This window comes from Amycolatopsis deserti, from assembly GCF_014653945.1.
Taxonomy (GTDB): Bacteria; Actinomycetota; Actinomycetes; order Mycobacteriales; family Pseudonocardiaceae; genus Amycolatopsis_E; species Amycolatopsis_E deserti.
On record NZ_BNAU01000001.1, the window covers coordinates 1,700,245 to 1,754,180 of the forward strand.

A 53,936-nucleotide genomic window follows, 5' to 3' on the forward strand; every position below is an offset into this window, starting at 1 on the left:
TGAACCTGCTGGTCGGCGAGGAGTACCTGGTGCGGTTGCCGGACCTGCGGGGGTTCGCGCTGGGCCGCCGCGCCGGGCGCCTGGCGATGCCGGTGACGGTGCGCCCGCCGGCGGCCGCGCGGGCGATCGTGGAGCACCTGCGGCAGCGGGTGCGGTGGGGTGTGCACCTGGCGTCCTACCGGACCGGGCGGCTGACGCTGGTCGATCCGGACCCCGACCACCCGCCGTCGGACGGGGCGCTGCTCGCGCGGTACCCGCACGTGTCCGCGCTGGGCAAGCTGCTGCTGGCCGAGCAGGCCGACTGGCGGGCGGTGGTGCGGGAGCTGCGGTCGTTCACCGAGCGCACGATCGTCGACGCCGACCGGCTGGACGCCGAACTGGCCGAGGTGGCGCGCAGCGGGATGGCGCGGCAGTGCGGTGAGCTGCTGGAACGCAAGGGGTGCCTGGCGGTGGCGATCCGGGACGTGGTGACCGGCGAGCTGGTCGCGGGGCTGGCGGTGAGCGGCCCGGCGGAGCGGGTCGCCGAGCCGAACGCCGAGCTGGTGGCGCTGGTGCGCGACCACGCCGGGCAACTCGCGCCACTTCTGGCGTGAGCGATGTCGAGAACGCGGACGCGGCTCCGTCCCCGGCGTGACACACAACGAACCGGAGGAGACGGACATGGATGTCACCGCGGAACTGGCCAAGCCGATCGCACAGCAGCTGCTGCGTTCGGACATCCCCGCGCGGCTGGCCTACGACGGGCTGGACGGCGCGCCACGGGTGATCCCGATCGGGTTCTGGTACGACGGCGCGAACGTGGTCATGGCCACCGTGCCCGGCTCGGCGAAGGTCCCGGCCCTGCGGCGCAACCCCCGGGTGGCGATCACCATCGACTACGTGAGCCCGTGGCCGCCCCGCGTGCTGCTGATCCGCGGCACCGCGCACCTGGAGCTGGTCGACGGCGTGCCGGACGCCTACATCGAGGCGAGCCGGAAGGTGACGCCGGCCGATGTGTTCGAGTCCTGGGAGCAGGGCGTGCGCGCGCTGTACGAGCAGATGGTGGTCATCACGGTCACCCCGGACTGGGCGAAGCTGCTGGACTTCGAAACGACGCTCCCGAAGGCGGTCGAGGAGCTGCTCCAGGCGCGCCAGGGCTGAGGGGCGCTCACACCGTCCCGGCACCGGGCACGACCACCACCCGGTCCGCCCCGAGGTCGAAGGCGAGGACCGGCCGGTCGTCGCCTTCGGGGCAGAGCAGCACCGGTTTGCCGAGGTGACGGCCCAGCGTCGCGAACAGACGGCAGAGCGCTTCCACGCCCCGCTGACCCCGTAGCTCGCGCAGGTCGATGTCGAAATCGATCGAGCCGGGCTCGAGCGGCCAGAAGTTCACCTGGCAGCCGGGCTCGGGCCACACCCGCAGCACTCCCGTGCCACCCAGCATCGCTTCGACGCTCGGCGGTGGTCCCGGCTCTCCGTCCGCCACGTAGGAGTGCGGCCAGCCCCGGGACACCACGAGATCGAGCAGCGCCCGCCAGTCCTGCACGGCCGTCAGGGGCACGTGGCCGTCCGGCAGCGCCCCCATCACCTCGACGTCGAGGAATCGCCGGACGTCGGGCCAGTGCGGATCCGTCACCGGCTCAGCCTGCCCGAATCCTGGCCGGCGATCTAGGCTCGGAGCGGTGCGGATCGTGTCGTTGCTGCCCGCCGCCACGGACATCGTGGCCGAGCTGGGGCTGCTCGGGGACCTCGTCGGCCGGACGCACGAATGCGACTGGCCGCCGGGCGTCGAGGGCGTGCCCGTGGTGACCGGCAGCGGCCTCGACACCACCATGAGCAGCCGCGAGATCTCGCAGGCCGTCGGCGGCGCGCACACCGGCTCCGCGCTCTACGCGCTCGACTCCGCGAAGCTCGCCGAGCTGCGTCCCGACGTCATCCTCACCCAGGACCTGTGCGACGTCTGCGCGGTCTCCTACCGCCACGTCTCCGAGACCGTGCGCCTCCTGGACACCGGCCCGCGGGTGCTCAGCCTCGAACCCCGCACCCTGCCCGAGGTCCTCGACTGCCTGCGGCAGGTCGGCGAGGTCCTCGGCGTGCCGAACACCGCCCGCGCCAAGCACGAAGAACTGCGCGCCCGGCTCACCCGCCTCCAGGAGCGGACCCGGCGCCTGCCCCGCCCGCGCGTCGCCGCGATCGAGTGGCTCGATCCGCTCTGGCCGGCCGGTCACTGGGTGCCCGAGCAGATCGCCGCCGCCAGTGGGGAGCCCCTCCTCGCCCGGCCCGGCGAACACACGCAAGCCATCGACTGGACCGAGCTGACCACCGCGAAACCGGACGTCCTGCTCCTGCTCCCGTGCGGTCTGCCGCCGGAGCGCACCGAAGCCGAACTCGGCCTGCTCACCACCCGCCCGGGCTGGGGCGACCTGCCCGCCGTGCGCAGCGGGCAGGTGTGGATCCTCGACGGCCCGTCCTACTTCAACCGCCCCGGCCCGCGCGTCGTCCGCGGCGCGGAAATCCTCGCTCACGTGCTGCACGGCATCGGGACCGTCGAGCCGGATCAGGCGAGGCGCACCTCGATCTCCGGCGGCGTCCGCAGCGTCTGATACACCACGCAGTACCGCTCGGTGAGCTTGCGCAGCGTCGCCAGCTCTTCCTCGGACGCGTCGGTGTCCAGGTCGAACGACAGCCGGATCGACTGGAACCCGACCGGTGCCGTCTTGTCGACCCCGAGCGTGCCCCGGAAGTCCAGGTCGCCCTCGGCCCGCACGGTCCCGCCGCGGATCTCCAGCCCCAGCGACGTCGCCACCGCCCGCAGCGTCACCCCCGAGCACGCCACCAGTGCCTCCAGCAGCATGTCGCCGGAGCACGCCAGGCTGCCGTCCCCGCCGGTGGCCGGGTGCAGGCCCGCCTCGACCACCGCCCGGCCGGTCTCGACCTTGCACGAGATGCCCAGGCCGTCCAGTTCGGCGTTGGCCCGCAAGGTGATCAGCGCCCGTGACGGGTCCTCCCGGTAGCGCTCCTTGAGCGGCGCCTGCAGTTCCCTCAGTTCGGTCGCGTCCATGCGGCCAGTATGACCGCGTGAACGGGCTCACGCCGGTGTCAACGCCGGGTCAAGACCACGCCCGGACGAGTCATGACCGCGTCAGCCCCGGTGCCGCACCCGTCGCCAGGGCGATCTCCTTCGGGTGCACGGAAACCGAAGGAGGACGTGATGACACTCGCCGAGGTGCTGCCCAGCGTGGGCCTCGCCGGAGAACCGCCGCTGGACGAGGGCCTGTGGCCGCGCACGACCCGCCTCGCCGGGGGCGGCGACCTCACCTGCGGGGGCGTGAGCCTGTCCCGGCTCGCCGCGCGGTTCGGCACGCCGGTGCAGGTGCTCGACGAAACCGAGATCCGGCACCGCGCCCACCTGCTGCGCGCCGCCTTCCCCGGCGCCGAGATCGCGTTCGCCACCAAGGCGTTACCCGTGCGTGGGGTGCTCCGGCTGCTGGACTTCAGCGCGGATGTCTGCTCGGCCGGCGAGATCGCGATGGCGCGCTCGGCGGGCGTGCCGGGCGAGCGGATCCTGGTGCACGGCAACGTGAAGACCCCGGAGGACCTCAAGGCCGCGTTCACCGCGCGCGCCGGCCGGATCGTGGCCGACTCCGCCGACGAGATCGACCAGCTCGCCGCGCTCGCCCCCGCCGGGCAGCGGGTCCTGGTGCGGGTCACGCCCGGCGTCGACGCGCACACCCACCGCGCGCTCGCCACCGCCGTCGAGGGCCAGAAGTTCGGGTTCTCCCTCGCCTCGGGCGCCGCGCTGGACGCCGTGGGACGGGTCCTCGCCCAGCCGGGCTTGCGCGCCGCCGGGCTGCACTGCCACCTCGGCTCGCAGGTGCGCGACACCGCCGCCTACGCCGAAGCCGTGCGGCGCATGGTGCACCTGCTCGCCCAGGTCCGCGACCGGCACGGCGTGACGCTGGACCAGCTCGACCTCGGCGGCGGGTTCGCCGTGCCCTACCGCCCCGGCGAGGCGGTGTTCGACCTGACCGGCGCCGCCCGCCGGATCCCGAGCACGCTGCGCCTGGAGTGCGACCACCACCGGCTGCCGGTCCCGCGGCTGGTGCTGGAACCCGGCCGCTGGCTCGTCGCGACGGCAGGGATCACGCTGTACCGGGTGGCCGCGGTCAAGAGCGGGTTCGTCGCGGTGGACGGCGGCATGAGCGACAACCCGCGCCCCGCGCTGTACGGCGCGCGCTACACCGCCCGGCTCATCGGACGGCACACCAAGGCACCCCGCCGCCCGGTGACGATCGCCGGCCGGCACTGCGAGGCCGGGGACGTCCTGGCCGAGGACGTACCGCTGCCCGCCGACATCCGCCCCGGCGACCTGCTGGCGGTGCCGGTGAGCGGCGCCTACCACCATGCGTTGGCGTCGAACTACAACCTGGTCGGCCGCCCACCCCTGGTGGCGCTCGCCGAGGGCATCGCGCGGGTCCTGGTGCGCCGCGAAACCGAGGAAGACCTGCTGCGCCGCGATCTCGGCTAGAGAACCGGGGCTAGTCCCGCGCCTCCAACGTGGTGTCGATGAACGCGCGCGTCGCCGCGGTGACCGGGCCGCCGCGGTGCACCAGCCACTGCGGCAGCCGCTCCGGCGGGTCGAACCGGTAGACGTCCGCGCCCGCCCGGACGGCCAGCTCCGACCAGCCGTCCGGCATCAGCCCCGCCCCGATGCCCTTGAGCACCATCGGCAGCACCACACCCCGGTCCCCGGTCTCGGCCGCGATCGTCATGTCCCCCACGGTCGCGGCCAGCCGGTCGAACAGCGCCCGCACCGCCGTGGCCGGCTTGGTCACCACGAACCGCATGCCGCGCAGCATCTCCGGCGCCACCGCGCGCCCCGGCACGTCGAGCGCGCCGGGCGGCACGACCAGCAGGAACTCCTCGTCCCGCAGGTGGTGCGTCACCAGCCCCTGCCCGGACGGCCGCTCCGCGCTGCCGCACACCCCGACCTCGCACCGGCCCTGCAACACCATCGCCACCACCTCGGCCGCCGACATCGCCGACGTGGTGCTGACCGTGACGCCGGGATGCCGCCGCGCCAGCTCGGCGATCACGCTGGTGACCGGTTCCAGCCCGGACGACGAGGTCGCCGCCACGTCCACCCGCCCGGCCGCGCCGTCCCCGATCGCGCCCGCCGCCGCCCGCAACGCGTCCAGGTCCCGCAGCACCAGCCGGGCCCGGCCGGCCAGCGCCTCCCCCGCGGTGCTCAGCACGGCGTGCCGCCCGACCCGGTGGAACAGCGTGACGCCCAGCTCGTGCTCGAGCTTGCCGATCGCGCGGGACAGCGAGGGCTGCGCGACGTGCAGCGCCTTCGCCGCCGCGGTGAACCCGCCGTGCTCGACGATCGCGACGAAGTACTCCAGCTGGCGGCGTTCCACCACGGCTCCCATCGATAGCGAACGGCTATGGGGATGGTGTCACACATGTCTTGGACGTTCACCCGTTCGAGGGTGTGTACTCGATCCGTGTTCACCACCCGTCCCACGCTGCAGGGCACCCACGGCATGGTGTCGTCGACCCACTGGCTCGCCTCCGCCACGGCGATGGCGGTGCTGGAGGACGACGGCAACGCCTTCGACGCGGCCGTGGCCGCCGGGTTCGTGCTGCACGTCGTCGAACCGCACCTCAACGGCCCCGGCGGCGAGGTGCCGATCATCCTCGCGCCCGCCGGCCAGGCGCCGCGCGTGCTGTGCGGGCAGGGCCCGGCCCCGGCCGGGGCGACGGTCGCGCACTACACCTCGCTCGGGCTGGACCTGGTGCCCGGCACCGGCCCGCTGGCCGCCGCCGTGCCCGGCGCGTTCGACGCCTGGATGCTGCTGTTGCGCGACCACGGCACCAAGACGCTGGCCGAGGTGCTGAAGTACGCCATCGGCTACGCCGAGAACGGGCACCCGGCGGTCGAGCGGATCGGCTCGACCATCGCCAGCGTGCGGGAGCTGTTCGAGACCGAGTGGACCAGCTCCGCGGAGGTCTACCTGCGTGACGGCCGCCCGCCCAGGCCCGGCGAGATGCTGCGCAACCCGGCGCTGGCCGCGACTTGGCGCCGCGTGATCGCCGAGGCCGAGGCGGCCGGCGCGGGCCGGGAGACCCAGATCGACGCCGCCCGCCGCATCTGGCGCGAGGGCTTCATCGCCGAGGCGATCGACGAGGCCGCCGCCCGCCCCACGTTGGACACCTCCGGCGAGCGGCACGCCGGCACCTTGACCGCCGGCGACCTGGCCGCGTTCGAAGCCGGCTACGAGGACCCGGTCACCTACGACTGGCAGGGCTGGACGGTCGCCAAGTGCGGTCTGTGGAGCCAGGGGCCGACGTTCCTGCAGCAGCTCGCTCTGCTGCCGGACGGCCTCGAATACGGCACGCCGGACTACCTGCACACCCTCGTCGAGGGCACCAAGCTCGCCATGGCCGACCGCGAGGCGTGGTACGGCGACAGCACCGACGTCTCGCTGGACACCCTGCTTTCCGCGTCCTACAACGATTCCCGTCGCGCCCTCATCGGCGAGCAGGCGTCGACGGAGCTGCGGCCCGGCTCGCCCGACGGGCGTCAGCCGCGGCTGAGCAAGCAGGCCGAGCTGTCCGTCAGCGGCGCGGTCCCGCCACCGCCCGCCGCCGGGGCCGGTGAGCCGACCGTCGCCAAGGACGGCGCTACGCGCGGCGACACCTGCCACCTCGACGTGGCCGACCGGTGGGGCAACCTGATCGCCGCCACCCCGAGCGGCGGCTGGCTGCAGTCCAACCCGGTCATCCCGTCCCTCGGTTTCCCGCTGGGCACGCGGCTGCAGATGGCCTGGCTCGACGAGGGCCTGCCCAACTCGCTGGTACCCGGCCGCCGGCCGCGCACCACGCTGTCGCCGTCGATGGCGCTGCGCGACGGGGTGCCGGTGATGGCTTTCGGCACGCCCGGCGGGGACCAGCAGGACCAGTGGAGCGTGCATTTCTTCCTCGCCGTCGCACTGCGCGCCAATGTACGTGGAAGCCTCGACCTGCAGGGCGCGATCGACGCCCCGAACTGGCACACCGACAGTTTCCCGAGTTCGTTCTACCCGCGCGCGATGAAACCGGGCAGCGTCACCGTCGAATCGCGCATCGGCGATTCCGCGATAGCCGAACTGCGCCGCCGCGGGCACGACGTCGAAATCGCCGATCCGTGGTCGGAAGGACGGCTCTGCGCGGTCGCCCGCGACCCGGAAACCGGTGTGCTGTCGGCGGGTGCGAACCCGCGCGGCATGCAGGGCTACGCCGCCGGACGGTAGTTCCCCGGCGCCGGTAAGAGGAAAAGCAGCGGTTCGCACCCATCCCCGCGAACCGCTGCTTTTTCCTGCTTTCCGACCGCCGGGAATTCGTAACGGCAATTTACCCACCGGAAACAGCTGACAACGGTGATCGAACTACCGTAGGCTGCGCACACATTCGAACGCGCTGGAGTTTGCCCATGCCCCACGAGAAATCCCGGTGGCGCGTTTTCGCGTCACTCGCGGCGGTCACCGTGGCGCTCACCGCGTGCGTGCCGGTTCAGCACGTGGCGAGCACCGCCGAGCACACCGACGACTACGGCACGCCGGTCGGCGCCCAGGCCGTCCGGTCCGGGGGCGAGCTCGTGATGGGCCTGTCGTCCGAGCCGGACCGGCTCGACCCGACCACGTCCAGCTCGCTCTACACGCGGTACGTGATGAGCACGATCTGCGAGAAGCTCTACGACCTGGACTCCTCCGGACAGGTCGTGCCGCAGCTGGCCACCGCGCTGCCGGCCCTGTCCCCGGACGGCCTGACGGTCACGATCGGAGTGCGCACCGGCGTCACCTTCGCCGACGGCACCCCGTTCGACGCCGCCGCCGTCCGCACCAGCCTGCAGCGCCACCTGACGCTCAAGGGTTCGCAGCGGGCCAGCGAGATGGGTCCGGTGCAAAGCATCGAGGCGCCCGACGCCACGCACGTCGTGCTCACCTACAAGCGCCCGTTCGCGCCGATCACCGCCGCGCTGGCCGACCGCGCCGGGATGATCCTGTCGCCGGCCGCGCTGGCGGCCGAGGGCGCGAACTTCGGTGACCACCCGGTGTGCGTGGGGCCGTTCAAGTTCGTCCGGCGCGTGCCGCAGACCTCGATCGAGGTCGAGCGCGACCCGCTGTACTACGACGCCGCGCGGGTCCGCCTCGACCGCATCCTGTACCGGATCATGCCGGACGCCAACATCCGCGCCGCGAACCTGCGCTCCGGCGACATCCAGGTGGCCGACACGATCTCGCCGCAGGACGTCGACGCGCTGGCGAAGGACCCGGACCTCAAGGTGCTGCAATCGCCGTCGCTGGGCTACCAGGGCATCACCATCAACACCGGCAACGTCGACGGCGCCGGCACCCCGGCCAAGCCGATCGGCACGCCGATCGCGCGCGACCGCCGGGTGCGCGAGGCGTTCGCGGCGAGCATCGACCGGCAGACCCTGGTCGACACCGTCTTCAACAACTGGTTCGACGTGGCCTGCTCCCCCATCGCGCCGCAGTCGCCGTACGCGACACCGGACAGCAACGCCTGTCCCGCCTTCGACCCGGCGCGGTCGCGGCGGCTGCTGGCCGAGGCCGGCGTGCCGGTGCCCTACACCGTCACGCTGCAGGTGTCCAACAGCCAGGACCAGCTGCGCTACGCCCAGGCGCTGCAGGCCAGCGTCGCCGAGGGCGGGTTCGACCTGAAGATCGTCCCGGTGGAGTACTCGACGCTGCTGGACGTGCAGAAGCGCGGCACGTTCGAGGTGGTGCAGCTGGGCTGGTCCGGCCGCATCGACCCGGACGCCAACACCGCGCGGTTCCTGTCGTCGGGCTCGGCGGGCAACTACGGCGGGTTCGTCTCGCCGGAACTGGACGATCTGCTCGCCAGGGCCGCCCGCACCACCGACACGGCCGCCCGCGCGCAGCTGTACGGCCAGGCCACGCGGGTGATCCAGCGGGAGAACCCGATCGTCTACACCTACCGGCTGCGCAACCTCACCGTCCACTCGGCCCGGGTGGCCGGGGTCGAGGTGTACTCCGACGGCGTCGTCCGGCTCGGCAAGGCCGCCTTCCGCGCGGGCCAGGAGGGCTGACAACCATGCTGCGTTACCTGTTCCACCGGCTCTGGCAGTCCGCGGTCACGCTGGTGCTCGCCTCGATCGTGGTGTTCGCCGGGGTGCGCGCGCTGCCCGGCGATCCGGCGCTGGCGATGGCGGGCGAGGAGGCCGACGCCGAGACGCTGGCCGCCGTGCGCGCCCAGCTCGGGCTCGACCAGCCGCTGCCGGTGCAGTACCTCAAGTTCCTGGGCAACGCGGTGACCGGCGACTTCGGCCGCTCGACCCGCACCGGCACGCCGGTGACCGAGATGATCGGCACGACCCTGCCGGTCACCGTCCAGCTCGCGGTGTACGCGATGCTGATCGCGGTGCTGGCCGGCCTGCTGCTCGGCGTGCTCGCCGCGGTGTTCCGCGGGCGCTGGCCGGAGTGGGCCGCCAACGGGTTCTCGCTGTTCGCCCTGTCGGTGCCGACGTTCTGGCTCGGCATCCTCGCGGTGGTCTACCTGTCCGTCCAACTGGGATGGTTCCCGGCGTCGGGATACGTGTCCCCACTGAAGGATCCGCTGCGCGGCGTGTACTACCTGACGCTGCCCGCGGTGATCCTCGGCCTGTCGCACGCCGCGGTGGTGCAGCGCCAGACCCGGGCGTCGATGACCGGCACGCTGACCGCCGACTTCGTGCGCACCGCACGGGCGAAGGGGCTGGGCCGCGGCGCGGTGATCTTCCGCTACGGGCTGCGCAACAGCCTCATCGTGGTCACCACGATCGTCGGCCTGCAGCTCGGCGGGCTGATCGCCGGGGCGGTGGTCACCGAGCGGATCTTCAGCCTGCCCGGCATCGGCAAGCTCACGCTCGACTCGGTGTTCAGCCGGGACTACCCGGTGATCCAGGCCGTGGTGCTGGTGATCACCTTCGCCTACATCGTCATCAACCTGCTGGTCGACGTCCTCTACACGGTCATCGACCCGCGGGTCCGGGTCTCCGGGAGGTCGCGTTGACCGCCATCACCGAAACACCGGTCACCGCCGGGCGGGTCCGCGGCCGGGTGTGGCGCACCCTGCTGCGCAACCCGATGGGCGTCACCGGCGGCGTGCTGCTGCTGATCGTGCTCGTCGCCGGGATCTTCGCGCCGTGGCTGGCGCCCTACGCACCGTCCGAAGTGCACTTCACGACGCCGTTCCAGCAGCCGGCCACCGTCGGGTTCGCCCTGGGCACCGACGACCTCGGACGCGACGTGCTCTCCCGCGTGCTGTACGGGACGCGGACCTCGCTCGAGGTCGGGCTGCTGTCGGTGCTGCTCGCGATCGTCGTCGGCGTCCCGCTGGGGCTGCTGGCCGGGTACTGGCGGTGGCTGGACGCGATCGTGTCCCGGCTGACCGACCTGATGCTGGCGTTCCCGTTCCTGCTGCTGGCGGTCGGGTTGGCCGCGATCAACGGCGGCGGCCTGACCAACGCGGCGATCGCGCTGGGCATCGCCAACATCCCCACGATGATCCGCGTGGTCCGCGCGGAGACGCTGCGGCTGAAGGACAGCGACTTCGTGCTCGCCGCGCACACCATGCACGCCGGGCCGCTGCGCGTGCTCGGGCAGCACATCCTGCCCAACGCGATGTCGGCGATCATCGTGCAGGCCACGGTGATCATGCCGGCCGCGGTGCTCGGCGAGGCGATCCTGTCGTTCCTCGGGCTGGGCATCCAGCCGCCCGAGCCGAGCCTGGGCATCATGCTCTCCGACGCGCAGCAGTACCTGTTCCGCACCGTGTGGCCGGGCGTGTTCCCCGGTATCGCGCTGGCCCTGATCTGCCTGGGGTTCAACCTGTTCGGCGACGCGCTGCGCGACGCACTCGACCCGAGGAGCTCCCGATGACCGAACCGTTGCTGCGGGTCGAGGACCTGCGCGTGTCCTTCGGTGACACCGAGGTCGTGCACGGCGCGGACCTGACGATCATGCCCGGCGAGCGGGTCGCCGTGGTGGGCGAGTCCGGGTCCGGCAAGTCGACGACGGCGCACGCGGTGCTGGGCCTGCTGCCCGGGTCCGGCCGGGTGACCGGCGGGCGGATCGTGGTGCGCGGCGAGGACGTCACGCACGCCGGCGAGAAACGGATGCGGCGGCTGCGCGGCCGGGAAATCGGCCTGGTGCCGCAGGATCCGATGACGAACCTGAACCCGGTCGCGCGCGTGGGCAGGCAGGTCGCGGAGACGCTGGTGACGCACGGGCTGGCGAACCGGCGTGAGGCGATGGCGCGGGCGGTGGAGATCCTCGGCGAGGCCGGACTGCCCGATCCGGCGCGGCGCGCGCGGCAGTACCCGCACGAGTTCTCCGGCGGCATGCGGCAGCGGGTGCTGATCGCGATCGGCCTGGCGTGCCGGCCGGACCTGCTGATCGCCGACGAGCCGACGTCGGCGCTGGACGTCACGGTGCAGCGGCAGATCCTGGACCACCTGGACGGGCTGACGCGCGAGCTGGGCACGGCGATGCTGCTGGTCACGCACGACCTGGGGCTGGCCGCGGACCGGGCGGACCGGGTGGTGGTGATGTCGCGGGGCCGGGTCGTGGAGTCCGGCCCCGCGCGGCGGGTGCTGACGGCGCCCGAGCACGAGTACACGCGGCGGCTGATCGCGGCCGCGCCGTCGCTGAAGGAACCGCTCCCGGTGGCGGCGGCCGCCGCGCCGGTGCTCGAGGTGTCCGGCGTGTCGAAGGAGTACCGGATCCGCGGCGGCGGGGGCGTGTTCAAGGCGGTGGACGACGTGTCGTTCACGGTCGAGCGGGGCCGCACGACGGCGATCGTCGGCGAGTCGGGTTCCGGCAAGACGACGACGGCGCGGATGGTGCTCGGGCTGGTCCCGGTGACCGCGGGCACGATCCGGCTGGACGGGGAGGACGTGCTGGGGCTGCGCGGGGCGCGGCTGAAGGCGGCGCGCCGGGCGATGCAGCCGGTGTTCCAGGACCCGTACGCCTCGCTCGACCCGCTGATGCCGGTGGAGCGGCTGATCAGCGAGCCGTTGCGGATCTTCCGGATCGGCGATCGCGACAGCCGCGCCGCGCGGGTGCGGGAGCTGCTGGACCAGGTGGCCCTGCCGTCGTCGGTGGCGCACCGCTACCCGAACGAGCTGTCCGGCGGCCAGCGGCAACGGGTGGCGATCGCGCGGGCACTGGCGCTGGACCCGAGGCTGGTGGTGTGCGACGAGGCGGTGTCCGCGCTGGACGTGCTGGTGCAGGACCAGATCCTCACCCTGCTGCGCCGGTTGCAGGACGAGCTGGGGCTCAGTTACCTGTTCATCTCGCACGACCTGGCCGTGGTGAAGGCCATCGCGCACGAGGTGGTGGTGATGCGCGCCGGACGGGCGGTGGAGCAGGGCCCGGTGGCGAAGGTGCTCTCCGCCCCGGAGGAGGCCTACACGCAGGCCCTGCTGGAAGCGATCCCGGGAGCGGGCGTGTTCGCCTGACCCCTGCGGCGGCGGGGGCGCCGTTTCAGACCTGGTAGCTCAGGTCGGCCGCGGTGAGCCGGGCCGGGCGCAGGCGCAGCCAGACCGTGCCGCGCTCGGCCGGGTCGTCGCGGAGGTAGTCGCGGAACCGGCGGTCCCAGCGGGTCTCGTCCGGACCGAGGTAACGGCTTGGTTTGCGCCACCCCCGGTCCGCGTCGAAGGGCAGCACTTCCGCCTCCCCACGCGCGAGGACCTGCCGAACCAATCCGGTCGTCGTGTCGCAGGTGTCCACTGTGATGGCGACGGCGGGATCGTCCCGAATGTGGTCGAGCAGCTTCGCCCACGGCCCGGTGAGGATCCAGAAGGCGCGGTCCTCCACCGGTGTCACTCCATCTCCGCGCTACCGCGTCTCACCCGTCCGCGAGCACCGTCTCGAAGGCCAGCTCCGCGGCGCCCAGCAGCTTCGCGTCCGTGCCCAGCGCCGACGTCGCCACGCGGGTGCCGGCCAGGGCGCGGCTCACCAGGCTCCGCTCGCGCACCGTCCGCTCCACGTGCTCGACCAGCACCGGCGGCAGCGCCGTGAACACGTCGCCCAGCACGACCAGCTGCGGGCACAGCAGGTTGACCACGTTGCCGAGCCCCAGCGCGAGCCAGTCGGTGAACTCGGCCAGCTTGTCCAGCGCCGCACCGTTCGCCGAGAGCAGCCGCAGCTCGTGCACGATCGCGCCGACCGGGCTGTCCTCGTCCAGCCCCAGCGCCCGCGCCAGCGCCCGCTCCCCCACCTCGGTCTCCCAGCAGCCGTTCGAGCCGCAGTAACACTGCCGCCCCTGCGGCCGCACGACCATGTGCCCGACCTCGCCCACGTGGTGCCCGCCGGCGCCACGCATCGACACGCCGTTGGAGATCACGCCACCACCGACGCCGACCTCCGCGCTGATGTAGACCAGGTCGTCGAACCCGCGCGCCACGCCCCGCAGGTGCTCGGCCAGCGCGCCCAACTCGGCGTCGTTGCCCATGTGCACCGGCAGCTGCAGCGCCCGCGACAGCCACGCCCCGAGCGGGATGTCCGTCCAGTGCAGGTTCGGCGCCTCGTGCACGAACCCGTCGGCGTGCCGCACCACCCCGGGCACCGACACCCCGGCCGCGACCGGCTGGACGCCCAGCTCGTCGATCAGCGGACCGGCCGTGTCGACGATCTTGGTGAACACCTCGCGCGGGTCGTTGGTGGTGGAGCGGATGTTCCACCCGCCCCGCCCGAGGATCTCCCCGCCGATGCCGACCAGCGCCATCCCGGCCCGCTCGACCCGGATGTCGATCGCCAGCACCACCGCGGCCTGCGGCTGCGGCAGCACCAACAGGGACGGGCGGCCGGCCCCGCTGCGCTGGGCCGGCACCCGTTCCTCGACGAGCCCGTCCTCGGCCAGCCCGTCCACCAGCGCCTTGATCGTGCTGCGGTTGAGCCCGAGGTCGGTGGCGAGACTGGCCCGTGTGGACGGACCATGGACGTGCAGCCGGCGCAACAGGGCGGCCCTGTTGTGCCGGCGCACGTCGTCCGGGCGCGTGCCCGCGGTCGGTGTGGTCGTCACCTGCGCTTCCCTGCTGGCCGGCTGTCGGCGGTCCTCACCCGTGCCTCAGCGCGCCACCGCGGCACGCTTGCGGGACAGCGCGTCGACGGCTGCCGCCACCAGTAGGACCAGGCAGGTGATGATGTTAACCGTTGCCGCCTGGAATCCGAGCAGGCCGAGGCCGTTCTGGACGGTCGCCAGCACGAGACCACCGATCACCGCGTCGCGCAGCCGCCCCCGGCCGCCGAACAGTGACGTGCCACCGATCACCGCCGCGCCGACGGCGAACAGCAGAGTGTTGCCGCCACCGGAGTTGCCGTCCACGGCACCGACCTTGGAGCTGTAGACGATCCCACCGATCGCGGCCACCGCCGAACAGATCAGGAACACGCTCATCCGGATCTTGTCGACCTTGATGCCGGCGCGCCGCGCGGCCTCCTTGTTGCCGCCGACCGCGTAGATGTGCCGCCCGTAGCGGGTGCGATCCAGCACGAACGTGCCGGCCACCAGCAGCACCAGCACGATCGGCACGACGTAGGGCACGCCGGCGATCGTGGTCAGGTTCGGGTTGGGCGAGCGGTTGGTGTTGAGCAGGTAGGTCGCGACCGCGCCGATCACCAGCACCGCGGCGGCCTTGACCACCACGATCGTCGTCGGCTGCGCCACCAGCCCGCGCCGCAACCGTCCGAAGTGGCGGGTCAGGACCACCGCGGCGTACCCGCCGGCGGCGACGACGAACATGATCCAGCCGCCCAGGATGGACAGGTTGCCGTTGGCCACCTGGTAGAGCACGTCGCTCTGCCGGATGGAGATCGTGCCGCCCTCGCCGACCAGCTGCAGCAGCAGGCCGTACCAGCCGATGAACAGCGCCAGGGTCACCACGAACGACGGGATGCCGATCTTCGCGACGATGGTGCCGGTCAGCGCGCCGATCACGACGCCGACGCAGATCGCCAGCACGATCTCGATCCACGGGTTGGCCGCGAACCCGGCGAGCATGAACACCGGCACGACGAGCGCGAGCACCGCGCCGATCCAGACGCGCATCCACACGCACAGCGCGGCCGCCACGATCGACCCGACGATGAACCCGTAGAACACCGTGCTGCCGAAGTTGCCGAGCAGGTTGCCGTTCTGCGTGAAGTGCAGCGCCATCACCGACGCGGCGAGTCCGGACGCGGTGCCCGCGGACAGGTCGATCTCGCCGAGCAGCAGCACCGGCACGATGCCCATCGCGATGATGGTCTGCCCGGCGCCCTGCGCGAACAGGTTCGCGATGTTGTTCAGCGACAGGAAGGTGTCGGACAGCCCGGTGAACACCAGCACCAGCACGAGCAGGCCGAGCAGTGCCGGCAGGGCGCCCAGTTCGCCGCCGCGCAGCCGCCCGAAGTAGTCACCGATCGCCTCGCGGGTGGACCGCGAGGTGGTGTCGATGCCGAAGTCCGAGATCGCCGCCGGGGGCTGGCCCGAGCCGGCCTTGGTGGGGGTTTCAGTCATGGCCACTTCTTTCCTCACACGGCCGCGGTCTCGGGGCGGGCCAGGCCGAGGTCGCCGGACCGGCCCGCGGTGATCAGTTCGACGACCTGGCTGTTCGTGACGTCCTTGGTGGCGACGTCGGCGGCGAGCCGGCCGAGGTAGAGGGTGGCGATCCGGTCGGCCACCTCGAACACGTCGTTCATGTTGTGGCTGATCAGCACCACGCCCAGGCCCTGCTCGGCCAAGCGCCGGACCAGGTCGAGCACCTGCCGGGTCTGCGCGACGCCGAGCGCGGCGGTCGGCTCGTCGAGCAGCACGACCTTGCTGTTCCACAGCACGGCCTTGGCGATCGCGACGGTCTGCCGCTGCCCGCCGGACAACGACGACACCGGGGTGCGGACGGATTTCACCGTGCGCACCGACAGCGACGCCAGTGTCTTGCGCGCGGCCAGCTCCATCGACGCCTCGTCGAGCAGGCCGCGCTGGTTGCGCTCGCGGCCGAGGAACATGTTCTGGACGATGTCGAGGTTGTCGCACAGCGCGAGGTCCTGGTAGACGACCTCGATGCCGAGCGCGGCGGCGTCGCGCGGGTTGTGGATGTGGACCGGCTCGCCTTCGAAGACGATCTCGCCGCTGTCGATCGGGTGGATGCCGGCGATGCACTTGACGAGCGTGGACTTCCCGGCGCCGTTGTCGCCGACCAGCGCGGTGACCTCCCCCGCGCGCACCTGGAAGTCCACGTCGTGCAGGACGTGCACCGGCCCGAAGCTCTTGTTGACGCCTCGCAGCGCGAGGACGGGCTCGTTCATGGAAGAACCTCCGCTATCAGTGGCGTGACGCGCGTGGAGGGGACGCGCGGCCCGGGTCACCGGTCCGCGCGTCCCCAGCTCGATGCGCGCCGTCAGGAGATGCCCAGCTGCTGGCAGACCGCGGCGGTGTCGCCACCGCAGATCTCGCTCGCCTTGACGTAGCCCTGGTCGACCACCATCTTCACGTTCTCCTTGGTGATCGAGAACGGCTGCAGCAGCACCGACTTGACCGTGCGGTTGGCGGTCGGGTCGGTGGAGGTCTGCTTGGCGATGGCGTCGGCGCCGGCGGTGTCGCCCTTGACCAGCGCGGCGGCCAGCTGCGCGGTGGCGTCGGCCTCCTGCTGGATCGGCTTGAACACCGTCGAGTACTGCTGGCCCTGCAGGATGGACTTCAGGCCCGCGGCGCTGGCGTCCTGGCCGGTGACCGGGACAGAGCCGGCGAGGCCGTTCTTCTGCAGCACGGTGATCACGGCGCCGGCCATGCCGTCGTTGGCGGCCAGGACACCGTCGACCTTGCCGCCGTTGGCGGACAGGAACTGTTCGAACGTCGCGCCACCGACCGCGTTGTCCCACTTGTCGATGCGCTGGCTGGCGACCTTCTTCAGCGCGCCCGAGCTGTAGAGCGGGCCGAGGATCTCCTGCTGGCCGTTGTAGAACAGGGTCGCGTTGTTGTCCGTCGGCGAGCCCTCGATCTCGATGACCTGGGCGCCGGCCTTGGTCTTCAGCGCGTCCGCGAGCGCCTGGCCCTGCAGACGGCCGACCTGGACGTTGTCGAAGCTGACGTAGTAGTCGGCGCTGCCACCGAGGTTGAGGCGGTCGTAGTTGATGACCGGAACGCCCTGCTGCTTGGCCTTCTGCTCGACGGTGGCGCCGACGTCACCGCTGGGCGCGGCGATGATCAGGACCTTGACGCCCTGGCTGAGCATGCTGTCGGCCTGCTGCGCGAACCGCTGGTTGTCGCCCTGCGCGTTCTCGATGATCGGGCTGAGCCCGGCCTTCGTCAGCGCGGACTGGAGCATCGGCTGGTCGAAGCCGGCCCAGCGGGCCGAGGTCGCGGTCTCGGGCAGTATCACGCCGACCTTCGGGCCACCGTTGTCGGACCCGCCGCTCCCACCGCTTTGGTTGTTGGCGCTGTTCGCACCGCACGCGGTCAGCGCCAGGACGAGCCCGGTGCCCGCGGCGGCCAGCGCGAGGGTCTTTCTCCGCTTCATTGCGTCCCCTTGGCAGGAATGTTGTGGCTCACAACATTTGAATGTTGTGGCCGACAACATACGTCGTAACCGGGCGTGAGGGAAGTCCGCTCCGACACGTTCCGGTAACAAAAGGGCCGCGATCCTCAAGTCCCGGACCGACGGGCAGGTCTTCCGGCCCTACCGGGCAAAACCGGGTGGGCGCACGCTGACGGCAGGGAATCCGCGGGCACCTCCGAAGCGGCGACGAGGAGGCCGTCATGTCCGATTTGCGCAGGCTGAGCCTGGACGAACCCGAAGAGGTCCGGCCGTTCGAGGACGGCTCCGGGCAGATGGAGCTGGTGAACCTGGCGGGCGGCGCGGTCGGCCGCGGCACGTTCCACCCCGGCTGGCAGTGGTCGAAGCACATCAAGCCGATCGCGGGCACGGACAGCTGCCAGGCGAACCACATGGGCTACGTGCTGTCCGGCCGGATGACGGTCCGCATGGACGACGGCGACCAGGCCGACTTCGGTCCCGGGGACGTCCTGATCTGCCCACCCGGCCACGACGCCTGGGTGGTCGGCGAGGAGCCCTGCGTGGTGATCGACTGGGGCGGCTACGCCGACTACGCCAAGCGGAGCTAGCCCAGCCAGGCGGCGAAATCGTCGCAGAGTGGCACACCCGCCACGCGCTCGGCGTGCGCGATGAACTCCTCCGTCGTCACGGTGCCGTGCGCGTGCTCGGCCACCCACGACCGCAGCAGGCCGAAGAACACCTCATCCCCCACGCGGGCGCGCAGCTCGTGCAGGACCAGCGCCCCGCGCTTGTACACCTGCTCGTCGAACAGGTGCGCCACCCCGGGGTCGCCGATCGCGACGTCGGTGCCCACGCGGGACCGCCAGTCGCGTGCCAGGGCCTCCGCGGACGCGCCCCCGGCGGCTTCCGACCACAGCCACTCCGCGTAGGTCGCGAAGCCCTCGTTGAGCCAGATGTGCCGCCAATCCGCGACGGTGAGGCTGTTGCCGAACCACTGGTGCGCCAGCTCGTGCACCACCAGCCGCTCGAACGTGCGGCGCCCGTCCACGTGGTTGGCGCCGAAGATCGCCATCCCCTGCGCCTCGATCGGGTCGTCCAGGTCGTCGTCGGTGACCACCACGACGTACTCGCCGAACGGGTACGGCCCGAACCACTCGCTCAGCGCCCGCATCATCTCCGGCTGGCGGCCGAAGTCGTGCGCGGCCGCCGCCCGCAGCCGTCGCGGCACCCCGAGTCGTTGCGCAGCACCGAGTTCCAGCTCGTCGTACCGTCCGATCTGGACACTCATCAGGTACGGCGCGGTCGGCTCGCGCCGCTCGAACACCCAGGTCGTCGCGCTGCCCCCGGCCCGCCGGGCGACCAGGTCCCCGGTCACCAGCACCGTGTAGGCCGACGCGGTGGTCAGCGACACCCGGTAGGACGCCTTGTCGCCGGGCCGGTCGTTGCACGGGAACCAGGACGGCGCCCCGGTCGGCTGGCTCGCCACGAGCGCGCCGTCGGTCAGCTCGTCCCACCCGATCTCGCCCCACCGGCTCGCGACCGGACGCGGGTTGCCGGCGTAGCGCACCTCGATCGTGAACTCCCCGCGCACCGGCCGGGCCGGCCGGACGACGAGCTTGCCGCCGCGGTGGGTGAACTTCGCGGTCCGCCCGTCGACGCGCACGCCCTTGACCGCGAACCCGGCCAGGTCGAGCGGGATCCGGTCCAGCTCCTCAGCAGCGACCGCGGACAGGGCCGCCCGCGCGCTCAGCCGGTTCGGCCCGATCTTGTAGTCCAGCTCCAGGTCGTAGTGCGTGACCCGGTAGCCGGTGCTGCCGTGGCCGAGCGTGTAGTCGGCGCGGCTCACGCCCGCCACGCCGCGATCGGGTTGCCCAGCCAGCGGCTGTCGGCCGGGACGGCGTCGCCGCGGGTCACCAGCGAACCCGGGCCCACGGTGGTGCGCGCGCCGATGCTCGCGCCGGGCAGCACGATCCCGTGCGGGCCGACGGTCGCGCCCTCGGCCACGGTCACCTCGCTCATGCGCATGATCCGATCATGGAACAGGTGGGTCTGCACGACGCAGCCGCGGTTCACGGTCGCGCCGTCGCCGAGGCGCACCAGATCGGTCTCCGGCAGCCAGTACGTCTCCAGCCACACCCCGCGGCCGATCTTCGCGCCCATCGTGCGCAGCCAGCACGGCAGCAGCGGCGTGCCCGCGCTCCAGCCCACCAGCCACGGCACCACGAGTGTCTCGACGAACGTGTCGGCCAGCTCGGTGCGCCACACGAACGAACTCCACAGCGGGTGGTCCACCGCCCGGAACCGCCCGGTCAGCGCCCACTTCACCGCCGTGGTCACCGCACCGGCCACCAGCCCGGCGACGACCAGCACGACCGGCGCGGCGAGCGCGGCCACGATCAATCCCGCCGCGGACCACACGGCCGTCAGCGCGGCGAGCACCAGCACCGCGAGCGCGACCGCGCACATCACCGGCACGATCCGGCACAGCTCGACCGCGGCCCGCGCGGCCTTCAGGCGCAGCGGCGGCGCGAACGTGCGGCTCTCGTCAGCCGTCTCCACCGCGCGCCGCAGCGGCATCGGCGGCATCCCCAGGTACGACGAGCCCTTCTTCGCCTTGCGCGGCGCCGACGACAGCACCCCGACCAGCCCGCGCTTGGGCACCGCCCGCCCGGCCGCGGCCATGCCCGAGTTGCCGAGGAACGCCTGCTTGCCGATGCGCGTGGGCGCGACGTGCAGCCAGCCGTGCCCGAGTTCGTAGGTGGCGACCATGGTGTCGTCGGCGAGGAACGCGCCGTCGTCGACCTGCGTCATCCGCGGCACCGCGAGCACCGTGGAGACCTCGGCGCCGCGCCCGACCTTCGCGCCCAGCAGCCGCAGCCACACCGGCGTGAACAGGCTCGCGTACAGCGGGAACAGCACCTGGCGGGCCAGGTCCATCAGCCGCTCGGTGGCCCACACCTGCCAGGCGATCCGGCCGTGCACCGGGTGGTAGCCCTCGTGCAGGCCCAGCCCGAGCAGCCGCACGGACACCAGCACCAGCAGCGCGTAGGTGCCGAACGCCGCCAGGGTCGCCACCGGCACCGCGAGCAGCGCGGCACCGAGGCTCGGCGAATCCGCGACCGCGGCACCCAGCACGAGCAGGCCGGGCACGGCGGCGAGCACCGGGAACAGGCCCAGCACGAACGACGCCGCGCCGTAGGTGAAGGCCCAGAACCGCGACCGCGGCGGCCGGCTGGACGGCCACCGCAGCGCGCCCTTGCCGTCACGGCGGGCGGGCGAACCGGCCCAGCGCTGACCGGCCGGCACCGCGCCCAGCACGGTCGACCCGGCCGCGATCTCCGCGCCCTTGCCGATCCGCGCCCCGGGCAGCAGCACGCTGCGCGCGCCGACGCGGGCACCGGCGCCGATGCGGATCTTGCCGAGGTGCACGACGTCACCGTCCACCCAGTGCCCGGACAGGTCCACCTCGGGCTCCACGGCCGCCCCGCGGCCCAGCTTGAGCAGGCCGGTGACCGGCGGCGGGGTGTGCAGGTCGACGTCCTTGCCCACCTTCGCACCCAGCGCGCGGGCGTACAGCGTCATCCAGCTCGCGCCGGAGATCCCGGCCGCACCGGCGGCCTCGGCGAGCCGTTCGGCCGCCCACAGTCGCAAGTGGACCCGCCCGCCGCGCGGGTGGGTGCCCGGGCGGACCCCGCGCAGCAGCAGCCGGGCACCGCCCGCCGCGATGGCGATGCGGCCCGGCGGGCTGAACAGCACCAGCCACGCCAGGGCGAGCGACCACCACGGCACGGCCGGCGCCCACGCGGCACCGGTCATCGAGAGCACAGTGGACAGTGCGGCGAGCGCGGTCAGCCAGCGCAGGCCGGTCAGGGCGAGCACCGGCACGGCCAGCACGGCCTGGACGGCACCGGCCCGGCGCGACACCGGGCGGACGTCGCGCCGCCGCGCGGTTTCCCCGTCCAGACCGTCGAGCAACCCGGCGAGCTGTCCCAGCTTCGGGTGGCGGTAGAGGTCGGCGACCGACACCTGCGGATGCCGGGTGCGGATGCGCGCGACCAGCTGCGCCGCGGTGAGGCTCCCACCGCCGGAGGTGAAGAAGTCCGCGGCCGGATCGGTCACCGGCACACCGAGGATCTCGGCCCAGCCCTCGGCGAGCCACGACTCCGTGGGCGTCAACGCCGCGGCACTGTCCACTGTGGCCAGCGGCCAGGGCAGGGCGGCGCGGTCGACCTTGCCGGAGGTGCGGGTCGGCAGGTCGTCCACCACCGCGAGCAGCGGCACCAGCGCGGCGGGCAGCTTCCCGCGGAGCAGAGCCGACGCCGCGGAGGTGTCGAACTCGCCCTGCGGCACCACGTACCCGACGAGAACCTGGTTGCCGGCCTTGGTGGTGCGGATCGCGGCGGCCGCTCCGGCGACCCCGGGCAGGGCCTGCAGCGCGGCATCCACCTCGCCCAGCTCGATGCGGCGGCCACCGAGCTTGACCTGCTCGTCGGCGCGGCCCAGGAAGACCAGCCCCGCGGGCTCGGCACGCACCAGGTCACCGCTGCGGTAGGCGCGCTCCCAGCCCAGCGCGGGCAGCGGCGCGAACTTCTCGGCGTCCTTCACCGGATCGAGGTAGCGGGCCAGCCCGGCGCCACCGATCACCAGCTCGCCGGACTCCCCCATCGCCACCGGCTCCCCGGCGGGATCGACGACCACGAGGTCCCAGCCGGCCAGCGGCAGCCCGATCCGCACCGGGCCCGCACCGGTCAGCGGCGCGGCGCAGGCGACGACGGTGGCTTCGGTGGGGCCGTAGGTGTTCCACACCTCGCGGCCCTCGACGGCGACCCGCTCGGCCAGCTCCGACGGGCACGCCTCGCCGCCGAAGATCAGCAGCCGCACGTCCTCCAGCGCCTCCGCCGGCCACAGCGCGGCCAGCGTCGGCACGGTGGACACGATCGTGATGCGCTGCGCGACCAGCCACGGCCCCAGGTCCACCCCGGTGCGCACGAGCGCGCGCGGAGCCGGCACCAGGCACGCGCCGTGCCGCCAGGCCAGCCACATCTCCTCGCACGAGGCGTCGAAGGCCACCGACAGCCCGGCCAGCACCCGGTCACCCGCGCCGATCGGCTCCTCGGTGAGGAACAGCCGGGCCTCGGCGTCGACGAAGGCGGCCGCCGAGCCGTGGCTGACCGCGACGCCCTTGGGTTTGCCGGTCGAGCCGGAGGTGAAGATGATCCACGCGTCGTCGTCCGGTGTGGGCGGACCGGTGCGGCGGCCGGGCTCGGCGAGCATGGTCAGCCCGTCGTCCATCAGCACCGCGCACACCCCGGCCTCGCCGAACACCAGCTCGGCGCGCTCGTCCGGGTCGTCGGCGTCGACCGGCACGTACGCCGCGCCCGCGGCGAGCACACCCAGGATCGCGACGTACAAATCCGCCGTGCCGGAGGAGATCCGCACGCCGACGCGGTCACCGCGGCCGACGCCCTCGGCGGCCAGCCGACGGCCCAGCGCCTGCGCCTCCTCCGACAGCCTGCGGTAGCTCAGGACCCGCTCGCCGTCGTCCAGCGCCGCCGCGTTCGGGTGCCGCGCGGCGGTGCCGGCCAGCACGTCGAGCAGCGTGCGCCGGGCCGCGGCGGGTCCACCCGGGAACAGGGCCCGCTCCGGGGCCAGCACCCCGGGCAGCATCGGATCGAGAACGGGCGCGCCCATGGAGTTCACCTTCCGCCACCGGCCGGGCCGGAACTCGCGAAAAGAGTGAGGCGCCCGCGCGGGACGATCACTCTACCCGAGGTGAACACCGGGTGACCGGGCGGTCTCACCGGGGTGTCGCCGCCGTCACACCTCGTTGCGTCACTTGCCCTTCTTGGCAGGCCGCGGCTTCTTTTCCCGCACCCGCACGTTGATCCGCACCGGGCTGCCCTCGAAACCGAAGCGCTCGCGGAACTTCCGCTCGATGAACCGGCGGTACCCGGCCTCCAGGAAGCCGGTGGTGAACAGCACCAGCGTCGGCGGGCGGATACCGGCCTGCGTCGCGAACAACACCTTCGGCTGCTTGCCGCCACGCACCGGCGGCGGGGTGGCCGCGATCAGCTCGGACAGCCACGAGTTCAGCTGCCCGGTGGGCACCCGCTGGTCCCACGACGCGAGCGCGGTGCGCAGCGCCGGCGCGAGCTTGCGCACCGAACGCCCCGTGAGCGCGGAGATGTTGACCCGCTCGGCCCACGTGACGCGCACCAGGCCGCGGTCGAGTTCCTTCTCCAGCTGGTGGCGGCGGTCCTCGTCGACGAGGTCCCACTTGTTCAGCGCGAGCACGCACGCCCGGCCGGACTCCACCACCGAGGTCAGCACCCGCAGGTCCTGTTCGGACAGCGGCTCGCTGGCGTCCAGCAGGACGATGACGACCTCGGACGAGTCGATGGCCGCCTTGGTGCGCAGCGACGCGTAGTACTCGGTGCCGCTCGCGGTGTGCACCCGCTTGCGCAGGCCCGCGGTGTCGACGAACCGCCACACCTGGCCGTCCAGCTCGACGAGCGAGTCGACCGGGTCGACCGTGGTGCCGGCGACGGAGTCCACGACGGACCGCTGCTCGCCGGTGAGCTTGTTGAGCAGGCTGGACTTGCCCACGTTCGGCTTGCCGACCAGCGCGACGCGGCGCGGACCGGCGACGGCCTCGCGCTCGCGCGGCGCCTCCGGCAGCGCCTTGATGATCGCGTCGAGCAGGTCGCCCGAGCTGCGGCCGTGCAGCGCGCTCACCGGGTACGGCTCGCCCAGGCCGAGCGACCACAGCGAGGCCACGTCGGACAGCAGCCGCTCGTCGTCGACCTTGTTGGCCGCCAGCAGCACCGGCCGCTTCGACCGGCGCAGCACCTTCGCCACCGCCTCGTCGGTCGCGGTGGCGCCGACCGAGGCGTCCACCACGACCAGCACCGCGTCCGCGGTGTTCATCGCCAGCTCGGCCTGTGCGGCGACCGCGGCCTGCAGCCCGGTCGCGCTCGGCTCCCAGCCACCGGTGTCGACCACGGTGAACCGGCGCCCGGCCCACTGCGCGTCGTAGGCCACCCGGTCCCGGGTCACACCGGGCGTGTCCTGCACGACCGCCTCGCGGCGGCCCAGGATCCGGTTGACCAGGGTGGACTTGCCCACGTTCGGGCGCCCGACGACGGCCAGCACGGGCTGGCTCAGCTCGGCTTCCTCCTCGGACGCCGCGTCGTCGGCCTGGCTGTCGAGCGCGGTGAACTCCGCCTCGTCCGACCAGGTCCCGTCAAGCTCCGTCATAACTCCGCTTTCTTCCCGCGCACGGGCTCGCCCTGCGCTGCACGCCATTCGTCGAGGGTGGCGACCAGGCCCGCGAGCTCGTCCCGCAGCCGTTCGGTCGCACTGTCCAGCCCGGCCCGGCCGCGGCCGACCTCGAGCGTGAACGGTTCACCCACCAGGATGTCGACCCGGGGCCGGAACCGCCGCCCACTGCCTTCGGGACGCCGCGTCCCGCGCACCGCGATCGGCAGGACCACCGCGCCCGAGGCCCGGACCAGCCACGCCGCGCCGCGTTCGGCGCTGGCCACGTCACCCTCGCCGCGGGTCCCCTCCGGGAACACCGCGACCACTCCGCCGTCTTTGAGCACGTTCGCCGTGGTCAGCAGGGGCGCCCGGTCCGGTTCACCCCGGCGCACCGGCACCTGGCCGATCCGCCGGAGGAACCACCCGACCGCCCCGGTGAACATCTCCTCCTTGACGAGGAACACCGGACGCCGCGGCAACATTCCGAAGATGATCTGCGGTTCGACCATCGAGCTGTGGTTGGCCACCACCAGCACCGGCCCGGTCCGCGGCACGCGCTCCAGCCCGCGGATGCGCAGCCGGTAGGCCGGCTTGAACAGGTGCGTCCCGACGAACCGAGCGGCGTCGTGCAGCCGTGCCGACGCGCCCGGCGGCAGACCGGCAGGGCTCACCGCGTGACCTGCGCGCACTCGCCCAGCAGCCCGCGGCGGCCGGCCAGCTCGGACAGGGCGACCAGCACCTGGTCGATGGACAGCTCGGTGGTGTCCAGGTGCACCGCGTCGTCGGCGGCCTTCAGCGGCGCGACCGCACGGGTCGAGTCGAGCCGGTCCCGCCGGTCGACCGACGCCAGCGCCTCGGCCTGGCTGCTCTGCCGCCCGGCCGCGGTGTCCTGGGCGCTGCGGCGCGCGGCCCGCACCGCCGGGTCCGCGGTCAGGTAGACCTTGAGCGGCGCGTCCGGCGCCACGACCGTGCCGATGTCCCGGCCCTCGACGACGATGCCGCCGACCTCGCCGAGCACCTCGCCGATGATCCGCCGCTGCCGGGCCACCAGCAGCTCACGCACCTCGGGCACCGCCGAAACCGGCGACACGGCGTGGTTGACCTCGGCGCCGCGGATCTCGGCCGCCACGTCCTCACCGGCCAGGTGCACGCTCGGCGCCGACGGGTCGGTGCCCAGGGTGAAGTCGGTGGTCCGGGCCAGCTCGGCGACCGCCGGGCCGTCCGCCGGGTCGACGCCCGCGCGCAGCACGGCCAGCGTGACCACCCGGTACATCGCACCGGTGTCCAGGTACCCGGCCGACAGCCGGCCGGCGAGCTTGCGCGCCACCGTGGTCTTCCCGGTTCCCGAAGGTCCGTCCAGAGCGACCACGCCGCGTAGGGCTCCCGCCACCGATGCTCTCCTCGCCGTCTCGATCGGTCCGTACCTGCGGTTCTCCATTGTGCCTGGTCCACCCGGTGACAGCCGCACCGGTACCGTGGCGGACGTGAACGTGGAAGTAACGCCCTTACCGGGCATCGGCGTGCGGAAGGACTTCGCCACCCGGAACGGCCGCCGCATCGGGGTGGTCACGCACCGGGACGGGCAGATCGAGCTGATCGTGTCCAAGTCCGACGACCCCGACGCGTGCCTGGCGTCCCTGCCCCTGACCGCCGACGAGGCCGGCGCGCTGGCCAACCTGCTCGGCGCCCCGCAACTGGTCGCGCAGCTCACCGAGGAGCACCGCGAGGTCCCCGGCATCAACACCAAGCAGCTGCCCATCAAGGCCAACTCCCCGTTCGACGGCCGCACCCTCGGCGACACGGCGATGCGGACCCGGACCGGCGTGTCCGTGGTCGCCGTCATGCGCGCCGGCCAGGTGCACCCCTCCCCCACCCCGGACTTCACGTTCACCGCCGGTGACGTGCTGGTCGCGGTCGGCACGTCGGAAGGCCTGGAGGGCGCCCTCAAGATCCTGAAGAACGGCTGAGCCCTTGGAGCACACCGCACTGGCCCTGATCGAACTCGGGGCCGTCTTCTTCGTGCTCGGCGCCCTGGGGCGCCTCGCCGGGAAGATCGGCCTCTCCCCCATCCCGCTCTACCTCCTCGGCGGCCTGGCCTTCGGGCAGGGCGGCCTCGTCCCGCTCGGTGACATCGGCGACTTCACGCACCTGGCCAGCGAGATCGGTGTCGTGCTGCTGCTGTTGCTGCTGGGCCTGGAGTACTCGGCGGCCGAGCTGTTCACCGGGCTGAAACGCTCGTGGATGGCCGGCCTGCTGGACATCGTGCTCAACGCCGCACCCGGCGCGGCCGTCGCGCTGCTGCTCGGGTGGGGCCCGATCGGCGCCATCGTGATGGCCGGCGTCACCTACATCTCCTCGTCCGGGATCATCGCGAAGGTGCTGGGCGACCTGGGCCGGCTCGGCAACCGGGAAACCCCGGTGGTGCTGTCGATCCTGGTGTTCGAGGACCTGGCGATGGCGCTGTACCTGCCGATCCTGACCGCGCTGCTGGGCGGCGTGAGCTTCCTCGGCGGACTGGAGGCCGTCGGCATCTCACTGCTGGTGATCACCGTGGTGCTGGTGATCGCGCTGAAGTACGGCCGGTACGTGTCGGCGATCGTGGACTCCGACGACCGCGAGGTGTTCCTGCTCAAGGTGCTCGGCGCGGCGCTGCTGGTGGCCGGGCTCGCCTCGGCGATGCAGGTGTCCGCCGCGGTCGGCGCGTTCCTGCTCGGCATCGCGATCTCCGGCTCCACGGCCCACAACGCCACGCGGCTGCTGGAGCCGCTGCGGGACCTGTTCGCCGCGGTGTTCTTCGTGGTGTTCGGGCTCAACACGAACCCGGCGTCGATCCCGCCGGTGCTCGGCTGGGCGGTGCTGCTGGCCGTGGTGACCACCCTGACGAAGGTGGCGACCGGCTGGTGGGCCGCGCGGCGTCAGGGTGTCGGCAAGCTGGGCCGCGCCCGTGCCGGTGCGGCGCTGGTGGCGCGCGGTGAGTTCTCGATCGTCATCGCCGGGCTGGCCGTGTCGGCCGGCGCGGTGGTCGACGAACTGGCCGCACTGGCGACCGCGTACGTGCTGCTGATGGCGATCCTCGGCCCGATCGCGGCCCGGGTGGTGGAGCCGCTGGCGAAGGGCCTGCAGCGGCGGCGCGGGCACGGCCACGAGCCCGCCACCACCGCGAGCTGACCGCTCCGGCGACAGCGTGGTCGCCGGACGCCGTCAGGGCAGCACTGAACGCACGGCCTCTTCCGATCGCCCGACCACCGTGGTTCCGTCGTCGGCGGTGATGATCGGCCGCTGGATCAGCTTCGGGTGCTCCGCGAGCGCCTCCAGCCACCGGCCGCGGCTCGCCTCGTCCTTCGGCCAGCTCTTGATCCCCAGCTCGGCCGCCTCGGGCTCCTGCAGCCGCGCGATGTCCCACGGGTCCAGGCCCAGGCGCTCGAGCACCGCGTCCAGCTCGGCCACCGTCGGCGGCTCCTCCAGATACCGGCGGACCTCGTAGGACACGCCCGCCTCGTCCAGGATCGACAGCGCCGACCGGCACTTCGAGCACCGCGGGTTGACCCAGATCTCCACTACTCACCCTCCGCCAGAGTCGCCAGCACCTTCTCGCCGTACCGGGCGAGCTTGTTCTCCCCGACCCCGCTCACCCCGGCCAGCTCGTCCAAAGTAGACGGCTGCTCGGTGGCGATCTGCCGCAGGGTGGCGTCGCTGAAGACGATGTAGGCGGGCACGCCCTGGTTCTTCGCCTCCTCGAACCGCCAGGCCCGCAGCTTCTCGAACACCGGGCGCGCCTCCTCCGGCATCTCCGCCGCCGGCTTGCGCTTCGCCGCCGCCGCGGCGGCACGGGCGGCGCGCTTGGGCTCGCGGCGCATCCGCACCTCGCGCTTGCGGCCCAGCACCTCGCCGCTGGCCTCGGTCAGCAGCAGCGTCCCGTAGTCGCCCTCGACGGCCAGCAGCCCCTGCGCCAGCAGCTGCCGCACCACGCCCCGCCACTCGCTCTCCGACAGCTCGGTACCCACGCCGAACACGGTCAGCTGGTCGTGCCGGTGCTGCGTCACCTTCGGCGTCTGCTTGCCCAGCAGGATGTCGATGATCTGCCCGGCGCCGAACTTCTGGCCCCGCTCGTGCTGCAGCCGGTACACCGCGGACAGCAGCTTCTGCGCGGCGATCGTGCCGTCCCACGACTCCGGCGGCGTCAGGCAGGTGTCGCAGTTGCCGCACGGCTGTCCGGACTGGCCGAAGTAGTTCAGCAGCTGCACGCGGCGGCACTCGACGGTCTCGCACAGCGCCAGCATCGCGTCCAGGTGCTGCGACAGCCGGCGGCGGTGCGCGTCGTCGCCCTCGGAGGTCTGGATCATCCGCCGCTGCTGCACGACGTCCTGCAGCCCGTAGGCCAGCCACGCGGTGGACGGCAGCCCGTCGCGGCCGGCGCGGCCGGTCTCCTGGTAGTAGCCCTCCACGGACTTCGGCAGGTCCAGGTGCGCCACGAACCGCACGTCCGGCTTGTCGATGCCCATCCCGAACGCGATGGTCGCGACCACCACCAGCCCGTCCTCGCGCAGGAACCGCGCCTGGTTGCGCGCGCGGGTGCGGGAATCCAGACCGGCGTGGTAGGGAACCGCGCTGATCCCGTTGGCGACCAGGAACTCGGCGGTCTTCTCCACCGAGTTGCGCGACAGGCAGTACACGATGCCCGCGTCGCCCGGGTGCTCGGTGCGGATCAGGTCGAGCAGCTGCTTCTTCGGCTCGGCCTTCGGCGCGATGCGGTACTGGATGTTGGGCCGGTCGAAACTCGCCACGAACTGGCGGGCCTCGCCCAGGTTGAGGCGGGACACGATCTCGGCGTGCGTGGCCTTCGTCGCGGTGGCGGTCAGCGCGATGCGCGGCACGTCCGGCCAGCGCTCGTGCAGCTCGGACAGGCCCAGGTAGTCGGGCCGGAAGTCGTGGCCCCACTGGGACACGCAGTGCGCCTCGTCGATCGCGAACAAGGCGACCTTCCCGCGGTCCAGAAGGTTGCGCGTGGAGTCCATCGACAGCCGTTCCGGCGCCAGGTACAGCAGGTCCAGCTCGCCCGCGAGGAACGCGGCCTCGACCTCGCGGCGCTGCTCGAAGTCCTGCGACGAGTTGAGGAACCCGGCGCGCACCCCGACCGCCAGCAGCGCGTCCACCTGGTCCTGCATCAGCGCGATCAGCGGCGAGACGACCACCCCGGTGCCCGGGCGCACCAGCGACGGGATCTGGTAGCACAGGGACTTCCCGCCGCCGGTCGGCATCAGCACGACCGCGTCGCCGCCCCCGATCACGTGCTCGACGATCGCTTCCTGGTCACCGCGGAAGGAGTCGTAGCCGAAGACGCGCCGCAGCGTCTGCAGCGCGTCGCTCACCGGGATGGTCTCAGCGGATGCCACGCCGCGATCCTAGGGGCTCGCCGCGTCCGCCGGGCGCCGCCACACGAGATGCCCAGTCGCGACCAGTTTCCCGGGCCGGCGGTGTCCACCACAGTGAGGACAGCCGCGTGACCGAAGGAGCCGCCATGCACCCGACCCACCACCAGGAACTCCTGGCGCTCGCCCGCGGCGGCGACGGGGAGGCCTTCCGCGCGCTGGTCGAGCCCTTCCGGCGTGAGCTGCAGGTGCACTGCTACCGCATCCTCGGCTCGGTGCAGGACGCCGAGGACATGCTGCAGGAGACCCTGCTGGCGGCGTGGCGCGGCATCGGCGGCTACGAGGGACGCGCCTCGGTGCGGACGTGGCTGTACCGGATCGCCACCAACCGCTGCCTGAACGCGTTGCGGGCCGAAGCCCGCCGCCCACGTGACCACCCGAGCCCCCGAGGAGACGTTCCGTTGCCCGAGCCATCCCGCCGCCGGCCGGAACCGAGCTGGCTGGAACCGTACCCCGACGAGCTGTTCGAGGCGGCCGGTCAGCTGGCCGGGCCGGAAGCGCGGTACGAGGTCAGGGAGTCGGTGTCGCTGGCGTTCCTGGCCGCGCTGCAGCACCTGCCGCCCAGACAACGGGTGGTGCTGGTGCTGCGGGACGTGCTCGGGTTCCGGGCCGCCGAGGTGGCGGAGATGCTGGACACCACCGAAAACGCGGTGACCAGCGCGCTCACCCGGGCGCGGAGCGCGCTGTCCGGCGAGCTGCCCGGCTGGGCGGACGCGCCGCTGCCGGACTCGCCCCGGGAACGACGCGTCGTGGACACCTTCGCCCGCGCGTTCGAGGCCGGGGACGTCGAGGCGATCGTGGCCCTGCTGACCGGCGACGCGTGGCTGACCATGCCACCGCTGCCGCTGGAGTACCAGGGGCCCGACGCCATCCGGACCTTCCTGGACACGGTCGTCATGCGCGACGGCCGCCGGTACGTGCTGTACCCGACCCGCGCGAACGGCCAGCCGGCCTTCGGCTACTACGTCCGCGACCCGCGGACCCCCGTGCTGCACGCGCACGGCGTGATCGTGCTGACCCTGAGCGGCGACCGGATCAGCGCGCTGACCCGGTTCTCCGACACCGCGCTGCTGGCCCGGTTCGGTTTCCCGCGAACTCTGCGTCCCTGACCCTGCCGACCAGTTCCCGCCGACCAGTTCCCGGCCCCGCCGGTGTCGGTACCGGTATCCGACGAAACGGGAAGGCGGACACATGCAGACACCACCGATCGTGTCACCGGCGGAGTGGGCGGCGGCGCACCAGCGGATGCTGGTCAAGGAGAAGGAACTGACCCGGGCGCGCGACGCGCTGGCCGCCGCGCGCCGGCGGATGCCCTGGGTGGCCGTGGCGAAGCGGTACTCGTTCCGCGGCCCCGAGGGCGAGGCGAGCCTGCTCGACCTGTTCCACGGCCGCCGTCAGCTGATCGTCTACCGCGCCTTCTTCGAACCGGGCGTGCACGGCTGGCCCGACCACGCCTGCCGCGGCTGTTCGATGATGGCGGACAACCTCGGCCACCTCGCCCACCTCAACGCGCGGGACACCACGCTGGTGTTCGCCTCGCGTGCCCCGCAGGCCGACATCGAGCGGGTCAAGGCGCGGATGGGCTGGCGGATGCCCTGGTACACCATCACCGACGAGTTCGACGCCGATTTCGGTGTCGACTCCTGGCACGGCACCAACGCCTTCATCCACCACGGCGACCAGGTGTACCGCACCTACTTCGTCAACAACCGGGGCGACGAGGCGCTGGGTACCAACTGGAGCTACCTCGACCTGACCGCGCTCGGCCGTCAGGAGTCCTGGGAGGACTCCCCGGAGGGCTACCCGCAGACCGCGCCCTACGAGTGGTGGGACTGGCACGACGAGTACGGCCGGCACGAACCGTCGCGGTGGTTCGGCGAGCCCGACCCCGACGACCCGGACGACCAGCGCCCGCCGCGGGCCGCCCGGTGACCCCGCGGCAGGCCTGGGTCCTGGGCCTGGCCTCGACCGCGTCGTTCATGATGGCCCTGGACAGCCTGGTGGTGACGACGGCGCTGACCTCGATCCGGCAGGACCTGGCGGCCTCGCTCGAATCGCTGGAGTGGACGGTCAACGCCTACAACCTGGCGTTCGCGGTGCTGCTGCTGACCGGCGCGGCGCTGGGTGACCGGTTCGGCCGCCGCCGCGTGTTCGGCATCGGGCTGGCGTTGTTCACCGCCTCGTCGGTGGCGTGCGCGCTGGCGCCGGGCGTCGGCGCCCTGATCACGGCCCGGGCGTTCCAGGGCGCCGGGGCCGCGATGGTGCTGCCGCTGTCGCTCACCCTGGTCAGCGCGGCGTTCCCGGCGGAGCAGCGGGGCCGGGCGATGGGTCTGTACCTGGGGATCACCGGCCTGGCGACGTTCAGCGGCCCGTTCCTCGGCGGCGTCATCGCCCAGGGACTGGCCTGGCAGTGGATCTTCTGGCTGAACCTGCCGGTAGGGCTGATCACGATCGTGCTCACCACGCGGCGCGTCGGCGAGACCTTCGGACCGCACCACCGGTTCGACCTGGGTGGCGTGGTTCTGGTGACCGCGGCGGGGTTCGGCATCGTGTGGGCCCTGGTGCGCGGGAACGCGGCGGGCTGGGGCAGCGCCGAGGTCCTGGGCGCGCTCGTGCTCGGGGCCGCGCTGGTGGTGGCGTTCGTGGTCTGGGAACGGCGCGCGGCGGCGCCGATGCTGCCGATGCGGTTCTTCCGGTCGCGCGCGTTCGCCACCGCCAACCCGGCGAACTTCCTCGTGTTCGCCTCGCTGTACGGGACGATGTTCTTCCTCGCGCAGTACTTCCAGACCGTGCACGGCGACGGGCCGTTGGCCGCCGGCCTGCGGCTGGTGCCGTGGACCGCGACGCTGATGGTGTGCGCGCCGATCGCCGGACGGCTGGCCGACCGGTTCGGCGAGCGCACGTTCGTGGCGGGCGGGCTGCTGCTGCAGTCGGTCAGCCTGGGCTGGATCGCCCTGATCGCCGACGCCGGCACCAGCTACGCGGAGATCGTGCCGGCACTGGTCGTCGGCGGTGCCGGGGTGACGATGGCGATGCCCGCGGCGCAGCGGGCGGTGGTCGCGGCGGTGCGGCCGCCGGAGATCGGGCAGGCGTCCGGTGCGTTCATGATGCTGCGGATCTTCGGGGGCGTGTTCGGCACGTCGGTCACGGTCGCCGTGTTCGCGGCCGCGGGCGGCGGCTACACCTCGCCCGGGGAGTTCAGCGCGGGGTTCTCCGCGGGCATGGGTGCGGTGGCGGTGCTCGCGTTCCTCGGGGCCCTCGTCGCGCTCGGCATTCCCCGGCGAGCCGTGGCACCCCGCGCCCCGGTCGCTGCCCGGTAGCGGGTCCCGGCAGCGCCCGCCGGGGAACGGCGGGCGCTGCCGCTACAGGCCGACGCGCCGGTACAGGCCGCCGACCTCTTCCCGGTTGAGCTTGCGGATCGTGCCCGGCTTGCCGTTGCCCAGCTGGACGTCGCCGATCGCGGTGCGCACCAGCTTGCGCACCGGGAACCCGACCTCGGCCAGCAGGCGCCGCACGATGTGCTTGCGGCCCTCGTGCAGCACGATCTCCAGCAGGGTGCGCCCGCCCATGCTGTCCTTGACGCGGAAGGCGTCGACGCGCACCGGGCCGTCCTCCAGCACGATGCCGTCCTTGAGCTCCTTGCCCAGGCCGCGCGGCACCTTGCCGTCGACCTCGGCCAGGTAGGTCTTGGGCACGTGGTAGGAGGGGTGCATCAGCCGGTGCGCGAGGTCGCCGTCGTTGGTGAGCAGCAGCAGGCCCTCGGTGTCGGCGTCCAGGCGGCCGACGTGGAACAGGCGCTCGCTGCGGTCGCGCACGTAGTCGCCGACGCACGGGCGGCCCTGGTCGTCGTACATCGTGGTGTGCACGCCGCGGGGCTTGTTGAGCGCCAGGTGGATCAGGTCCTCGCGGAGGATGACCCGGGTGCCGTCGACGTGGATCACGGCGCTGTCCGGGTCGACGCGCCGGCCGAGCTCGCGCACGATCTTGCCGTCGACGCTCACCCGGCCCTGCACGATCAGCTCTTCGGCGGCGCGGCGCGAGGCCACGCCCGCCTTGGCGAGCACCTTCTGCAGGCGCACGCCCTCGGCTTCGGGCTCAGATGTCATCGATGGAGTCCACTTCCGGCAACAGGGGGGCGATCGGCGGCAGGTCGGTCAGCGACGACAGACCCAGCCGCTCCAGGAACAGTTCGGTCGTCACGTACAGGGTGCCACCCGTCTCGGGGTCGGCGCCGCTTTCCTCGATGAGTCCGCGGGCGAGCAGGGTGCGGATCACACCGTCGACGTTCACGCCGCGCACGGCCGCGACGCGGGAGCGCGTGACGGGCTGCCGGTAGGCGATCACGGCGAGGGTTTCCAGAGCCGCCCGGGTCAGCTTGGAGCGCTGCCCGTCCAGCAGGAGCTTCTCGACGAACGGCGCGTAGGTGTCGCGGGTGAACAGGCGCCACCCCTCGCCGACCCGCCGCAGGTCGATGCCGCTGCCGCGCTCGGTGAGCTCGGCGGCCATGACCTGCAGGGTCTGCGTGACGCGGGCCTCGGGCTGGCCGAGCGCGCCGGCGAGCGCTTCTTCGCTCACCGGCGAGTCGACGACCAGCAGGAGGGCTTCCAGGGCCGCGGCCAGCGCGGAGTGCTCGGTGAGATCGGGAAGCCCGTCCCCCACCGCGACGAGGTCGTCGTCCTCGGTGTCCTCGGGCTCGTCGGCCTCCTCCGCGGGAGGCATCGCCTCGGCGGCCGGCGCCTCCTCCGCGGGCATGTCCGGCTCCTCCCCGGCGGCCGGCGCGTCCTCGCGGGGCGCGTCCGCCTCCGGAACCTCGGGCGCCTCGGCCTCGGCCGGCTCGTGTTCGGGACTCACCCGTACTCCTCTTCCTCGACGCGGGCCCGGTCCAGCTCGGCGGCGGCCTCGGCCTCCGAGACCGATCCGCCGGTCCACCGCACCCGCAGCATCGTCAGCGGCTCGTCCTGCTCGAACTGCACGCTGGACTCGCGGTAGAGCTCCAGCAGCGCCAGGAACCGGGCCACCACCTCGACCGTGTGCTCGCAGTCCTCGACCAGCTCGGTGAACGTCGCGTCGCCGCGCTCGGCCAGCTTCAGCCGCAGCAGCGCGGCGTGCTCCCGCACCGACACCCGGTGCGCGTGGATGTGGTCCAGCGACACCGTCGGCGGCGGCTTGGGCCGGAACACCGCCAGCGCGATCTCCGCGAACTTCTCGGCGTCGACCCCGAGCATCACCTCGGGCAGCAACCCGAGGTAGCGCTCCTCCAGCGACACCGACCGCGGGTACCGCCGCAGCGCCCCGGCCTCCAGCTCCGCGAACAGCGCGGCGACCTGCTTGTACGCCCGGTACTGCAGCACACGGGCGAACAGCAGGTCCCGCGCCTCGAGCAGGGCCAGGTCGTCCTCGTCCTCGACCTCGGCGGCGGGCAGCAGCCGCGCCGCCTTGAGGTCGAGCAGGGTCGCCGCGATGACGAGGAACTCGGTGACCTCGTCCAGGTCCCACTCCGGCCCCAGCGCCTGCGTGTAGGCGATGAAGTCGTCGGTGACCTGGTGCAGCGCAACCTCGGTGACGTCGAGCTGGTGCTGCGAGATCAGCTGCAGCAGCAGGTCGAACGGCCCCTCGAAGTTGTCCAGCCGGACCTTGAACTTCGGCGCCGCCGAATCCTCGACGGGCTGGGCCCCGTCGACCGGAGCCCCGTTCTCGCTCACGGCCCGGCGGCTTCCTCGGAGTCGAGGCCGCCCTCGCGCAAGCGGCGCACCAGCACCGAGTCGGCGCCGTGCTCGTCGAAGTCCGCCAGCAGCACCGCCACCGCCTCACGGACGAGACGGCCGCGGTCGATGGCCAGGCCGTGCTCGGCCCGCAGGCTCAGCCGCGCCTGCTCCATCGCGACCAGCTCGTCGCCGGAGACGTAGACGGTGATCTTCGAGTCGTGCTTCTGCCGTCCGCTGCCGCGGCGCCCGGCGGCGCTGCGTTCCAGCTGCTCGCGGTGCCCGGAGTTGTGCCCGTGGCCCGGCCGCTGCGCCTCCGGGCGCTGCGGGGCGGGCGTGGGCGGCGCGGGCACGTCGAGGGCCGGGCTGCTGGTCAGGCGGAAGAGTTCCGAAGCCCCGGGGAGGGAGGCTCGCCTGCTCACCGAGCGATCACCTCGCGGGCCAGCGCGCGATACGCCTGCGCGCCGGCGGACTTGGGGGCCCAGCGGGTGATGGGCTCACCGGCCACGGTGGTCTCCGGGAACCGCACGGTGCGATTGATCACCGTGTCGAACACGGTGTCGCCGAAGGCCTCCACGACCCGCGCCATGACCTCCCGTGAGTGGAGGGTCCGCGGGTCGAACATGGTGGCCAGGATGCCGGTGATGTCCAGTTTGGGGTTCAAGCGTTCGCGTACCTTCTCGATCGTGTCGATCAACAAAGCCACGCCACGCAAGCTGAAGAACTCGCACTCCAGCGGGATGATCACGCCGTCGGCGGCCGTGAGCGCGTTCACCGTGAGCAACCCGAGCGATGGCTGGCAGTCGACCAGAACATAGTCGTACTCCGAGATGAGGGGTTGCACGACCCGGAGCAACGTGTGCTCGCGGCCCACCTCGGCGACCAGCTGCACCTCGGCGGCGGAGAGGTCGATGTTGCTCGGCAGCAGGTCCATGCCCTCGACACTGGTGTGCCGCAGGATGTCCTGGGCGGTCACGGATCGCTCCATGATCGCGTTGTAGACCGTCTGGTCCAGCTCGTGCGGCTGCACGCCGAGCCCCACCGACAGCGCGCCCTGCGGGTCGAAGTCCACCAGCAGCACCCGTCGTCCGTACTCGGCGAGCGCGGCGCCCAGGTTGATCGTCGACGTGGTCTTGCCGACGCCGCCCTTCTGGTTGCACATGGCCAGCACCGTGGCCGGGCCGTGCTTGTCCAGCAGGGGCGGTTCGGGAATCTCGCGCAACGGTCTGCCGGTCGGGCCGAGCTTGGGCTTGCCGTTCGCTTCGGCGCCCACGGCCACGACAGAGTCCACGGTGTCGGGCTCCCCCTCGGTCGCGATGGTCAACTGGTCGAGGTTCGCGGCAGCCGATGCGGCTGTGACCGATCTGGTCGAGGGCTGCGGTGTCGACATGGCGCGAAACTCCTCGTTCGACGGGTTGGCCGCAGCCTATTCGGCGAGCCGTTTGTCGCCAAAGCAACTCGCCGGAGGCGATCAGGTCAACCCAGCGCCCGAGGATGGGCCGTAGCATATACCTCACGCAGAGTGTTCATCGTGACCAGGGTGTACACCTGTGTCGTGGTCACCGAAGCGTGGCCGAGCAGCTCTTGGACCACCCGGACGTCCGCCCCGCCCTCCAGCAGGTGGGTGGCAAAACTGTGACGCAGCGTGTGCGGCGACACGGCGGTGGAGATCCCGGCGCGCTCGGCGTTGGTCTTGAGCACCTGCCACGCGCTCTGCCGGGACAGCCGCGTGCCGCGCGCGTTGAGGAACACCGCCGCGGTGCCCCGGCCGCGCCGCGCCAGCACCGGGCGGGCCCGCACCAGGTAGGCCTCCAGCGCCTCGACCGCGGGGCGGCCGATCGGCACCAGCCGCTGCTTGCCGCCCTTGCCGTCGAGCAGCACGGTGCGCTCCTCGCGGTCCACGTCGTCGAGGTCGAGCCCGACGGCCTCGGAGATCCGGGCGCCGGTGGAGTACAGCAGCTCCAGCAGGGCCCGGTCGCGCAGCGGCCGCTCCCCCTCGGCGGGCGGCACGGCCAGCAGCCGCAGCACGTCGTCCACCGGCAGCGCCTTGGGCAGCCGCTTGGCCGCCGCCGGGGGCCGCACCTCGCGGGCCGGGTCCTCCTCGGTCAGCCCGTCGAGGTGGGCGAAGCGGTGCAGTCCGCGCACGGCCACCAGGGCCCGCGCCGCCGAGGACGCCGCCAGCGGCGGGTGCACCTCGTCGCCCTCGCGCAGCGCGGCGCCGAACCCGGTGACGTCGGCCTCGGTGATGCGCCGGAAGTCCCGGACCCCGGCCTGCTCCAGGTACCGCAGGTACCGGCGCAGGTCGCGGGCGTAGCTGTCCAGTGTGTTGCGTGCCGTCCCGCGCTCCACGGCCAGATGATCGAGATAGGCGGTGACCACCTCGGCAGCCGGCAGAACACGCACGCCGACACCCTAGAGCGTGCCGTCAGGAAATGCGATCGGCGAACTTCGTCGGCCGGTCCCGCCACGGCGCGTCCGCCGGCCGCGAAGGGGCGCCGTCGTGCACGACCGCGTGCGCGGCCAGCACCCCGCCCACGGTCGCGCCGTTGACGATCTCCCCGGACAACGCCATCCGCACCGCCTCGGCCAGCGGCACCCGGTGCACCACCAGGTCGGCCTCCTCGTCGCCGAGGACCTCCCGGTCCACCGGCGTCAGGTCGCGCGCGAGGAACACCCGCACCACCTCGTCGGTGAAGCCGGGCGAGGCGGCCACGTCGACCAGCGTCTCCCACCGCCCGGCCGCGAGCCCCGCCTCCTCGGCCAGCTCGCGCCGCGCGGCCTCGACCGGGTCCTCCCCGGCGTGGTCGAGCAGCCCGGCGGGCAGCTCCCAGATCCGCCGCCCCAGCGGGTGCCGGTACTGGTGGACCAGGGTGACCGTGCCGTCGGTGTCCACCGCGGCGATCGCGACCGCGCCGAGGTGTTCGACCACCTCGCGCTTGGCGGTGCCGCCGCCGGGCATCGCGACCTCGTCGATGCGCAGGCCCACCACGCGTCCGATGTGGACGTCCTTGCTGGACACCACCCGGAAGTCGTGCTCGCCGGGCGCGGTCAATGCGCGCTCACGGTGGGCTCGGGCAGCTCGACCGGCAGCCGGTCGGCCGTGCGGTAGCGGACGACGGCGTCGATGAACGCGTCGAACAGCGGGTGCGGCCGGGTCGGCCGGCTCTTCAGCTCCGGGTGCGCCTGGGTGCCCACGAAGAACGGGTGCACGTCGGCGGGCAGCTCGACGAACTCGACCAGGCGGTCGTCCGGCGAGGTGCCGGAGAAGACCAGCCCGGCGTCGGACAGCCGCTTGCGGTAGGCGTTGTTGACCTCGTAGCGGTGCCGGTGCCGCTCGGACACGTCGGTGCTGCCGTAGGCCTTGGCGACCTGCGACCCGGGCTTGAGCTTGGCCGGGTAGGCGCCCAGCCGCATGGTGCCGCCCATGTCCCGCTCGCCGGCGACGACGTCCTTCTGGTCGGCCATCGTGGAGATCACCGGGTGCTCGGTCGCCTCGTCGAACTCGGCCGAGTTCGCGCCCTCGATGCCGGCCAGGTTGCGGGCCGCCTCGATGACCATGCACTGCAGGCCCAGGCACAGCCCGAGCACCGGGATGCCGCGGGTGCGGGCGTAGTGGATGGCGCCGATCTTGCCCTCGATGCCGCGCACGCCGAAGCCACCGGGCACCAGGACGCCGTCGACGTCGCCGAGCGCGGCGGCCGCGCCGGCCGGGGTGGTGGCGCGGTCGGAGGCGACCCAGACGATCTCGACCTTGGCGCGGTGGGCGAACCCGCCGGCGCGCAGGGCCTCGGTGACCGACAGGTAGGCGTCGGGCAGGTCGATGTACTTGCCGACCAGCGCGACCCGGACCGTCTCGGACGGGTTGTGCACGCGGTCGAGCAGGTCGCCCCACACCGTCCAGTCGACGTCGCGGAAGGGCAGGCCGAGGCGGCGCACGACGTAGGCGTCCAGCGCCTCGCGGTGCAGCACCTTGGGGATGTCGTAGATGGACGGGGCGTCCGGGCAGGCGATGACGGCCTCGTTGTCCACGTCGCACATCAGCCCGATCTTGCGCTTGAGGTCCTCGGGCAGGTCGCGGTCGGCCCGGCACACCAGGGCGTCGGGCTGGATGCCGATGTTGCGCAGCGCGGCGACCGAGTGCTGGGTCGGCTTGGTCTTCAGCTCGCCCGAGGGCGCCAGGTAGGGCACCAGCGACACGTGCAGGAAGAAGCAGTTGTCCCGGCCGATCTCGTGCCGCACCTGGCGGCAGGCCTCCAGGAACGGCAGCGACTCGATGTCGCCGACCGTGCCGCCGACCTCGGTGATGACCACGTCGGGCTGCTGCCCGGTGCCGTCGGAGGACGCGACTGCCATGATGCGGCGCTTGATCTCGTCGGTGATGTGCGGGATGACCTGCACGGTGTCCCCGAGGTACTCACCGCGGCGCTCCTTGGCGATCACCTCGGAGTAGACCTGGCCGGTCGTGACGTTCGCCGAGCCGGAGAGGTCCCGGTCGAGGAAGCGCTCGTAGTGGCCGATGTCCAGGTCGGTCTCGGCGCCGTCCTCGGTGACGAACACCTCCCCGTGCTGGAACGGGTTCATCGTGCCCGGATCCACGTTGAGGTAGGGATCCAGCTTCTGCATCGTGACCCGCAGGCCGCGAGAGGTGAGGAGCTGGCCCAGGCTGGAGGCCGTCAGGCCCTTGCCCAGGGAGGAGGCGACGCCCCCCGTGACGAAAACGTACTTGGCTGTCCGCGGCTGAAGTCCCACGGGCTTCCACCTTATCGCACCGGCCCCCGGACGTACGCCCGCCGCGCCCACGTAGTTCGATAGGTCACGTCAGACGTTCGCGCGTGAAAGAGGCACCGTGTCCCAGTCCACCGCTTCCCAGCCCACCTGGACCGCTCCGGTCGCGCCCGGCCCGCTCGACGCGACGGTGCGCGTCCCCGGCTCCAAGTCGATCACCAACCGGGCGTTCGTGCTGGCCGCGCTGGCGGAGGAGCCGACACTGGTCCGCGCCCCGCTGGACTCCCGGGACGCCCGGCTGATGCTGGGCGCGCTGGAGGCGCTCGGCGGCGGCTGGGAGCGGCGCGGCGACGACGTACTCGTGCGCCCGCTGGTGCCCGGCTCCACCGAACCCGCGTCGGTGGTGCTGGGCAACGCCGGCACGGTCGCGCGGTTCACCCCCGCGCTGGCCGGGCTGGGGTCGGCGCCGGTGACGTTCGACGGGGACGAGGCGATCCGCCGCCGCCCGATCGCGCCGCTGCTGGCCGCGCTGCGCGAGGCGGGGGCGGACATCGACGACGCGGGCCGGGGCGCTCCCCCGTTCACCGTGATCGGGCACGGCGGCCTGCCCGGCGGGAAGGTCGACCTGGACTCGAGCGCGTCCAGCCAGTTCCTGTCGGCGCTGCTGCTGGCCGGCCCGGCGTTCGAGGCCGGGGTGACGGTGCGGCTGACCGGCGGGACCCCGCCGAGCGAGCCGCACATCGCGATGACGCTGGACATGCTGCGGCGGTTCGGCGCGTCGCCGGAGCGGGACGGCCAGGAGTTCCACGTCGGCCCTTCGGCGTTGTCCTGCCCGGACTTCACGGTCGAGCCCGACCTGTCGACGGCGGCGCCGTTCGTGGTGGCCGCGGCGGCTGCCGGCGGCACGGTGCGGATCCCCGGCTGGCCGGAGTACTCCACCCAGCCGGGTGACTGGCTGCGCAGCCTGATGGCCGAGCTGGGCCAGCGTGTCGAGCTCACACCGGAGGGCCTGACCGTCACCGGAACGGGCGAAATCCCGGGCGCCCGGCTCGATCTGCACGAGGTGGGCGAGCTGACCCCGGTGATCGCCGCGCTGCTGTGCTTCGCCGACGGGCCCTCGGTCATCTCCGGGGTCGCGCACCTGCGCGGGCACGAGACCGACCGGCTGGCCGCGCTGGCGACCGAGCTGTCCGCGCTGGGCGCCGGGGTGACCGAGACCGCGGACGGCCTGGCGATCACCCCGGCCCCGATGCACGGCGGCGTCTTCCGCACCTACGAGGACCACCGGCTGGTGATGGCCGGCGCGGTGCTGGGCCTGCGGGTGCCCGGCGTGGAGGTGGCGGACCCGGCGACGGTCGGCAAGACCTTCCCCGGCTTCACCGGCGCGTGGGCGGAGATGCTCAGCTGACCACGTCGGCCAGCCGGTCCACCTGGCCCGGGTCGGTGCCCCAGCAGTAGAGGATCAGCTCGTCGGCGCCCAGGTCCGCGAAGTGCTTCGCGGTTTCGCGGACCTGCTCCGGCGTGGTGAGCATGCGCTCGGCGGTCTGCCGCGCCCAGTCACCGGCGAACCCGTAGTAGCCCAGGATCGCCGTGCGCGCTTCGTCCACATCGGACCCGAGCGCGACGTTGACCTGGGCGACCATGCGCGGGCTGCCGTCGCGGCCTTCGTCGGCCCCGAACCGCTCGACCTTGGCGAACTGGTCCCCGGCCCACTGCGGCGGCGCGGCGCACAGGAACCCGTCACCGTGCCGGGCGACCCGGCGCAGGGCGGCGTCGGCGAAGGCCCCGAAGAGGACCTCGGGGCCGCCGGGCGTCACCGGCGCGGGGCCGATCCCCTCGGTGCCGGACCAGATGCGCCGCATGCGGGTCATCTGCTCGTCGAGAACGCGGCCGCGGCCGGCGGAATTCGTGCCGGTGGCCTGGTGGTCGTCTTCCCGGCCCCCGACGCCGAGGCCGAGGGTGAAGCGGCCGCCGGAGAGGCGGTCCAGGGTGGCGGCCTGCTTGGCGAGCAGGGCGGGTTCGCGCAGCGGGGCCAGCAGGACCTCGGTCTGCAGGCGGACGCGCGTGGTGGCGCCGGCGAGCGCGGCGAGGGTGACCAGCGGCTCCGGGTTGTCGTAAACGATCCGGTCGAGCAGGCCGAGGGTGCGGAACGGGCCGTCGTCGGCGCGGCGGGCCCAGTCGGTGAGCTGTTCGGGGCGGCCGATGGGCAGGCCGAGACCGTAGTGCATGTGATCCCTCCGGAGGGCGTGACAGATGGACGTGCCGCCCGCTCCGGGCCGGTTCGCGACGCTGCCTCTGCGGCTGGATTCCTGTGGCAGGCGTGGCCCCGTGGAGTACTTTCGATCTTAGCCGAAGATCACGTGGGGGAAGGACGGATTTTCCATGACCGATCGCCGTTTCCGGTTCGGGCTGGTCACCGGGCAGCCCGGGCCGGCCAGTCACTGGGCCGGGCTGGCCCGCCGCGCCGAGGACCTCGGTTTCGACACGCTGCTGGTGCCCGACGCGGCCGGGGTGCAGGCGTCGGTGCCCGCGCTGGCGACGGTCGCGGCGTCGAGTTCGCGGCTGCGGATCGGCACGTTCGTGCTGGCCGTGCCGATGCACTCCCCCGGCCGGATCGCCTGGGAGACTGCGACGCTCGACCAGCTGTCCGAGGGCCGGTTCGAGCTGGGCCTGGGCGCGGGCCGGGGTGACGCGGGCGGAACGGCGGAGCTGCTGGGGGTGCCGTTCGGCAGCGCCGGTGAGCGGGTGCGGCAGGTGGGCGAGGCGATCCAGGCGGTGCGGAAGCTGTTCGCGGACGGCACGTTCACGCCGGTGCAGCAGCCCGCGCCGCCGATCATGGTCGCCGGCAGCGGGACCCGCCTGCTGCGGCTGGCCGCCGAGGAGGCCGACATCGTGGCGGTGCACACCAGCCGTGAGGAGGAGCTGCGCGAGCGCCTGCCGGTGCTCCGGGAGGCGGCCGGCGCCCGCTTCGACGAGCTGGAGCTGAGCGTGAACGTGTTCGCCATCGGCGACGGCCCGCTCCCGGAGTGGATGCGGCAGTTCGGCATCGACCCGGCGGCGGCCCGGGACAACACCAACCCGGCCGTGCTGACCGGCGACACCGCCACGGTGGTGGACACGCTGCGCCGCCGTCGGGACGAGTTCGGGGTCTCGTACGTGACGATCAACGCCCACGCCCTGGAAGCGGCCATCCCGGTGATCGAGGCCCTGGCCGGGACCTGAGCGCTCAAGGCCGCGCCGTATAGGTCGTTATACGCTGCCCGCGGGGTCGAGCCCGGCGGGCAGCGGCGGTGATCAGCTACCGGACCCCGCGCCCTCCAGGGCGCCGGAGAGCCGCCCGCCCCACCCCGCGGAGAGGCGGCCCGCCTCGACCCGCAGGTGTCAGCTGCCCGGCTGAGCCACCCCGGGCGCCGGCGACTGCGCGTTGCCCGCGATGCCGTACCGCCCGGTCCCGCCGTCGAGCTGTTCCTTCAGCGCCAGCACGGTGCTGACCCGCCCGGCCGCCGTGTTCGCGTTGTCCACAGTAGACAGAATGGACGTCGCCGAGGTGTCGGCCCGCACGAAGCCGATCGCGCCGGTGCCCTCGGCCGAGGGCGGGTCGCCCGCGAGCACCGTGCCCGCGCCGGAGCGGTCGAGCTGCGCCGCGAACCGCGCCAGCGTCGCCGCCTTGTCGCCCGCTCCGTCGCCCGTCGCCTGGCCGCCGGTCAGCACCAGCGCCAGCTGGCCCGGCCCGATGCCCGGGCTGGCGTTGGCGAACCCGCCGTCCTGCAGGCCCGCGATCGCCGCCGCCAGTTCGTCCGTTGTGGACTGCGGCTGCGCGGTGTCCTTGTTGAGCAGCAGCACCGAACCCACCAGCGCCCCGGCCAGCGTGCCCGGGTCACCCGCCGTCGGGAACGTCGAGCCGGCCGGCTGCAGCCGCGTCACCACCTGGCGCAGCTGGTCGGCCTTCACCGGGTCGGTGAAGGCGTCGGTCAGCTGCAGCTCCCCCGAGACCCGCGCCCCGGATTGCTCGATCAGCTGCCGCAGCGCGTCGCGGTCGGCCGGGTTCGCCTCCTGCGTCGTGATCAGCACGACCGAGCGCCGGTCCAGCGCGCCGGCGACAACCTTCGGGCCCACCGACCCGGCGAACGCGTCCGCGTCGGACAGCCGCGCGTTCAGTTCGTTGCGCTCGGCCTGCAGATCGGACACCTGCGTGGCCAGCTTGCCCTTCTCGTCGGACAGCCCGGACAGCAGCGCGCCGTTCAGCGCCGTCGACCCGAGCACGACGCCCACGGCCAGCGCCAGGAACACCGCCGCGATCGAGACGATGTGGTACCGCAGAGAAATCACGTGAAGAGCCCCTTGACCCAGCTTGCGAAGGAATCCCAGGTGGAGCGCGCCCAGTCCAGGTACGCCCCGCCGACGTCGGACATGAGCAGCGCGACCGCGACCGCGACCAGCGCGGCGACCACGAGCAGCACCACCGCGCCCAGCGACACGCGGCTGCGGTGCAGCGCGGCGACCGCCTTGCCGTCGACCAGGCGCGTGCCGAGCTTGAGCCGGGTCAGGAACGTCGACGGGTTCGACCCGGACCGGCCGTGGTCGAGGAACTCCCGCAGCGTCGCCTGGAACCCGACGGTGACCACGAGCCCGGCCTCGTGCGCGTCGGCGAGCAGCAGCGCCAGGTCCTCCGGGTTGCCCGACGCGGGGAAGGTGACCGCGCCGATCCCCAGGTCCTGGATGCGCGCCACACCCGGCGCGTGCCCGTCCGGCTGGGCCGGGACGACCACCTCGGCGCCGCACTTGAGCGTCTCGGCGTCGATGCCGAACGGGTCGCCGACGATGATGTCCGGCTGGTACTTCTGCGCGCGCAGGGTGTCCGCGCCGCCGTCCACACCGATCAGCACCGGCCGGTGCTCGGCGATGTACTTCTTGAGCGCCTTGAGGTCCTCGGCGTGCCCCTTGCCGGGCGCGACGACCAGCACGTGCCGGTCCCGCAGCGGCACCCGCACCTCGGGCACGCCGACACCGTCGAGGATCAGCGTCCGCTCGCGGCGCAGAAACTCGATCGTGTTGGCGGAGAAGGCCTCCAGCTGGGTGGACATCCCGGCCTTGGCCTCGATCATCTGGTCGGCCACGCTGTCCGGCGTCTGCTCGCTGCCGCCGGCGATGTGCCGGTCGCCGACGTAGACGCCGCCCTCGTGCAGGCGGATGCGGCTGCCGTCCTTGATCCGGCGCAGCACCTCGCCGCCGACGTTGTCGACCAGCGGGATGCCGGCGTTGACCAGGATCTCCGGGCCCAGGTTGGGAAACCGGCCGGAGATCGACGGCGAGGCGTTGACCACGGCGGCGACCTCGGCCTCGACGAGCGCGTCGGCGGTGGCGCGGTCCAGGTCGATCTGGTCCAGCACCACGATGTCGCCCGGACCGACGCGCCGGAGCAGGTCGCGCGTGCGCCGGTCCACCCGGGCGACGCCGACGATGCCGGGGAGGGCCTCGGTGTTGCGGTTGAGCAGACCGGGAAGCTTCATGTGTCCGATGGTGACAAACGAACACCGGATGTCCGCTCGCAACACGCCGTGCACAACCCGGTTTCTCGCCGTGATCTCCGGCGGCACCGGTGCGTGTGGACGGTCAGCGCTTGGCGCGTTTGCCGGTCTTCTTGCGGGGCTTGGCGGCCGCCTCCTTGTCCTTGTCGGCCACCGCGAGCAGTTCCTCCGCGTGCGCGCGCCCGGTCTCGGTGCTCTCCATCCCGGCGAGCATCCGCGCCAGCTCGACCACCCGCTCGGACTTCTGCAGGGTCTTCACGTCGCTGCGCGTGACGCCCGCCGCGGTGCCCTTGTCGACCACCAGGTGCCGGTCGGCGAACGCGGCCACCTGCGGCAGGTGCGTCACCACGAGCACCTGGTGGGTGCGGGCCAGCCGGGCCAGCCGCCGCCCGATCTCGATCGCCGCGCGGCCGCCGACCCCGGCGTCGACCTCGTCGAACACCAGCGTCTGCACGGTGTCCGCGTCGGCCAGCACGACCTCGATCGCGAGCATCACGCGGGACAGCTCACCGCCGGAGGCGGCCTTGTGCACCGGCATCGCCGGCGCGGCGGGGTGTGCCTTGAGCATCAGCTCGACGTCGTCGACGCCGGAGCCGCCGGCGTGCACCAGCTCGCCGTCCACGCGCAGCGCCTGCGGGTCGGACGCGTCGGTGGCGCGCCGCTTGACCGTCACCTCGATCTGGGCCTGGCCCATCGCCAGGCCGGACAGCTCCTCGGTGACCGCGCCGGCCAGCTCGGCGGCCGCGACCGACCGGGCCTTCGACACCGCCGCGGCGTGCCCGGCCAGCTGGGCGGCGAGCTCGTCCCGCCGCGCGGCCAGCGCCGCGAGCGCCTCCTCGGAGGTGTCCATCGAGGCCAGGCGCGAGTTCGCGTCCTCGGCCCAGGCCAGCACGCCGTCGATGTCGGCGGCGTACTTGCGGGTCAGGGTCTTCAGCTCGGCCTGCCGGGCCAGGATCTGCTCGAGCCGGCCCGGATCGGCGTCCAGCCCGTCGAGGTAGCCGCCCAGTTCGGCGCCCACGTCGTTGAGCAGCATCTCGGCCTCGGCCAGCCGCGGCTCCAGGTCCCGCAGCGCCGAGTCGTCCGCGCCGGAGAGCCGGCGGCGCGCCTCGCCGATCAGGCCGAGCGCGCCCGGCTGGTCCGGGTCGCCGTCCGCGGCCCCGGACACCGCCGCCTGCGCGGCGCTCGCCGCGGCCCGCAGCTCCTCGGTCGCGGTGAGCCGCTTGACCTGCTCGGCCAGCTCCGCGTCCTCCCCCGGCTTCGGGTCGACCGCGGCGATCTCGTCCAGCCCGTGCTTGAGCAGGTCGGCCTGCTGCGCCATCTCGCGGGACCGGCTGGTGCGTTCGGCCAGCTCGGCGACCACGGCGAGCCACTCGTCGCGGACCGCGCGGTACTCGCGCAGCGGTTCGGCGACGTCGTCCCCGGCGAACCGGTCGAGCACCTCGCGCTGCTCGGACGGGCGCAGCAGCCGCAGCTGGTCGTTCTGCCCGTGCACGGCCAGCAGCCGGTCGGCCAGGTCGGACAGCACGCTCACCGGCACCGAACGGCCGCCCAGGTGGGCGCGGGAGCGCCCGTCGGCGCCCACCGAGCGCAGCGCGATGAGGCTGCCGTCCTCGTCGGTCTCGCCGCCCGCGTCGGCGACGATCCGGGCGACGTGCTCGGCGAACACGCCTTCGAAGCGTCCCTCGACGCTCGCCCGGCCCGAGCCGTTGCGGACCTTCGACGCCTCGGCGCGTCCCCCGGACAGCAGGTGCAACCCGGTGACGACCATGGTCTTGCCCGCGCCGGTCTCGCCGGTGACCACGGTGAATCCCGGGTGCAGTTCGAGCAGGGCGTCCTCGATCACTCCGAGGCCCTGGATGCGCATCTCGGCCAGCACGGGGACCACCGTAGCGGTCCGCTCCGACAATCCGCGCCGGACTCGCCTCAGCGCGCGTGCCGTTCCCGCCAGCTCTTGACGGGCAGCGAGAACTTGTGGACCAGCCGGTCGGTGAACGGGCCCGGGTGCAGGCGGGCCAGCCGGACCGGGACCTCTCCCGCGACGACCTCGACCCGCGCGCCGCGCGGCAGGGCGATGTGCCGCAGCCCGTCGCAGGTCAGGACCGCGGGCGAGCCGAACGGGTCGATGCCGACGGTGATCACCGAGTCCCGCGAGACGACCAGCGGGCGGGAGAACATCGCGTGCGCGTTGCTGGGCACGACGAGCAGCGCCTCGACGTCCGGCCAGATGATCGGGCCGCCCGCGGAGAACGCGTACGCGGTCGAACCGGTCGGAGTGGCGCACAGCACACCGTCGCAGCCGAAGGCGGACACCGGCCTGCCGTCGACCTCGATGAGCGCGTCCAGGATCCGCTCACGTGTGCTCTTCTCGACGCTGGCCTCGTTGAGCGCCCAGGTGCGGGCCACGATCCGGCCCTCGACCGACACCGTGACGTCGATCGTCATGCGCTCCTCGACGGTGTACTCGCGGGAGACCACCCGCTGCACGGTCTCGGTGAGCGCGTCGGAGTCGGCCTCGGTGAGGAACCCGACGCGGCCGAGGTTGACGCCCAGCACCGGCACGCCCGCGGGGCGGGCCAGCTCGGCGGCGCGCAGCAGGGTGCCGTCACCGCCGAGGACGAGCACCAGCTCGGCGCCCCGCGCCGGGTCGTCGTGCGGCGCGACCAGGGTGCACAGCTCGTCGAGCGAGTCGTGCTCGATGAGCTCCTTGACCTCGTCGTCGATGACGCGCAGCCCGATGCCGGCCTCGCTGAACCGGGTCGCGACCTCGCGCGCGGCGTCCTTGGTCGTCTCCCGGTCGGGGTGCATGACCAGCAGCACCTCGCGGCTCTCGCTCACTGGGGACCCTTCCCGACCGCGTCGCGGACCAGTTGCTCGACGTCCTGCTCCGGCGCCGGATCACGGCGCAGCCAGGCGAAGTATTCGACGTTGCCGGACGGTCCGGGCAGCGGGCTGGCGACCACCCCGTGCGGGTGCAGGCCCAGCTCGGCGGCGGCGTCCAGCACGTCCAGGACGGCCTGGGCGCGCAGGTCCGGGTCCCGCACCACACCGCCGCTGCCCAGGCGTTCCTTTCCGACCTCGAACTGCGGTTTGACCATCGGCACCAGGTCGGCCTCGGCGGTCGCGCACGCGGCGAGCGCGGGCAGGACCAGGCGCAGGGAGATGAACGACAGGTCGCCGACGACCAGGTCGACCGGCCCGCCGCACTGCTCCGGGGTGAGGTTGCGGACGTTGGTCTTGTCCAGCACGACGACGCGTTCGTCGGTCTGCAGCCGCCAGTCGAGCAGGCCGCGGCCGACGTCGGCGGCCACGACCTGGCGGGCGCCGCGGCGCAGCAGGACGTCGGTGAACCCGCCGGTGGAGGCGCCGGCGTCCAGGCAGCGCTTGCCCTCGACGGACAGCCCGGCCGGTTCGAACGCCTCGAGCGCGCCGAGCAGCTTGTGGGCGCCGCGGGAGGCCCAGCCGGGGTCGTCGGCGGCCTTGACCACGATGGGTGCGCCGGTGTCGACGCCCGTGGCCGGTTTGCTGGCGACCATGCCGTTGACGGTCACCTTGCCCTCGCTGATCAGCGTGCTGGCGTGCTCGCGGGAGCGGGCGAGGCCGCGGCGCACCAGTTCGGCGTCGAGGCGGGCCCTGCGGGGCATCGGCTCACACCTTGTCGATGCTGGACAGGGCGAAGGTCAGCTCGGAGTGCACGGCGTCGAAGCGCTCGACGTGCTCGGCGAGCGGGATCTGGTCCAGGTCGTCGAGCGCGGCCATCGCTTCCTCGATGCCGGCGCGCGGGTCGGCCTGCGGCGCGGCACTCGGCGGCGGCCCGGGCACCGGGCGCGGCGGCTGCGGAGTCGGTTGGTGCTGCACGGTCACCACGCTAACGGATCGGCTCGCCGCCGGACGGCAGCCCCAGCTCGGTGAGGGTTTTTCCGGCGTGGTCGTCCCCGGCCCGGACGGCGGTGACGCCGGTGTCCCACGCTGTGGCGCAGAGGGTGCGCAGCAGGGCCAGCGGGTCGCCCTCGCCGGTCACCACGAGGGTGTCGCCGTCCGGGCGGACCTGCCAGCCGGGCTGCGGGGCGATCCGGAGGTCGTCCGCCGGCTCGGTGAGGGCGCCGAGGTCGGCGCCCAGGTAGGTCGGGCGCTCGGCCGGCACCGCGGTGACCAGGGTGGCCGGGGTGGCGACGCCGGTGAGCACGCACAGCGAGTCCATGCCGGCGGTGACGGCGCCCGCGATGTCGGTGTCCAGCCGGTCCCCGATCGCGAGCGGTCGGCTCGCGCCGGCCGACTTCGCGGCGGTGTGGAACAGCGGGGCCTCGGGTTTGCCGGCGACCTCCGGGGTGGCGCCGGTGGCGGTGCGCAGGGCGGCGACCATCGAGCCGTTGCCGGGCAGCAGGCCGCGCTCGGTGGGCAGGGTGGTGTCGACGTTGCAGGCGACCCACAGAGCCCCCGCGCGGATGGCGACGCACGCCTCGGCCAGGTCGGCCCAGCCGGTGGCGGGGTTGTGGCCCTGCACGACGGCGGCGACGTCGTCCCCGGCCTTGCGCACGGGCTTCAGCCCCACGGCGGTGATCTCGTTCGCGAGCGCGGCGGTGCCGACGACGAGGACGACCGCCCCGGCGGGCAGCCGGTCGCCGAGCAGCCGGGCGGCCGCCTGGGCGCTCGTGCTGACCTCGTCCGGGGTGGCGTCGATGGCGAGGCCGCGGAGGTGGTCCGCGACGTCGCCGGGCGCTTTGGACGCGTTGTTGGTCACGAAGCGCACCGGGGCGCCGGCGTCGCGCAGCTGCCGGATGGCCGCCGCGGCCCCCGGGATGGGCCGGGGGCCGTGGTAGACGGTTCCGTCGAGGTCGAACAGGAACGCGTCGTAGGCGGCTTGGAGGGCGTCAGCCATTCGCGAGCTCCGCGGCGCGTTCGGCGGCGTCGGTCTCGTCCTCCGCATCCGCTTCGGCGGCGTGCAGGAACCAGCGCAGCGCCTCTTCGTCGCGGCCGGCCGCGACGAGGTTGTCGGCGTAGGCGTAGAACAGCCGGGCGCTCCACGGGTCGCGCTTGCGCGGGTCGAGGTCGTCGCCCTGCAGGGAGACGACGGCGGCGTCCACCTGGCCGAGGTCGCGCCGCGCCCCCGCGGCGACGATCTTCAGCTCGATCTCGACGTCCCGCGGCAGCTTGTGGCCCTGCATCTCCTTGGCGAGGTCGAGGGCCCGCTCGGGGCGGCCCAGGGCGCGCTCGGCGTCGGCGATGACGGCCACGTGCTGGTCGGTGTGGGTCATCCGGCGGACGGCCCGCAGCTCGGCGAGGGCTTCCTGCCAGCGGCCGGCGTGGTAGGACACCAGGCCGAGCGCCTCGCGGACGATCGGGATCCGGGAGGCGCGGGTCTTGGCGTACTTGGCGTGCGCCAGGGCGGCCTCCGGGTCGGTGTCGATCAGGTTCCCCGCGGCGACCAGGTGCTTGCCGACGGTCTCGGCGAGCGACTTGGGCAGCGAGCGGAGTTCCCGCCGGACGTCCGGGTCGAGGTCGCTGTACTCGATGTCCTCCGGAAGCTCGGGCGCCTCGAGCAGCTCCCGCGCGAGGGCCGCGTCGTCCAGATCACCGCCGCCGCGCCGCCCACGCCGGTCGTCGTCGCGGCGGCGCTCCGCACGTGGTGCCGAGCGGAACTCCGCGTCAGCGATCTCGACGTGCTCCTCGCGGGCCACGGGAGCAGCAGCCGGCCCGGCGACCTCGTCGTCCAGGCTGTCGCCGTTGTCGGTGAGCTCGTCGTGCTCCTCCCGGGCCACAGGAGCGGCCGCCCGCCCGGCGACGTCGGCTTCGTCCGGGGTGTCGGCGCCGTCCGCCTCACGGCCCACAGGAGCGGCAACCTGCCCGGCGACCTCGTCGCCGTCCGAGCCGTCCGCCTCGCCGGCGGTCTCCTCGTGCTCCGAAGCAGCTGGGCGCGCCTTCTCGTCCGTCAGCGCGTCGCCCACGGAGACCTCTACCGACGGCGCGTCAGCCTGCGGCTGCTCCTCGACGGCCTCGAAGTGCTCGTCACCAACCGGCTCGGGCCGGTCACCGCGATCGAATCCGCGGCCGGAGCGGTCGTCGTCGCGCTTCCAGCCGGGGCGGTCGCCACGCTCGAAGCGGCCGCCGGAGCGGGTGTCGTCGAACTTGCGGGCCGGCCGGTCGCCGCCACGGTCGAACTTTCCGCTCGGGCGGTCGTCGCGGCCGTAGCCGCGCCCACCCGACCGGGTGTCGTCACGACGGGGGCCACCGGAGCGGTTGTCGTCCCGCTTCCCGTAGCCGCCACGCCGGTCGTCACCACCGCGGTTGTCGAAGGAACGGCCGCCGCGGTTGTCGTCGCGGTTCCAGCCCGGACGGTCCCCACGCCGGTCGTCGAAGCGACCGCCGCGCTTGTCGTCCCGGCGCTCGCCGCCGCGGTTGTCGTAGGAGCGCCCACCACGGTTGTCCTCACGGCGGCCCTCGAAGGAGCGGCCGCCCCGCTCACCACGGTTGTCGAACGAGCGGTCGCCACGCCCCTCGAAGGAGCGCCCACCGCGGTCGCCACGGCTGTCGAAGGAGCTGCCACCGCGGTTGTCCTCGCGGCGGCCCTCGAAGGAGCGGCCGCCACGCTTGTCGTCGCGGTTCCACTCCCGGCGGTCGCCACCGCGCCCCTCGAACGAGCGGCTGTCGCGACGGTCACCGCCGCGGTTGTCGAAGGAGCGGCCCCCACGATCGTCGCGGTTCCAGCCCTGCCGGTCGCCGCCACGCCCCCCGGAGGGGCGGTCGCCACCGCGGCTCTCGAACGAGCGGCCGCCACGGTCGCCGCGGTTCCAATCCTGCCGGTCGCCGCCACGCCCCCCGGAGGGGCGATCGCCACCGCGGCTCTCGAACGAGCGGCCACCGCGGTCGCCGCGGTTCCAGCCCTGCCGATCGCCGCCGCCGGCCGGGCGGTCGCTGCGGTTCCAGCCCCGGCTGTCGCTGCTTCCGCCCCCGGTGGGGCGGTCGCCGCGGTTGTCGAAGGAGCGGCCACCGCGCTTGTCGTCCCGGTTCCAGCCCTGGCGGTCGCCGCCACGCCCCTCGGAGGGGCGGTCGCCGCGGCGGTTGTCGTACGAGCGGTCGCCGCGTTTGTCGTCTCGGTTCCAGCCACCGCGGTCGTTGCCGCGGCGATTCTCGTCGCGGTTCCCACCCGGCCGGTCGCCGCGCCGGTCGTCGGCGCCGCGGTTGCCTCCGCGGCGCTCGTCGTCGCGGTTCCAGCTCGAGCGGTTGCCCGCTCCGCCGCGGCGGTCGTCGTAGTCGCGTCCGCCGGATCGCTTGTCGTCCTGCCGGCCATATCCGCCCGACCGGCCACCCTGTCCCGCCTTGCCGTGCGGGGTGCCTCGCTGCGCTCCCGATCGTCCTGCGCCGGGAGCCGAATCGCGGCGCCGGGGGCGATCGGACGCGGCGCCGTCGAAGTCGCGCCGTCCGAAGTCCGCCACCTGGGCCTCCTCTTTCTAGGTTGTGAAGATCAGTAAACGCGCCAAGGGCCCGTCAGGCGAGCCAATCGGCTATCCTAACGGGCCCTTGGGAAAGGGTGTTCGGCGGTGTCCTACTCTCCCACACCCGCGGGGGTGCAGTACCATCGGCGCTGGCAGGCTTAGCTTCCGGGTTCGGAATGGGACCGGGCGTTTCCCTGCCGCCATGACCACCGAAACTCTCCGAAACAACACCAGAGTGTTCCAGTTCTGGTGTGGTGTTTCAGAGTTGCAGAGCGGATGCGTAGCAGCTTTGTGGGCAAGTCCTCGGCCTATTAGTACCA

Annotated in this window: 50 protein-coding genes and 1 rRNA gene (1 of these 51 running past the window's edge); 18 read left to right on the plus strand and 33 right to left on the minus strand. The window is 73.1% G+C overall.

Translation table 11 applies throughout. The features are described from left to right. Together IE290_RS08240 and IE290_RS08245 are read left to right on the plus strand one after the other, a co-directional pair. Positions 1 to 593, plus strand: partial view of an IclR family transcriptional regulator gene (locus IE290_RS08240; RefSeq protein ID WP_191243835.1) — the 3' portion only. Its footprint begins 154 nt before the window's first position; the window shows 593 of its 747 coding nt (coding positions 155-747); its start codon lies off the left edge, out of view; the stop codon is at positions 591 to 593. A gap of 67 nt (positions 594 to 660) precedes the next feature. Then, positions 661 to 1,140: a pyridoxamine 5'-phosphate oxidase family protein gene (locus tag IE290_RS08245; protein WP_191243836.1), complete on the plus strand. Its 480-nt coding sequence runs from the start codon at positions 661 to 663 to the stop codon at positions 1,138 to 1,140. Between the two features lie 7 nt (positions 1,141 to 1,147). Here the strand turns inward: IE290_RS08245 and IE290_RS08250 are convergent, their stop codons facing one another. Next, on the minus strand, positions 1,148 to 1,615 hold the full coding sequence (locus IE290_RS08250; protein WP_191243837.1) for a hypothetical protein: 468 nt from the start codon (positions 1,613 to 1,615) through the stop codon (positions 1,148 to 1,150). A gap of 46 nt (positions 1,616 to 1,661) precedes the next feature. Between IE290_RS08250 and IE290_RS08255 the strand changes: the two genes are divergently transcribed. Further along, the gene (locus IE290_RS08255) at positions 1,662 to 2,582 is read left to right on the plus strand and encodes a cobalamin-binding protein (protein ID WP_191243838.1); all 921 of its coding nucleotides are present in this window, start codon (positions 1,662 to 1,664) and stop codon (positions 2,580 to 2,582) included. Here IE290_RS08255 and IE290_RS08260 read toward each other — a convergent pair. Continuing rightward, a complete protein-coding gene (locus IE290_RS08260) occupies positions 2,537 to 3,040 on the minus strand; it encodes an OsmC family protein (RefSeq protein WP_191243839.1) in 504 nt (167 codons plus the stop codon). The genes IE290_RS08255 and IE290_RS08260 overlap by 46 nt on opposite strands. A 150-nt stretch (positions 3,041 to 3,190) precedes the next feature. Here IE290_RS08260 and lysA point away from each other — a divergent pair, with 150 nt between their 5' ends. Then, positions 3,191 to 4,507 (plus strand): diaminopimelate decarboxylase, encoded by a 1,317-nt coding sequence (gene lysA, locus IE290_RS08265; RefSeq protein WP_191243840.1) that lies wholly within the window; start codon positions 3,191 to 3,193, stop codon positions 4,505 to 4,507. 10 nt (positions 4,508 to 4,517) lie between these two features. Here the strand turns inward: lysA and IE290_RS08270 are convergent, their stop codons facing one another. Next, positions 4,518 to 5,399 carry a LysR family transcriptional regulator gene (locus IE290_RS08270; RefSeq protein ID WP_191243841.1) on the minus strand — a complete coding sequence of 294 codons (882 nt, stop codon included), beginning with the start codon at positions 5,397 to 5,399 and terminating at the stop codon, positions 4,518 to 4,520. An 87-nt stretch (positions 5,400 to 5,486) separates the two neighbouring features. On the opposite strand from IE290_RS08270, the gene IE290_RS08275 reads away from it, so the two are divergent. The 5 genes from IE290_RS08275 (at position 5,487) to IE290_RS08295 (ending at position 12,505) form a co-directional block, all read left to right on the plus strand. Then, on the plus strand, positions 5,487 to 7,274 hold the full coding sequence (locus IE290_RS08275; protein WP_191243842.1) for a gamma-glutamyltransferase family protein: 1,788 nt from the start codon (positions 5,487 to 5,489) through the stop codon (positions 7,272 to 7,274). Positions 7,275 to 7,453: 179 nt separating this feature from the next. After that, positions 7,454 to 9,094 carry an ABC transporter substrate-binding protein gene (locus tag IE290_RS08280; RefSeq protein WP_191243843.1) on the plus strand — a complete coding sequence of 547 codons (1,641 nt, stop codon included), beginning with the start codon at positions 7,454 to 7,456 and terminating at the stop codon, positions 9,092 to 9,094. Between the two features lie 5 nt (positions 9,095 to 9,099). Further along, entirely contained in the window at positions 9,100 to 10,056 is a 957-nt protein-coding gene (locus IE290_RS08285; protein WP_191243844.1) for an ABC transporter permease, read from the plus strand. Then, positions 10,053 to 10,925 (plus strand): ABC transporter permease, encoded by an 873-nt coding sequence (locus IE290_RS08290; protein ID WP_191243845.1) that lies wholly within the window; start codon positions 10,053 to 10,055, stop codon positions 10,923 to 10,925. The genes IE290_RS08285 and IE290_RS08290 overlap by 4 nt, the downstream gene beginning before the upstream one ends. After that, positions 10,922 to 12,505, plus strand: a complete 1,584-nt coding sequence (locus IE290_RS08295; RefSeq protein WP_191243846.1) for an ABC transporter ATP-binding protein — start codon at positions 10,922 to 10,924, stop codon at positions 12,503 to 12,505. Before IE290_RS08290 ends, IE290_RS08295 begins: the two co-directional genes overlap by 4 nt. A gap of 25 nt (positions 12,506 to 12,530) precedes the next feature. Here the strand turns inward: IE290_RS08295 and IE290_RS08300 are convergent, their stop codons facing one another. The 5 genes from IE290_RS08300 to IE290_RS08320 form a co-directional block, all read right to left on the minus strand. Next, entirely contained in the window at positions 12,531 to 12,872 is a 342-nt protein-coding gene (locus IE290_RS08300; protein WP_191243847.1) for a pyridoxamine 5'-phosphate oxidase family protein, read from the minus strand. 22 nt (positions 12,873 to 12,894) lie between these two features. Further along, positions 12,895 to 14,070, minus strand: coding sequence for an ROK family transcriptional regulator (locus tag IE290_RS08305; RefSeq protein ID WP_191243848.1), 1,176 nt, complete (start codon positions 14,068 to 14,070; stop codon positions 12,895 to 12,897). A 45-nt stretch (positions 14,071 to 14,115) separates the two neighbouring features. Further along, positions 14,116 to 15,546, minus strand: a complete 1,431-nt coding sequence (locus tag IE290_RS08310; RefSeq protein WP_191243849.1) for a sugar ABC transporter permease — start codon at positions 15,544 to 15,546, stop codon at positions 14,116 to 14,118. Positions 15,547 to 15,560: 14 nt separating this feature from the next. Then, a complete protein-coding gene (locus IE290_RS08315) occupies positions 15,561 to 16,334 on the minus strand; it encodes an ATP-binding cassette domain-containing protein (RefSeq protein ID WP_191243850.1) in 774 nt (257 codons plus the stop codon). Between the two features lie 92 nt (positions 16,335 to 16,426). Next, a complete protein-coding gene (locus tag IE290_RS08320; RefSeq protein ID WP_191243851.1) occupies positions 16,427 to 17,545 on the minus strand; it encodes a sugar ABC transporter substrate-binding protein in 1,119 nt (372 codons plus the stop codon). 239 nt (positions 17,546 to 17,784) lie between these two features. On the opposite strand from IE290_RS08320, the gene IE290_RS08325 reads away from it, so the two are divergent. Next, positions 17,785 to 18,150 carry a cupin domain-containing protein gene (locus IE290_RS08325; protein WP_191243852.1) on the plus strand — a complete coding sequence of 122 codons (366 nt, stop codon included), beginning with the start codon at positions 17,785 to 17,787 and terminating at the stop codon, positions 18,148 to 18,150. Here IE290_RS08325 and IE290_RS08330 read toward each other — a convergent pair. From IE290_RS08330 to cmk, 5 genes are all read right to left on the minus strand, one after another. Further along, entirely contained in the window at positions 18,147 to 19,397 is a 1,251-nt protein-coding gene (locus tag IE290_RS08330) for a M1 family metallopeptidase (RefSeq protein WP_191243853.1), read from the minus strand. The two genes, IE290_RS08325 and IE290_RS08330, sit on opposite strands and share 4 nt — an antisense overlap. Next, the gene (locus tag IE290_RS08335) at positions 19,385 to 23,233 is read right to left on the minus strand and encodes a Pls/PosA family non-ribosomal peptide synthetase (RefSeq protein WP_191243854.1); all 3,849 of its coding nucleotides are present in this window, start codon (positions 23,231 to 23,233) and stop codon (positions 19,385 to 19,387) included. The genes IE290_RS08330 and IE290_RS08335 overlap by 13 nt, the downstream gene beginning before the upstream one ends. 141 nt (positions 23,234 to 23,374) lie before the next feature. Further along, complete coding sequence (gene der / locus IE290_RS08340; protein WP_191243855.1) at positions 23,375 to 24,799, minus strand: ribosome biogenesis GTPase Der; 1,425 nt, start codon at positions 24,797 to 24,799, stop codon at positions 23,375 to 23,377. Beyond that, positions 24,796 to 25,473, minus strand: a complete 678-nt coding sequence (locus IE290_RS08345) for a lysophospholipid acyltransferase family protein (protein WP_191243856.1) — start codon at positions 25,471 to 25,473, stop codon at positions 24,796 to 24,798. Before IE290_RS08345 ends, der begins: the two co-directional genes overlap by 4 nt. Further along, positions 25,470 to 26,171 carry a (d)CMP kinase gene (gene cmk / locus IE290_RS08350; RefSeq protein ID WP_094008683.1) on the minus strand — a complete coding sequence of 234 codons (702 nt, stop codon included), beginning with the start codon at positions 26,169 to 26,171 and terminating at the stop codon, positions 25,470 to 25,472. The genes IE290_RS08345 and cmk overlap by 4 nt, the downstream gene beginning before the upstream one ends. 115 nt (positions 26,172 to 26,286) lie before the next feature. On the opposite strand from cmk, the gene IE290_RS08355 reads away from it, so the two are divergent. Both IE290_RS08355 and IE290_RS08360 read left to right on the plus strand, forming a co-directional pair. After that, a complete protein-coding gene (locus IE290_RS08355; protein WP_026153076.1) occupies positions 26,287 to 26,769 on the plus strand; it encodes a cation:proton antiporter regulatory subunit in 483 nt (160 codons plus the stop codon). A gap of 4 nt (positions 26,770 to 26,773) precedes the next feature. After that, on the plus strand, positions 26,774 to 27,970 hold the full coding sequence (locus IE290_RS08360) for a cation:proton antiporter (protein WP_191243857.1): 1,197 nt from the start codon (positions 26,774 to 26,776) through the stop codon (positions 27,968 to 27,970). 33 nt (positions 27,971 to 28,003) lie between these two features. On the opposite strand, the gene IE290_RS08365 is transcribed toward IE290_RS08360, so the two are convergent. Together IE290_RS08365 and recQ are read right to left on the minus strand one after the other, a co-directional pair. Then, positions 28,004 to 28,360, minus strand: a complete 357-nt coding sequence (locus tag IE290_RS08365; RefSeq protein ID WP_191243858.1) for an arsenate reductase family protein — start codon at positions 28,358 to 28,360, stop codon at positions 28,004 to 28,006. Beyond that, on the minus strand, positions 28,360 to 30,195 hold the full coding sequence (gene recQ / locus IE290_RS08370) for a DNA helicase RecQ (protein WP_191243859.1): 1,836 nt from the start codon (positions 30,193 to 30,195) through the stop codon (positions 28,360 to 28,362). Before recQ ends, IE290_RS08365 begins: the two co-directional genes overlap by 1 nt. Positions 30,196 to 30,320: 125 nt before the next feature. On the opposite strand from recQ, the gene IE290_RS08375 reads away from it, so the two are divergent. The 3 genes from IE290_RS08375 to IE290_RS08385 all read left to right on the plus strand — a co-directional run bounded on the left by IE290_RS08375 (position 30,321) and on the right by IE290_RS08385 (position 33,551). Beyond that, on the plus strand, positions 30,321 to 31,340 hold the full coding sequence (locus IE290_RS08375; protein WP_191243860.1) for a sigma-70 family RNA polymerase sigma factor: 1,020 nt from the start codon (positions 30,321 to 30,323) through the stop codon (positions 31,338 to 31,340). A gap of 82 nt (positions 31,341 to 31,422) precedes the next feature. Continuing rightward, positions 31,423 to 32,163 (plus strand): DUF899 domain-containing protein, encoded by a 741-nt coding sequence (locus IE290_RS08380; RefSeq protein ID WP_191243861.1) that lies wholly within the window; start codon positions 31,423 to 31,425, stop codon positions 32,161 to 32,163. After that, a complete protein-coding gene (locus IE290_RS08385; RefSeq protein WP_191243862.1) occupies positions 32,160 to 33,551 on the plus strand; it encodes a DHA2 family efflux MFS transporter permease subunit in 1,392 nt (463 codons plus the stop codon). Before IE290_RS08380 ends, IE290_RS08385 begins: the two co-directional genes overlap by 4 nt. Positions 33,552 to 33,593: 42 nt before the next feature. Here the strand turns inward: IE290_RS08385 and IE290_RS08390 are convergent, their stop codons facing one another. The 8 genes from IE290_RS08390 to pyrG form a co-directional block, all read right to left on the minus strand. Further along, complete coding sequence (locus IE290_RS08390; RefSeq protein WP_191243863.1) at positions 33,594 to 34,337, minus strand: pseudouridine synthase; 744 nt, start codon at positions 34,335 to 34,337, stop codon at positions 33,594 to 33,596. Then, positions 34,327 to 34,983, minus strand: a complete 657-nt coding sequence (gene scpB, locus IE290_RS08395) for an SMC-Scp complex subunit ScpB (protein WP_373300418.1) — start codon at positions 34,981 to 34,983, stop codon at positions 34,327 to 34,329. Before scpB ends, IE290_RS08390 begins: the two co-directional genes overlap by 11 nt. A gap of 95 nt (positions 34,984 to 35,078) precedes the next feature. Continuing rightward, entirely contained in the window at positions 35,079 to 35,933 is an 855-nt protein-coding gene (locus tag IE290_RS08400; protein WP_191243865.1) for a segregation and condensation protein A, read from the minus strand. Further along, a complete protein-coding gene (locus IE290_RS08405; RefSeq protein WP_191243866.1) occupies positions 35,930 to 36,355 on the minus strand; it encodes a cobyrinic acid ac-diamide synthase in 426 nt (141 codons plus the stop codon). The genes IE290_RS08400 and IE290_RS08405 overlap by 4 nt, the downstream gene beginning before the upstream one ends. Next, a complete protein-coding gene (locus IE290_RS08410; RefSeq protein ID WP_191243867.1) occupies positions 36,352 to 37,323 on the minus strand; it encodes a ParA family protein in 972 nt (323 codons plus the stop codon). The genes IE290_RS08405 and IE290_RS08410 overlap by 4 nt, the downstream gene beginning before the upstream one ends. 86 nt (positions 37,324 to 37,409) lie before the next feature. Next, positions 37,410 to 38,312, minus strand: coding sequence for a site-specific tyrosine recombinase XerD (gene xerD, locus IE290_RS08415; protein ID WP_191244007.1), 903 nt, complete (start codon positions 38,310 to 38,312; stop codon positions 37,410 to 37,412). A gap of 46 nt (positions 38,313 to 38,358) precedes the next feature. After that, positions 38,359 to 38,985: an NUDIX domain-containing protein gene (locus IE290_RS08420; protein ID WP_191243868.1), complete on the minus strand. Its 627-nt coding sequence runs from the start codon at positions 38,983 to 38,985 to the stop codon at positions 38,359 to 38,361. Further along, on the minus strand, positions 38,982 to 40,682 hold the full coding sequence (pyrG, locus tag IE290_RS08425; RefSeq protein ID WP_191243869.1) for a CTP synthase: 1,701 nt from the start codon (positions 40,680 to 40,682) through the stop codon (positions 38,982 to 38,984). Before pyrG ends, IE290_RS08420 begins: the two co-directional genes overlap by 4 nt. A 97-nt stretch (positions 40,683 to 40,779) precedes the next feature. Here pyrG and aroA point away from each other — a divergent pair, with 97 nt between their 5' ends. Continuing rightward, complete coding sequence (gene aroA / locus IE290_RS08430; RefSeq protein ID WP_191243870.1) at positions 40,780 to 42,066, plus strand: 3-phosphoshikimate 1-carboxyvinyltransferase; 1,287 nt, start codon at positions 40,780 to 40,782, stop codon at positions 42,064 to 42,066. Here the strand turns inward: aroA and IE290_RS08435 are convergent. Continuing rightward, the gene (locus IE290_RS08435) at positions 42,059 to 42,886 is read right to left on the minus strand and encodes an LLM class flavin-dependent oxidoreductase (protein WP_191243871.1); all 828 of its coding nucleotides are present in this window, start codon (positions 42,884 to 42,886) and stop codon (positions 42,059 to 42,061) included. The two genes, aroA and IE290_RS08435, sit on opposite strands and share 8 nt — an antisense overlap. A 154-nt stretch (positions 42,887 to 43,040) precedes the next feature. Here IE290_RS08435 and IE290_RS08440 point away from each other — a divergent pair, with 154 nt between their 5' ends. Next, positions 43,041 to 43,880: a TIGR03621 family F420-dependent LLM class oxidoreductase gene (locus tag IE290_RS08440; RefSeq protein WP_191243872.1), complete on the plus strand. Its 840-nt coding sequence runs from the start codon at positions 43,041 to 43,043 to the stop codon at positions 43,878 to 43,880. A gap of 159 nt (positions 43,881 to 44,039) precedes the next feature. Here the strand turns inward: IE290_RS08440 and IE290_RS08445 are convergent, their stop codons facing one another. The 8 genes from IE290_RS08445 to IE290_RS08480 all read right to left on the minus strand — a co-directional run bounded on the left by IE290_RS08445 (position 44,040) and on the right by IE290_RS08480 (position 52,128). After that, positions 44,040 to 44,987: a copper transporter gene (locus IE290_RS08445; RefSeq protein WP_191243873.1), complete on the minus strand. Its 948-nt coding sequence runs from the start codon at positions 44,985 to 44,987 to the stop codon at positions 44,040 to 44,042. After that, a complete protein-coding gene (gene steA / locus IE290_RS08450) occupies positions 44,984 to 46,168 on the minus strand; it encodes a putative cytokinetic ring protein SteA (protein WP_191243874.1) in 1,185 nt (394 codons plus the stop codon). Before steA ends, IE290_RS08445 begins: the two co-directional genes overlap by 4 nt. A 103-nt stretch (positions 46,169 to 46,271) precedes the next feature. Then, positions 46,272 to 48,062: a DNA repair protein RecN gene (recN, locus tag IE290_RS08455; RefSeq protein WP_191243875.1), complete on the minus strand. Its 1,791-nt coding sequence runs from the start codon at positions 48,060 to 48,062 to the stop codon at positions 46,272 to 46,274. Between the two features lie 47 nt (positions 48,063 to 48,109). Further along, on the minus strand, positions 48,110 to 49,021 hold the full coding sequence (locus IE290_RS08460) for an NAD kinase (RefSeq protein WP_094008699.1): 912 nt from the start codon (positions 49,019 to 49,021) through the stop codon (positions 48,110 to 48,112). Further along, positions 49,018 to 49,827 (minus strand): TlyA family RNA methyltransferase, encoded by an 810-nt coding sequence (locus IE290_RS08465; protein WP_191243876.1) that lies wholly within the window; start codon positions 49,825 to 49,827, stop codon positions 49,018 to 49,020. Before IE290_RS08465 ends, IE290_RS08460 begins: the two co-directional genes overlap by 4 nt. A 4-nt stretch (positions 49,828 to 49,831) precedes the next feature. Further along, the gene (locus IE290_RS08470) at positions 49,832 to 50,041 is read right to left on the minus strand and encodes a hypothetical protein (protein WP_191244011.1); all 210 of its coding nucleotides are present in this window, start codon (positions 50,039 to 50,041) and stop codon (positions 49,832 to 49,834) included. A gap of 10 nt (positions 50,042 to 50,051) precedes the next feature. Further along, on the minus strand, positions 50,052 to 51,062 hold the full coding sequence (locus IE290_RS08475; protein WP_191243877.1) for an HAD-IIA family hydrolase: 1,011 nt from the start codon (positions 51,060 to 51,062) through the stop codon (positions 50,052 to 50,054). Then, entirely contained in the window at positions 51,055 to 52,128 is a 1,074-nt protein-coding gene (locus tag IE290_RS08480; RefSeq protein ID WP_229874310.1) for a tetratricopeptide repeat protein, read from the minus strand. Before IE290_RS08480 ends, IE290_RS08475 begins: the two co-directional genes overlap by 8 nt. Here IE290_RS08480 and IE290_RS08485 point away from each other — a divergent pair. Continuing rightward, on the plus strand, positions 52,078 to 53,652 hold the full coding sequence (locus IE290_RS08485) for a hypothetical protein (RefSeq protein WP_191243878.1): 1,575 nt from the start codon (positions 52,078 to 52,080) through the stop codon (positions 53,650 to 53,652). The two genes, IE290_RS08480 and IE290_RS08485, sit on opposite strands and share 51 nt — an antisense overlap. A gap of 61 nt (positions 53,653 to 53,713) precedes the next feature. Here the strand turns inward: IE290_RS08485 and rrf are convergent. Next, a 5S ribosomal RNA gene (gene rrf / locus IE290_RS08490) occupies positions 53,714 to 53,830 on the minus strand. Positions 53,831 to 53,936 lie beyond the last annotated feature (106 nt).

What these genes read in the sequence shown, in the direction of transcription:
- IE290_RS08320 (WP_191243851.1), bottom strand. Translation starts at nt 17,545, where the DNA reads ATGAAGCGGAGAAAGACCCTCGCGCTGGCCGCCGCGGGCACCGGGCTC.
- IE290_RS08440 (WP_191243872.1), top strand. Translation starts at nt 43,041, where the DNA reads ATGACCGATCGCCGTTTCCGGTTCGGGCTGGTCACCGGGCAGCCCGGG.
- IE290_RS08245 (WP_191243836.1), top strand. Translation starts at nt 661, where the DNA reads ATGGATGTCACCGCGGAACTGGCCAAGCCGATCGCACAGCAGCTGCTG.
- der (WP_191243855.1), bottom strand. Translation starts at nt 24,799, where the DNA reads ATGACGGAGCTTGACGGGACCTGGTCGGACGAGGCGGAGTTCACCGCG.
- IE290_RS08410 (WP_191243867.1), bottom strand. Translation starts at nt 37,323, where the DNA reads ATGTCGACACCGCAGCCCTCGACCAGATCGGTCACAGCCGCATCGGCT.
- scpB (WP_373300418.1), bottom strand. Translation starts at nt 34,983, where the DNA reads ATGCCCGCGGAGGAGGCGCCGGCCGCCGAGGCGATGCCTCCCGCGGAG.
- IE290_RS08390 (WP_191243863.1), bottom strand. Translation starts at nt 34,337, where the DNA reads ATGACATCTGAGCCCGAAGCCGAGGGCGTGCGCCTGCAGAAGGTGCTC.
- IE290_RS08325 (WP_191243852.1), top strand. Translation starts at nt 17,785, where the DNA reads ATGTCCGATTTGCGCAGGCTGAGCCTGGACGAACCCGAAGAGGTCCGG.
- IE290_RS08335 (WP_191243854.1), bottom strand. Translation starts at nt 23,233, where the DNA reads ATGGGCGCGCCCGTTCTCGATCCGATGCTGCCCGGGGTGCTGGCCCCG.
- steA (WP_191243874.1), bottom strand. Translation starts at nt 46,168, where the DNA reads ATGAAGCTTCCCGGTCTGCTCAACCGCAACACCGAGGCCCTCCCCGGC.
- IE290_RS08475 (WP_191243877.1), bottom strand. Translation starts at nt 51,062, where the DNA reads ATGGCTGACGCCCTCCAAGCCGCCTACGACGCGTTCCTGTTCGACCTC.
- IE290_RS08375 (WP_191243860.1), top strand. Translation starts at nt 30,321, where the DNA reads ATGCACCCGACCCACCACCAGGAACTCCTGGCGCTCGCCCGCGGCGGC.
- IE290_RS08380 (WP_191243861.1), top strand. Translation starts at nt 31,423, where the DNA reads ATGCAGACACCACCGATCGTGTCACCGGCGGAGTGGGCGGCGGCGCAC.
- lysA (WP_191243840.1), top strand. Translation starts at nt 3,191, where the DNA reads ATGACACTCGCCGAGGTGCTGCCCAGCGTGGGCCTCGCCGGAGAACCG.
- IE290_RS08465 (WP_191243876.1), bottom strand. Translation starts at nt 49,827, where the DNA reads ATGCCCCGCAGGGCCCGCCTCGACGCCGAACTGGTGCGCCGCGGCCTC.
- IE290_RS08260 (WP_191243839.1), bottom strand. Translation starts at nt 3,040, where the DNA reads ATGGACGCGACCGAACTGAGGGAACTGCAGGCGCCGCTCAAGGAGCGC.
- IE290_RS08280 (WP_191243843.1), top strand. Translation starts at nt 7,454, where the DNA reads ATGCCCCACGAGAAATCCCGGTGGCGCGTTTTCGCGTCACTCGCGGCG.
- IE290_RS08435 (WP_191243871.1), bottom strand. Translation starts at nt 42,886, where the DNA reads ATGCACTACGGTCTCGGCCTGCCCATCGGCCGCCCCGAACAGCTCACC.
- IE290_RS08295 (WP_191243846.1), top strand. Translation starts at nt 10,922, where the DNA reads ATGACCGAACCGTTGCTGCGGGTCGAGGACCTGCGCGTGTCCTTCGGT.
- IE290_RS08310 (WP_191243849.1), bottom strand. Translation starts at nt 15,546, where the DNA reads ATGACTGAAACCCCCACCAAGGCCGGCTCGGGCCAGCCCCCGGCGGCG.
- IE290_RS08315 (WP_191243850.1), bottom strand. Translation starts at nt 16,334, where the DNA reads ATGAACGAGCCCGTCCTCGCGCTGCGAGGCGTCAACAAGAGCTTCGGG.
- IE290_RS08285 (WP_191243844.1), top strand. Translation starts at nt 9,100, where the DNA reads ATGCTGCGTTACCTGTTCCACCGGCTCTGGCAGTCCGCGGTCACGCTG.